General features: G+C 51.0%; 53 protein-coding genes (1 of these 53 running past the window's edge). 50 read left to right on the top strand and 3 right to left on the bottom strand.

The window, feature by feature from the left end; genetic code table 11:
• The 26 genes from FMS18_RS00265 to gltX form a co-directional block, all read left to right on the top strand.
• A protein-coding gene (locus FMS18_RS00265) for a UDP-N-acetylmuramoyl-L-alanyl-D-glutamate--2,6-diaminopimelate ligase (protein ID WP_163291744.1) crosses the window boundary here: on the top strand, positions 1–1,171 show its 3' portion. Its footprint begins 290 nt before the window's first position; 1,171 of the gene's 1,461 nt are visible here — the last part of the coding sequence; its start codon lies beyond the left edge, outside the window; its stop codon occupies positions 1,169–1,171.
• The gene (gene murF, locus FMS18_RS00260) at positions 1,168–2,571 is read left to right on the top strand and encodes a UDP-N-acetylmuramoyl-tripeptide--D-alanyl-D-alanine ligase (protein ID WP_163291743.1); all 1,404 of its coding nucleotides are present in this window, start codon (positions 1,168–1,170) and stop codon (positions 2,569–2,571) included. The genes FMS18_RS00265 and murF overlap by 4 nt, the downstream gene beginning before the upstream one ends.
• Entirely contained in the window at positions 2,568–3,647 is a 1,080-nt protein-coding gene (gene mraY, locus FMS18_RS00255; protein ID WP_163291742.1) for a phospho-N-acetylmuramoyl-pentapeptide-transferase, read from the top strand. The genes murF and mraY overlap by 4 nt, the downstream gene beginning before the upstream one ends.
• A gap of 8 nt (positions 3,648–3,655) precedes the next feature.
• Positions 3,656–4,960 (top strand): UDP-N-acetylmuramoyl-L-alanine--D-glutamate ligase, encoded by a 1,305-nt coding sequence (murD, locus tag FMS18_RS00250; protein ID WP_163291741.1) that lies wholly within the window; start codon positions 3,656–3,658, stop codon positions 4,958–4,960.
• Positions 4,957–6,072 carry a putative lipid II flippase FtsW gene (gene ftsW / locus FMS18_RS00245; RefSeq protein WP_163291740.1) on the top strand — a complete coding sequence of 372 codons (1,116 nt, stop codon included), beginning with the start codon at positions 4,957–4,959 and terminating at the stop codon, positions 6,070–6,072. Before murD ends, ftsW begins: the two co-directional genes overlap by 4 nt.
• Positions 6,072–7,154, top strand: coding sequence for an undecaprenyldiphospho-muramoylpentapeptide beta-N-acetylglucosaminyltransferase (gene murG / locus FMS18_RS00240; protein ID WP_163291739.1), 1,083 nt, complete (start codon positions 6,072–6,074; stop codon positions 7,152–7,154). The genes ftsW and murG overlap by 1 nt, the downstream gene beginning before the upstream one ends.
• Before the next feature lie 53 nt (positions 7,155–7,207).
• The gene (murC, locus tag FMS18_RS00235; protein ID WP_163292244.1) at positions 7,208–8,620 is read left to right on the top strand and encodes a UDP-N-acetylmuramate--L-alanine ligase; all 1,413 of its coding nucleotides are present in this window, start codon (positions 7,208–7,210) and stop codon (positions 8,618–8,620) included.
• 13 nt (positions 8,621–8,633) lie between these two features.
• Positions 8,634–9,506 carry a UDP-N-acetylmuramate dehydrogenase gene (gene murB, locus FMS18_RS00230; RefSeq protein ID WP_163291738.1) on the top strand — a complete coding sequence of 291 codons (873 nt, stop codon included), beginning with the start codon at positions 8,634–8,636 and terminating at the stop codon, positions 9,504–9,506.
• Complete coding sequence (locus tag FMS18_RS00225) at positions 9,503–10,357, top strand: FtsQ-type POTRA domain-containing protein (RefSeq protein ID WP_163291737.1); 855 nt, start codon at positions 9,503–9,505, stop codon at positions 10,355–10,357. Before murB ends, FMS18_RS00225 begins: the two co-directional genes overlap by 4 nt.
• 54 nt (positions 10,358–10,411) lie before the next feature.
• A complete protein-coding gene (gene ftsA, locus FMS18_RS00220) occupies positions 10,412–11,641 on the top strand; it encodes a cell division protein FtsA (RefSeq protein WP_163291736.1) in 1,230 nt (409 codons plus the stop codon).
• A 123-nt stretch (positions 11,642–11,764) separates the two neighbouring features.
• Complete coding sequence (gene ftsZ, locus FMS18_RS00215) at positions 11,765–13,042, top strand: cell division protein FtsZ (protein WP_163292243.1); 1,278 nt, start codon at positions 11,765–11,767, stop codon at positions 13,040–13,042.
• 66 nt (positions 13,043–13,108) lie between these two features.
• Positions 13,109–14,797 (top strand): radical SAM protein, encoded by a 1,689-nt coding sequence (locus tag FMS18_RS00210; RefSeq protein WP_163291735.1) that lies wholly within the window; start codon positions 13,109–13,111, stop codon positions 14,795–14,797.
• Between the two features lie 149 nt (positions 14,798–14,946).
• Positions 14,947–15,360, top strand: coding sequence for a DUF2318 domain-containing protein (locus tag FMS18_RS00205; protein WP_163291734.1), 414 nt, complete (start codon positions 14,947–14,949; stop codon positions 15,358–15,360).
• A 12-nt stretch (positions 15,361–15,372) separates the two neighbouring features.
• A complete protein-coding gene (locus tag FMS18_RS00200; protein ID WP_163291733.1) occupies positions 15,373–16,533 on the top strand; it encodes an ABC transporter permease in 1,161 nt (386 codons plus the stop codon).
• A gap of 8 nt (positions 16,534–16,541) precedes the next feature.
• Positions 16,542–17,204 carry an ABC transporter ATP-binding protein gene (locus FMS18_RS00195; RefSeq protein ID WP_163291732.1) on the top strand — a complete coding sequence of 221 codons (663 nt, stop codon included), beginning with the start codon at positions 16,542–16,544 and terminating at the stop codon, positions 17,202–17,204.
• Between the two features lie 209 nt (positions 17,205–17,413).
• Entirely contained in the window at positions 17,414–17,890 is a 477-nt protein-coding gene (locus tag FMS18_RS00190; protein WP_163291731.1) for a Spy/CpxP family protein refolding chaperone, read from the top strand.
• Between the two features lie 341 nt (positions 17,891–18,231).
• Positions 18,232–18,699: a Spy/CpxP family protein refolding chaperone gene (locus FMS18_RS00185; protein WP_163291730.1), complete on the top strand. Its 468-nt coding sequence runs from the start codon at positions 18,232–18,234 to the stop codon at positions 18,697–18,699.
• 147 nt (positions 18,700–18,846) lie between these two features.
• Complete coding sequence (locus FMS18_RS00180; RefSeq protein ID WP_163291729.1) at positions 18,847–19,704, top strand: DUF4405 domain-containing protein; 858 nt, start codon at positions 18,847–18,849, stop codon at positions 19,702–19,704.
• A gap of 15 nt (positions 19,705–19,719) precedes the next feature.
• Positions 19,720–21,453, top strand: coding sequence for a nitrogen regulation protein NR(II) (locus FMS18_RS00175; protein WP_163291728.1), 1,734 nt, complete (start codon positions 19,720–19,722; stop codon positions 21,451–21,453).
• Positions 21,453–22,850: a sigma-54 dependent transcriptional regulator gene (locus tag FMS18_RS00170; RefSeq protein WP_163291727.1), complete on the top strand. Its 1,398-nt coding sequence runs from the start codon at positions 21,453–21,455 to the stop codon at positions 22,848–22,850. Before FMS18_RS00175 ends, FMS18_RS00170 begins: the two co-directional genes overlap by 1 nt.
• Positions 22,851–23,460: 610 nt before the next feature.
• On the top strand, positions 23,461–24,651 hold the full coding sequence (locus FMS18_RS00165) for a glycine betaine/L-proline ABC transporter ATP-binding protein (protein ID WP_163291726.1): 1,191 nt from the start codon (positions 23,461–23,463) through the stop codon (positions 24,649–24,651).
• A 1-nt stretch (position 24,652) separates the two neighbouring features.
• Complete coding sequence (locus FMS18_RS00160) at positions 24,653–25,486, top strand: proline/glycine betaine ABC transporter permease (protein ID WP_163291725.1); 834 nt, start codon at positions 24,653–24,655, stop codon at positions 25,484–25,486.
• Between the two features lie 31 nt (positions 25,487–25,517).
• Positions 25,518–26,372: a glycine betaine ABC transporter substrate-binding protein gene (locus FMS18_RS00155; RefSeq protein WP_163291724.1), complete on the top strand. Its 855-nt coding sequence runs from the start codon at positions 25,518–25,520 to the stop codon at positions 26,370–26,372.
• A 144-nt stretch (positions 26,373–26,516) separates the two neighbouring features.
• A complete protein-coding gene (locus FMS18_RS00150) occupies positions 26,517–27,572 on the top strand; it encodes an HDOD domain-containing protein (RefSeq protein ID WP_163291723.1) in 1,056 nt (351 codons plus the stop codon).
• A gap of 144 nt (positions 27,573–27,716) precedes the next feature.
• Positions 27,717–27,941, top strand: a complete 225-nt coding sequence (locus tag FMS18_RS00145) for a NifU family protein (RefSeq protein ID WP_136673590.1) — start codon at positions 27,717–27,719, stop codon at positions 27,939–27,941.
• Positions 27,942–28,203: 262 nt separating this feature from the next.
• The gene (gene gltX / locus FMS18_RS00140; RefSeq protein ID WP_163291722.1) at positions 28,204–29,598 is read left to right on the top strand and encodes a glutamate--tRNA ligase; all 1,395 of its coding nucleotides are present in this window, start codon (positions 28,204–28,206) and stop codon (positions 29,596–29,598) included.
• 82 nt (positions 29,599–29,680) lie between these two features.
• On the opposite strand, the gene FMS18_RS00135 is transcribed toward gltX, so the two are convergent.
• On the bottom strand, positions 29,681–30,439 hold the full coding sequence (locus FMS18_RS00135; RefSeq protein WP_163291721.1) for an ABC transporter substrate-binding protein: 759 nt from the start codon (positions 30,437–30,439) through the stop codon (positions 29,681–29,683).
• A 187-nt stretch (positions 30,440–30,626) separates the two neighbouring features.
• Between FMS18_RS00135 and FMS18_RS00130 the strand changes: the two genes are divergently transcribed.
• The 3 genes from FMS18_RS00130 to FMS18_RS00120 all read left to right on the top strand — a co-directional run bounded on the left by FMS18_RS00130 (position 30,627) and on the right by FMS18_RS00120 (position 35,689).
• Positions 30,627–32,294 (top strand): gamma-glutamyltransferase family protein, encoded by a 1,668-nt coding sequence (locus FMS18_RS00130; protein ID WP_163291720.1) that lies wholly within the window; start codon positions 30,627–30,629, stop codon positions 32,292–32,294.
• A gap of 246 nt (positions 32,295–32,540) precedes the next feature.
• Positions 32,541–33,530, top strand: a complete 990-nt coding sequence (locus FMS18_RS00125; RefSeq protein ID WP_163291719.1) for a TAXI family TRAP transporter solute-binding subunit — start codon at positions 32,541–32,543, stop codon at positions 33,528–33,530.
• A gap of 230 nt (positions 33,531–33,760) precedes the next feature.
• Complete coding sequence (locus FMS18_RS00120) at positions 33,761–35,689, top strand: TRAP transporter permease (RefSeq protein ID WP_163291718.1); 1,929 nt, start codon at positions 33,761–33,763, stop codon at positions 35,687–35,689.
• Between the two features lie 125 nt (positions 35,690–35,814).
• Here FMS18_RS00120 and FMS18_RS00115 read toward each other — a convergent pair whose 3' ends face one another.
• Positions 35,815–36,351 carry an HPP family protein gene (locus tag FMS18_RS00115; RefSeq protein ID WP_163291717.1) on the bottom strand — a complete coding sequence of 179 codons (537 nt, stop codon included), beginning with the start codon at positions 36,349–36,351 and terminating at the stop codon, positions 35,815–35,817.
• A 224-nt stretch (positions 36,352–36,575) separates the two neighbouring features.
• Between FMS18_RS00115 and FMS18_RS00110 the strand changes: the two genes are divergently transcribed.
• On the top strand, positions 36,576–36,938 hold the full coding sequence (locus FMS18_RS00110) for an STAS/SEC14 domain-containing protein (RefSeq protein WP_163291716.1): 363 nt from the start codon (positions 36,576–36,578) through the stop codon (positions 36,936–36,938).
• An 84-nt stretch (positions 36,939–37,022) separates the two neighbouring features.
• On the opposite strand, the gene rpmB is transcribed toward FMS18_RS00110, so the two are convergent.
• Positions 37,023–37,235 carry a 50S ribosomal protein L28 gene (rpmB, locus tag FMS18_RS00105; protein ID WP_136673582.1) on the bottom strand — a complete coding sequence of 71 codons (213 nt, stop codon included), beginning with the start codon at positions 37,233–37,235 and terminating at the stop codon, positions 37,023–37,025.
• Between the two features lie 183 nt (positions 37,236–37,418).
• On the opposite strand from rpmB, the gene FMS18_RS00100 reads away from it, so the two are divergent.
• The 20 genes from FMS18_RS00100 (at position 37,419) to lon (ending at position 57,376) form a co-directional block, all read left to right on the top strand.
• Entirely contained in the window at positions 37,419–37,937 is a 519-nt protein-coding gene (locus FMS18_RS00100) for a DUF177 domain-containing protein (protein ID WP_163291715.1), read from the top strand.
• A 51-nt stretch (positions 37,938–37,988) separates the two neighbouring features.
• Positions 37,989–38,168, top strand: coding sequence for a 50S ribosomal protein L32 (rpmF, locus tag FMS18_RS00095; protein WP_163291714.1), 180 nt, complete (start codon positions 37,989–37,991; stop codon positions 38,166–38,168).
• Entirely contained in the window at positions 38,161–39,186 is a 1,026-nt protein-coding gene (plsX, locus tag FMS18_RS00090; RefSeq protein ID WP_163291713.1) for a phosphate acyltransferase PlsX, read from the top strand. The genes rpmF and plsX overlap by 8 nt, the downstream gene beginning before the upstream one ends.
• Positions 39,187–39,347: 161 nt before the next feature.
• A complete protein-coding gene (locus tag FMS18_RS00085) occupies positions 39,348–40,334 on the top strand; it encodes a beta-ketoacyl-ACP synthase III (protein ID WP_163291712.1) in 987 nt (328 codons plus the stop codon).
• A gap of 187 nt (positions 40,335–40,521) precedes the next feature.
• Positions 40,522–41,265 carry a 3-oxoacyl-[acyl-carrier-protein] reductase gene (gene fabG / locus FMS18_RS00080; RefSeq protein ID WP_163291711.1) on the top strand — a complete coding sequence of 248 codons (744 nt, stop codon included), beginning with the start codon at positions 40,522–40,524 and terminating at the stop codon, positions 41,263–41,265.
• 34 nt (positions 41,266–41,299) lie between these two features.
• A complete protein-coding gene (locus FMS18_RS00075) occupies positions 41,300–41,530 on the top strand; it encodes an acyl carrier protein (protein WP_163291710.1) in 231 nt (76 codons plus the stop codon).
• A gap of 120 nt (positions 41,531–41,650) precedes the next feature.
• Positions 41,651–42,889, top strand: a complete 1,239-nt coding sequence (fabF, locus tag FMS18_RS00070; protein WP_163291709.1) for a beta-ketoacyl-ACP synthase II — start codon at positions 41,651–41,653, stop codon at positions 42,887–42,889.
• Positions 42,890–42,959: 70 nt separating this feature from the next.
• Entirely contained in the window at positions 42,960–44,198 is a 1,239-nt protein-coding gene (gene glyA, locus FMS18_RS00065; RefSeq protein WP_163291708.1) for a serine hydroxymethyltransferase, read from the top strand.
• Positions 44,199–44,388: 190 nt separating this feature from the next.
• Positions 44,389–44,844, top strand: a complete 456-nt coding sequence (locus tag FMS18_RS00060; protein WP_163291707.1) for a cytidine/deoxycytidylate deaminase family protein — start codon at positions 44,389–44,391, stop codon at positions 44,842–44,844.
• A complete protein-coding gene (ribD, locus tag FMS18_RS00055; RefSeq protein WP_163291706.1) occupies positions 44,828–45,961 on the top strand; it encodes a bifunctional diaminohydroxyphosphoribosylaminopyrimidine deaminase/5-amino-6-(5-phosphoribosylamino)uracil reductase RibD in 1,134 nt (377 codons plus the stop codon). The genes FMS18_RS00060 and ribD overlap by 17 nt, the downstream gene beginning before the upstream one ends.
• Positions 45,962–45,964: 3 nt before the next feature.
• Positions 45,965–46,621 (top strand): riboflavin synthase, encoded by a 657-nt coding sequence (locus tag FMS18_RS00050; protein ID WP_163291705.1) that lies wholly within the window; start codon positions 45,965–45,967, stop codon positions 46,619–46,621.
• 136 nt (positions 46,622–46,757) lie between these two features.
• Positions 46,758–47,975 (top strand): bifunctional 3,4-dihydroxy-2-butanone-4-phosphate synthase/GTP cyclohydrolase II, encoded by a 1,218-nt coding sequence (locus FMS18_RS00045; RefSeq protein WP_163291704.1) that lies wholly within the window; start codon positions 46,758–46,760, stop codon positions 47,973–47,975.
• Positions 47,976–47,989: 14 nt separating this feature from the next.
• Positions 47,990–48,460: a 6,7-dimethyl-8-ribityllumazine synthase gene (ribE, locus tag FMS18_RS00040; protein WP_163291703.1), complete on the top strand. Its 471-nt coding sequence runs from the start codon at positions 47,990–47,992 to the stop codon at positions 48,458–48,460.
• 190 nt (positions 48,461–48,650) lie between these two features.
• On the top strand, positions 48,651–49,118 hold the full coding sequence (nusB, locus tag FMS18_RS00035) for a transcription antitermination factor NusB (RefSeq protein WP_163291702.1): 468 nt from the start codon (positions 48,651–48,653) through the stop codon (positions 49,116–49,118).
• 253 nt (positions 49,119–49,371) lie between these two features.
• Positions 49,372–51,867, top strand: a complete 2,496-nt coding sequence (gene leuS, locus FMS18_RS00030; RefSeq protein ID WP_163291701.1) for a leucine--tRNA ligase — start codon at positions 49,372–49,374, stop codon at positions 51,865–51,867.
• 164 nt (positions 51,868–52,031) lie between these two features.
• Positions 52,032–52,529, top strand: coding sequence for an LPS assembly lipoprotein LptE (lptE, locus tag FMS18_RS00025; RefSeq protein WP_203544487.1), 498 nt, complete (start codon positions 52,032–52,034; stop codon positions 52,527–52,529).
• Positions 52,529–53,509, top strand: a complete 981-nt coding sequence (gene holA / locus FMS18_RS00020) for a DNA polymerase III subunit delta (RefSeq protein WP_163291699.1) — start codon at positions 52,529–52,531, stop codon at positions 53,507–53,509. Before lptE ends, holA begins: the two co-directional genes overlap by 1 nt.
• Before the next feature lie 224 nt (positions 53,510–53,733).
• Positions 53,734–54,411 carry a DNA repair protein RadC gene (radC, locus tag FMS18_RS00015; protein WP_163291698.1) on the top strand — a complete coding sequence of 226 codons (678 nt, stop codon included), beginning with the start codon at positions 53,734–53,736 and terminating at the stop codon, positions 54,409–54,411.
• Between the two features lie 27 nt (positions 54,412–54,438).
• A complete protein-coding gene (locus tag FMS18_RS00010; RefSeq protein WP_163291697.1) occupies positions 54,439–54,711 on the top strand; it encodes an acylphosphatase in 273 nt (90 codons plus the stop codon).
• 145 nt (positions 54,712–54,856) lie between these two features.
• Entirely contained in the window at positions 54,857–57,376 is a 2,520-nt protein-coding gene (gene lon, locus FMS18_RS00005) for an endopeptidase La (protein ID WP_163291696.1), read from the top strand.
• The last annotated feature ends 295 nt before the right edge of the window (positions 57,377–57,671 follow it).

Genomic DNA, 57,671 nt, shown 5'->3' with positions numbered 1-57,671 from the left:
CAGTAAAATCAAGCTGGTGGGCATAACCGGAACCAACGGCAAGACCACCACAACTTACCTGATCGAACAGCTGCTTTCTTCCTCCGGAATGAAAGTGGGCGTAATCGGCACAGTAAGCTACCGCTGGCCCGGATATGAACAGGAAGCACCGCTGACAACACCCGGCTGCTGGCAACTGCATGAAATGCTCGCCAAAATGGCTGAAGCAGGCGTTGAAGTGGCTGTGATGGAAGTATCTTCGCATGCATTGCACCAGAACAGGGTCTGCGGACTCAGCTTTGACGCCGCGGTAATCACCAACGTCACACAGGACCATCTCGATTACCACGGAGACATGGAAGAATATTTCAAAGCCAAATGTCTGCTCTTCCAGCATTATCCCAGCGCACTCAAACGGGGCATCATCAACTTTGATGACCCTTTCGGCAGACGGCTGCTGGAATGCTATTCCCCGGCAATCGGTTACGGCATGGATCAAAGCTGCGCCACCGGCTGCAAATCCCTGTGCGGGGAAATGGTCTCCTGCTCCGGAGAAGGCATGCGTCTCAAAATGACCTGTGACGGTGAGCAGTGGGAAATCGAAACCGACCTTATCGGTAAGTTCAACGGTTCCAACCTGCTGGCAGCACAGGCCATCGGTCTGCATATGGGGCTCAGCCCGGAACAGATGGACGTGTTTAAAGAGTTTGACGGTGTTCCCGGCAGGCTTGAGCGGGTCCGTAACGATCAGGGACTCAATATTTTCGTGGATTACGCCCACACCCCGGATGCACTGGACAACGTTCTGCGTACCCTCAAGGATCTTGATTTCAGCAGGGTCATCAGTGTGTTCGGCTGCGGTGGAGACCGCGATCGGGCCAAACGTCCGCTCATGGCTGAAGCAGCCTGCCGTTATTCCGATGTGGCAGTGCTGACCTCGGACAACCCGCGCACCGAAGATCCCATGCAGATTATTGAAGATGTACGCCCCGGCCTCAAAGGGTGCGATCACATCATTGAAGAAGTTGACCGCGCCGAGGCCATCAGAAAAGCGGTTGTGGAAATGACCAAGGACGACGTGCTGCTCATCGCTGGCAAGGGCCATGAAACATATCAGATTATCGGAACGGAAAAACGGAACTTCAGCGACAGCGAAGAAGTTTCAAAGGCGATCAAGGAGATTTACGGGTGAAGCTGACTTTGTCTGAACTCGAAGAACAGCTCATGGGGAGCAGTGATCTACCCTCTGCGGCAGACATCGATATAGCAGCCGTGCGCATTGACAGCAGGCTGGTAGGTAAAGGCGATGTCTTCTTCTGCATTGAAGGGGAAAATTTCGACGGCCACAACTTTGCCGAAGCGGCTCTTGAAGCCGGGGCGGTTGCGGTTGTTGTTTCCCAATTCATGCCCGAACTCGCAGAGAAGCCGATCATCATGGTTCGCGATACTGTTCAGGCCCTCGGACGGGTTGCCACATACTGGCGTATGAAATCAAAGGCCCGCATGATCGCCGTTACTGGTTCGGCAGGCAAAACAACCGTAAAAGAAATGCTGGCCCACGTACTTTCCGGCGATGGATCTGGAACTGGGTCCGTACATAAAAATTTCATGAACCTGAACAACCAGCTAGGCCTGCCCCTTTCCATGCTTGAAGCAACCGGAGAGGAGACTTACTGGGTTATGGAGCTTGGCATCAGCCTGCCTCACGATATGGGTGAACTTGGCCCTATTGCCCAGCCGGACATGGCAATTGTCCACAACATCGGTCCCGCACATCTTGAAGGACTGGGTTCACTGGAAAATGTGGCTGTTCAGAAATCATCACTTTTCAAATACATCCGTCCCGAAGGCAAAGCCCTGTGCTGCAAGGATCATGAGCTGCTCTGGAAGGCAGCAAATGAAATCACCACGCCCGTTGCTTTTTCCTCTCAGGATGAAAATGCAGAATATTACAGCACCCTGCTACACACCCTGCCTGACGGTTCCGGAAGATTTCTAATCAAGGCCGGGGAAGAAACAGCTGAAGTTGTCCTGCCCACCTGCGGTTCCCACTTTGCGGAAAACGCAGCCGCCGTAACCTGCGCCGCTCACCAGCTTGGCATGGAACTGACTGAAATTGCCGAAAGACTGGCAACAGTAGAACTGCCCAAACAAAGATTCCACTGCCACACCCACGGCAAATGGACACTTATCGACGACTCCTACAACGCCAATCCATTATCCATGAACCGGGCCATCGACACTGCCAAACGCATTGCCGGAGAAAGGCCGCTGGTATTGGTACTGGGCGATATGCTGGAACTGGGCGAAGAAGCCGGATGCGCACATTGCGACCTTGGCACCAAGATCGCCGCAACAAAGCCGGACGCAACTTTTTACCATGGCATACACTACGCCGAAGTAGCCTCCAATACCAACGGATCTACCTTGGTTCCGGTGAACAAACCTGCTGAATTTTTGAATGGAATTAATGAACTGGGTCTCAGCGATGCGGTAGTCCTCTTTAAAGGGTCGAGGTCCTGCCGCATGGAAGATTACTTCCACGCACTTAACAATGACATCAATGGGGAGACCGGAGGAAACAAAGTATGATCTATCATTTTCTAGTCCCCCTGAGTGCTCAACTCGGTATCCTGAATGTGTTCCGCTACATTACTTTCAGGTCCATCTACGCCCTGCTCACTGCACTGGTTATTACCATTGTACTCGGCCCCATTATGATGCGCTGGTTGCAGAAAATAAAATGCGGTCAGTACATTCAGGACGAAGTAGGCGAAATGCACAAATGCAAGGCCGGAACTCCGACCATGGGCGGGTTGCTGCTGGGATTCGGTGTACTGGTTTCCACCCTGCTCTGGGCTGACCTGACCAACATTTACGTCTGGCTGACCATGCTGGTCTTTGCCGGATTCGGGCTGGTTGGTTTTGTGGACGACTACACCAAGATCAAGGGTAAGCAAAACAAGGGCATTTCCGCTAAAGCAAAACTTTTCGGCCAGTTGCTGGTAGCCGGGACAGCAGTAGGGTTGCTGATCATGCAACCCGCTTATTCTACTGAACTGGCGGTACCATTTTTTAAGAATTTTACCCCGAACCTCGGCTGGATGTATCTGCCTTTCGCCCTGCTGGTCATGATCGGAGCTTCCAACGGAGTCAACTTAACGGATGGACTGGACGGGCTGGCTATCGGGCCTTCCATCACCAGTGCCACCTGTTATGCATTTTTCATTTACATTGCCGGACACGTGGGCATGGCCAGTTATCTAAATGTGCCTCATGTTCCCGGCGTGGGTGAGGTCACCGTCTTCTGCGGCGCACTTGTGGGCGCAGGACTTGGTTTCCTCTGGTACAACGCCTATCCGGCGCAGCTTTTTATGGGTGATGTGGGATCACTCAGCATCGGCGGCGTGCTCGGTTTTGTCGCCGTACTCTGCAAACAGGAATTACTGCTGATCATTGTCGGCGGGGTTTTCGTCTTCGAGACCATCTCAGTAATCATGCAGGTTAGTTATTTCAAGGTCAGCGGCGGCAAGCGAATTTTCCGCATGGCACCGCTGCACCACCACTTTGAACACAAGGGAATTCCGGAATCTAAAATTGTAATCAGGTTCTGGGTCATCTCTATATTAATGGCCCTTATGGCCCTGAGTACCCTGAAGATCAGGTAAAGGATGTTATGGACAGCACATTTGTAGAACAGGTCACCTCGACCCGCATGTTCACCGGAAGGTTGGCAATTGTCGCCGGAGCCGGAAGATCAGGCCTTGCCGCAGCAAAACTGCTGCACAAGCTCAAGGCTACCGTGCGCATTATGGACAGCAATGAAGACCTGAGCAAAGACATCCTTGAAGGTCTCGGACCTGACGCCCAGCTGATGACCGGACCGTTCTGCGAAGAGCAATTCGCCGGGGCCGATGTGATTGTTGCCAGCCCCGGTATTCCGGCCCGCAAAATTGCACCGTTTATCGGTAACCTACCGGAACGGGCCATCATTTCCGAGCTTGAACTGGCTTCATGGTTCGCCAATGAACCCAAGATTGCCATCACCGGAACCAACGGCAAAACAACCACCACCGCGCTGATCAAGCACATTCTGGAACAGGCCGGACGTAAAGCATTCGCCGGGGCCAATTACGGCACGCCCCTTTCCGAGTTCATCGCCAATGATGAAAAGGCCGACGTGCTGGTCCTTGAAGTTTCCAGCTTTCAGCTCCAGAACTGCCGCTTGTTCAGACCGCAGGCCGCTATCCTGCTCAATATCGCGCCCAACCACCTCAACTACCATGAGGACATGGACGAGTACCTTGCAGCTAAGCTCAAAATTTTTGAACGCCAGAGCGAAGATGAACTGGCTATCCTGCCCGCGCACATGAGAGACGAACTTGATCCGTCCAGTTTCACCAAGGCTGAGGTCAAATGGTTTGACGGCTCCAGCTTTGACGAACAGCCCAATCTTCCCGGCAAACACAACTGCCTCAACATGGAAGCGGCATGGCTGGCACTGGAGAAAATAGGGCTGGACCGTGAAGAGTTTGAAGCCGGACTTAAAACTTTCGTCGGCAAACCGCACCGCATTCAGGATCTCGGTTCTGTGGACGGCGTCCGCTTTATAAACGACTCCAAAGGCACCAACCTTGATGCAGTCCGCGCAGCCCTGAACAGTTTTGAGGGTCCGGTCCGTTTGCTGCTTGGCGGCGTATTCAAGGGCGGTGATGTGCGCGAAATAATCCCGGCAATGCGCGGCAAAGTAGCCGAAGTGGGATTATTCGGAGCAGGACGTGAACATTTCGAACCTGCTCTCAAAGATGAATTTATAATTTCATGGCACGAAAACCTTGAAAAGGCCGTGCGCGAACTTTTTGCAAACTCCAAAGCAGGCGATACCATCCTGCTTTCCCCGGCAACAGCAAGCTTTGACGCTTATACCGGGTACCCTGCCAGAGGCGATGATTTTAAGCGAATCATGGAGGAACTGTCTTGAATAAGAAAAAGAACCTCTCCGGCAAACCTGAACGGTTAGATTACTGGCTGCTGGCTGCGGCACTGCTGCTGGCCTGCTTCGGACTGATGATGGTCCTTTCCGCCAGTGGAATCATGGCCGAGCGTTTCTTTGACGACAAATACCTCTTCTTCAAGAAGCAGGCGGTATTTCTCGTGGCCGGAACCTGCATGATGTACATCTGCTCCCGTCTGCCCAAGGCCTTTTTCTACAACATGGTCTACGTCTGGCTCATGGCTGCTTTCGTGCTTTTGCTTCTTTGCGATTTTTCACCACTCTCAGTGGCAGCTGGCGGAGCTAAACGCTGGATCGCATTAGGCCCGTTGCGTATTCAGCCGCTTGAGTTTTGCAAACCCGCACTGGTTCTTTATCTGGCTTATTTCTTCTCCCGCAAGCAGGAGCTTATTAAGACCTTCAGTGTAGGCTTTTTGCCTCCGTACGCCATTACCGGAGCACTCTGTCTTTTGCTGATGATGCAGCCGGACTTTGGAGGCTCAGTCTTCTTGTGCATGATCCTTTTCTTCATGAGTCTTGTGGGCGGAACACGGGTCAGCTATCTGCTGACTTCACTGGTTTTCGCTGGTGGTGCCGGATACATGCTCATCACCAGTTCTCCGTACAGGCTCAAACGCATGACCGCATTCATTGATCCTTTCAAGTCCGCACATGAAGAAGGGTACCAGTTAGTACAATCTCTTTACGCTTTCGGATCAGGTAATGTTTTCGGACAAGGACTGGGCGCAGGTAAACAGAAACTTTTCTTCCTCCCCGAAGCACACAACGACTTCATCATGGCTGTTGTGGGTGAGGAACTGGGCTTTATCGGCGTATTGGCCGTATTTGCGGTCATCGGTTTTCTTGTCTGGCGCGGATTTAAAATCGCGCTGTCACAGGATGATTTGCAGGACCGCTTTACTGCCTACGGACTGACCATCATGCTGGCTCTGGGCTTCAGCCTGAACCTTGCTGTGGTCATGGGAACCGTACCGCCCAAGGGCGTGCCCATGCCTTTCGTCAGCTACGGCGGATCAAGCTTGATGGTTTCCTGCATCTGCACCGGCATCCTCCTTAATTTATCCAGGGGGAAAGTCTGATGAAACGCATCATCCTGACCACCGGCGGCACCGGTGGACACGTTTTCCCTGCACTGGCCGTTGCTGATGAGATCAAAACCCGCTTTCCCGACTGCGAGATTCTCTTTCTCGGCGGCAAGGGACCGGAACGGAAAATGGTTGAGCGGGCGAGAATCCCCTTTAAGGAACTTCCTGCAAAAGGCGTTCTGGGCGGTGGCATCAAAAAAGTTTTCAGTTCGCTCTGGATCGTATCCGCGCTGGTTAAATCCTTGAAGGAAATTACATCCTTCAAGCCTGACGCAGTAATCGGCTTCGGCGGATACGCAGGATTCTGCCCGGTACTGGCAGCATGGATGCTCGGCGTCCCCACAGCAATCCACGAGCAGAACAGTATTCCCGGAGTAACCAACCGTATTCTGGGCAAGATTGTAAAAAAAGTTTTCGCCTCCTTTGAGGATAGAAACGGATCATTCCCCGCAGCTAAAACTATTGTGGTGGGCAATCCGGTCCGTAAAGAGATAATTGGTTCCGGCCAATGTGCAGACAAAAAAGCGGTTCTGGTCTTCGGCGGAAGTCAGGGCGCGGCAGCCATTAACGATGCTGTCATCTCCGGACTTGCCAAGCTGAAAGAAACAGGCATCAGTCTGCGCCACCAGACCGGAGAAGCCGACTTTGAAAAAGTCCGCAAGGCATACGAGGAGAACGGCATGAATATCGATGCAGTCTCCCCGTTCATTCACAACATGGGCGAAGCATATGCCAAAGCTTCCCTTGTTGTGTGCAGAGCCGGAGCATCCACTGTTTTTGAAGTAGCGGCAGCGGGTAAGCCAGCCATATTTATCCCCTTTCCGCATGCCACTCACGACCACCAAACCGGGAACGCCCGTGCTTTGGCTGATCTGGGCGCGGCTGAACTTATTCCGCAGAACAAATTGAACGGACAAAGGCTGGCAGACGAAATTATTAAACTGATTGCGGATCAGGACAGGCTCATAGAAATGGGAAGCAAGGCCCTTTCCTTTGCCCGGACTGATGCGGCCTCCGTTATCGCGGATGGCGCCCAAGATATTATTAGAATGAAAACAGTGAGAGGTGCAGCATGATCGCAGCAGAAGGACCTAGTGTACCCTTAGTAACGGATGCCGAATGTCCCATCATGCGCAGCAGGGTCGGCAACATCCACATGATCGGTATCGGCGGCTCAGGCATGAGCGGCATTGCCGAAGTATTGATCAACATGGGCTTCACCGTGACAGGTTCCGATCTGGCAGCTGGTGCGCCTGTGAAACGTCTGCTCAAGATGGGAGCACAGGTCTTCATCGGGCACGGTGCGGATAACGTTACCGATGCCGATGTAGTGGTAAAATCCACCGCAATTTCCGATGAAAATCCGGAACTGGTCAAAGCCCACGAACTGGGTATTCCTGTAATTCCCAGAGCGGAGATGCTGGCCGAACTTATGCGGTTGCGCACCGGAATCGCGGTAGCTGGAACCCACGGAAAGACTACAACCACCTCGTTGCTGGCAACAATTTTCACTGAAGCAGAACTGGACCCCACAGTCATCATCGGCGGCAGGCTGAATACCTTCGGCAGTAATGCCCGCCTTGGTGACGGACAGTTTCTCATTGCTGAAGCAGATGAATCCGACGGTTCATTCCTCTGCCTCTCGCCCATCATCACTGTGGTTACCAATGTGGACAAAGACCACCTTGATTTCTACGGCGGGCAGGAAGCAATTGATGAAGCATTCCGCAAATTCATGAACTCAATTCCCTTCTACGGAATGAATGTGGTCTGCGGCGATGATCCGGGTGTGCAGAGGTTGCTGCCCTCCATCAAGCGTCCTTGTTTGACTTACGGCCTTGGCAAGGAAAACAGACTGCGCGCGGAAATCCTGTCCTGCGAAGTACGTTCCCTGTTCAAGGTCTACCTTGATGATGAACCTCTGGGCGAAGTTTCCCTTGCCCAGCCGGGCAAGCACAATGTGCTCAATGCCCTCGGTGCCATCGGTGTGGCTATTGAATCTGGACTGTCAAAAGAGCCCATTATGCAGGGCCTCTCCAACTTTATGGGCGTAGGTCGCAGGTTTGAGAAAAAGGGTGAGAGCAAAGGAATCCTCGTGGTGGATGATTACGGTCACCATCCCGCAGAAATTCAGGCCACCATTGAGACCGCCAAGTCCTGTTTTCCGCAGCGCAGACTGGTTGTGGCTTTCCAGCCGCATAGATTCACCCGCACACAGGCCCTGTTCGGCGAATTCTGTAAGACCTTTGAAAAGGCCGATGAACTGCTGCTCACTGAAATCTACCCTGCATCCGAAGACCCCATTCCCGGCGTAAACGGAATGTCACTGGCGCAGGGTATCAGGCAGGTCAGCGATACCAAGGTCCGCTTTTACCCGGACTTTGAAATGATGCAGAACGAATTGCCCAATATCCTTAAGCCCGGTGACCTTTTCATCACTCAAGGCGCGGGATCTATTTATACTGTCGGCGAAAAGTTTTTAAAATATCTGGAAGAGGACGGCGAAAAAGTTCTCAAACCGGAAGAAATAACAGCTTTGTAGCGGAAAGATTTATATGACACTGGAACTGCTTCATAAACCGGGCATGGCTCAGCTCACCTCACTAGGCATTGGCGGAAACGCCCGTGTTCTGGCTAAGGTGCGTGACGAAGCCGGGCTGGACGAACTTTCCCGCTTTGTAGAGCGCGAAGGTTCTGATCTGCTTGCCATCGGTGAAGGAAGCAACATTCTTGCCGGGGACGGGGAACTTAACCTCGCCCTTGTACAAATGGCCTGTGAACGCAAAGCAGAAGCGGAAATATCAGGCACAAGCGTGCGTGTTCCCGCTGACATGCGTTTGCCGGGACTGCTTTCAGTACTCATTAAAAACGGTCTTTCCGGCATGGAAGGACTGGCCGGTATTCCCGGCTCCGTGGGCGGTTCTGTCGCCATGAATGCCGGATCATACGGAACCGACATGCAGTCTTCCGTAAAACGTGTCCGGCTCTGGACCCCGGAAAAAGGACTTTTCTGGAAAGATGCTGCTAATTTGAAATGGGGCTACCGTCACTTCTCTACTGGAACAGACGAATTCTTTCTGGTCTGGGAAGTGGAATTTGAGCTGGCTCCATCAACTGAAGCAGAAGTCCGCAGCAGGATCAAAGATACTTTTGATAAAAAGAAAGCCACCCAGCCGGTCACAGCAAAAACCGCCGGGTGTGTTTTCAAGAATCCGGAAGGTTACAGCGCGGGCAAGCTGCTGGACGATGCCGGATTCAGAGGCAGAAACCTCGGCGGCATGGGCTTTTCCGAAATGCATGCCAACTTCCTTGAAAACAAAGGGAATGGCACCGCAGCGCAAGCATTGGAACTCATGTCTCAGGCAACCGAAGCCGTGTCTGATAAGTTCGGCGTCACTTTAAAGCCGGAGGTCATAATACTGTCATGAGCGTAGCAGGACTGAACAAAAGCAGGCTGAACCTTGCCAAATCAGGCAAGAAACGCACAGGCCGCAACAAAGCCAAGAAGCGCAAGGATTCTTCGCAGTCGTTCTCCCAGACACTGGGGATGCTGCTGCGCAAGCTCTGCATTTCCGGGGCCTGCCTGCTTGTACTGGCTATTGTGGGTATCGGTTGTCTTGCCGGGTATCGCTGGGCTACAGCCCTGCCCTACTTTGCATTGCAGGATATCAAGGTCAGCGGAAACCACCGTTTGAGCTACGGGGAAATTCTTTCCATCGCCGAGGTGAGTCTGAACAAAAACAGCCTTGCGGTGAACATCAGCGAAGTGGAAAACAAACTCAGCGACAACCAGTGGGTCAAATCAGCCGCAGTAAGAAGGCAACTTCCTGGCAAGATGCAGATTCAAGTGCGCGAGAAAAAGCCCCGCTTCATGGTCCGCCACAACGACGCTCTTTATTATTGCGACAGCAACGGCGAGCTTATCGCTCCGGTAGCACCGGGCAAATTCAGCTCTCTGCCGTTTCTTAATATCGAATCTGAAGCCATGGACAAGGCAGCCATACTGCCGGAATTCATGAACATGCTCAGCAAACGGGAACTGCCCTTTGATCCGGGACAAATTGCTTGGATCGACATCAAAGGCGGCAACCGCATGGAAATTTTTATGGACAGGCTCGGCCTTACGGTGCTGCTGGGTCTGGACAACTGGCAAGAACAGCTTTCACACCTGAACACAGTATGGAACGACCTCAAGAACAGGGGAGAGTTCAGGAACGTGGCAGTCATTTCAACCGGGAAAAACAGGGTCTGGGTTGAAAAACGCAGTTCCGGGAAATGATTGCCGCAATTGGCAATACCCCCGAATTTACAAGGATGATGAGGAGAAAAAATTATGTCCAAGTCTGATCTGATCGTCGGCCTCGATGTCGGCACCACTAAGATCTGCGCGGTTGTGGGAGAACCCACCGCGGACGGAGTCGACATTGTCGGCATCGGCACAGCCCCGTCCACCGGACTACGCAAAGGCGTGGTGGTCAACATTGAGCAGACAGTACAGTCCATCAAGAAGGCTCTTGAAGAGGCTGAACTCATGGCCGGCTGCGAAATCCGCTCCGTATACGCAGGTATCGCAGGCAGCCACATCAAAGGTTTCAACAGCCACGGCGTAATCGCTGTTAAAGGCGGCGAGGTAACCCAGAAGGATGTGGACCGGGTTATCGATGCAGCCAAAGCTGTAGCCATTCCGCTGGACAGGGAAGTGATCCACACCCTGCCGCAGGAATACATTGTTGACGATCAGCGCGGCATTGCCGATCCGCTGGGCATGGCCGGTGTGCGCCTTGAAGTTAAGGTCCACATCGTCACCGGCGCGGTAACTTCGGCGCAGAATATTATCCGCTCCTGCCACCGTTCAGGACTGGACGTTTCCGACATTGTTCTTGAATCACTGGCTTCCAGCAAGGCCGTACTTTCAGAAGAAGAAAGGGAAATCGGCGTTGCCATCGTGGATATCGGAGGTGGTACCACTGATCTGGCAATCTTCGCCAATGATTCAATCAAACATACTTCTGTTATCGCCCTCGGCGGTAACAACCTGACTAACGACATAGCATTCGGGCTGAGAACGCCCATGGGGTCTGCGGAACAGATCAAAGTCAAATACGGAACCGCGCTAACCGATATGGTCACCACTGACGAGACCATTGACGTGCCTTCCGTAGGTGGACGAGATCACCGCAAAATGTCCAAGAGGGTGCTGGCTGAAATCTGCGAACCGCGCTGTGAAGAAATCATGGCCCTTGTGGACCAGGAACTGGTCCGCAGCGGCTACAAAAACATGATCGCAGCCGGAGTGGTTCTCACCGGTGGAACATCCCTTGTGGACGGAATGCAGGAACTGGCGGAACAGATTTTTGATCTGCCGGTCCGCATCGGCTATCCCGCAGGCATTGGTGGCCTGAAGGATGTTGTCAACAGTCCCAAATTCGCCACAGCAGTGGGACTGCTCATGTACGGCGCGGAAAAAGAAGGCAGCTCCGAGCAGGTCTTCAGAATCCGTGACGAAAATGTTTTCAACCGCATTCTGGGCAGGATGCGAAAATGGTTCACTGACATCGCGTAGCAATACGTATCGCCGTTGAAGGTCGGCGATTAGTCCAGGTGAACACAGGCATGAAGTTCTTTTCCGACCCCGATCACGGAAAAGTTATCAGCAAAAAGTTAAACAGGGGAAATCAAAATGATGATGGATTACATGGAAATTGAAAACGACGGTCAGGCAAAGATCAAGGTTATCGGTTGTGGTGGTGGTGGCGGTAACGCTATCAACAACATGATTCAGTCCGCACTCTCCGGCGTACGCTTTATCGTAGCCAACACAGATGCGCAGGACATCAACAAATCACTTGCTGAATACAAAATCCAGCTCGGTGATAAACTGACCAAAGGCCTCGGCGCAGGTGCCAACCCGGATGTAGGTAAAAACGCCGCCCTTGAATCCGTTGACCAGATCCGCGAACTGGTAAGCGATTGCGACATGGTCTTTGTTACCGCCGGTATGGGCGGCGGAACCGGTACCGGTGCTGCACCCGTTATCGCTGAAGTAGCAAAAGAAGCCGGTGCGCTGACTGTTGCCGTTGTAACCAAACCATTCTATTTCGAAGGCAAACGCAGATTGTTGCAGGCAGAAAAAGGAATTGAGGAACTCAAGAAGGTGGTTGACTCCATCATCACCATTCCCAACGACCGCCTGCTCCAGCTTGCCGCCAAAAAAGCAGCTTTCTCCGAAATGCTGAAAAAAGCTGACGAAGTCCTCTACTACGGCGTCAAAGGTATCGCCGACCTGATCACCGTTCACGGTCTGATCAACCTTGACTTCGCAGACGTACAGGCTGTTATGTCCAGCTCCGGTCTGGCCCTTATGGGAACCGGTATCGCACGGGGTGAAAACAGAGCCCGTGAAGCAGCCATGAAGGCCATTACCAGCCCGCTGCTCGAAGATGTATCCATTGAAGGCGCAAAAGGCGTACTCATCAACATCACCTGCTCCCCTGACATGACCATTGATGAAGTCAGCGAAGCAGCCAATATTATCTACGAAGAAGCACACGAGGAAGCACAGATTTTCTTCGGTACTGTTTTCGACGCTGAAGTTGGCGATGAAATGCGCATCACAGTTATTGCCACCGGCATTGACACCGCAGGCGAACAGCCTGTTGCACCGCCCGTAGAGCAGCAGTCTTTCGGTCAGCCCCAGCGTCCGAACCTGACTCCAAGAGGCATGGCTCCAAAAAATCAGGAAGCTACCAATGTACGCCAGATGGGCAGTGCCCACGCGGAAGAAGACCGCTCCATTCCCGCTTACCTGCGCCACACCGCAAGCAAGCCCACTGAAGCGGCTGGAAATCCCGAGCCTGTTCAGCTCAAGCCCAAACAGGCTGCAAACTCCGGCGGAGAAGAGTTCATCTTCCACGATGACGATGACTTTGAAGTTCCGACCTTCATCCGCAAACAGGCAGATTAATTCCTGTTTGCGATGAATATATACCGGAAACAGTACGGACCCAACGGTCCGCACCGGGAATAACCCGTGTCCGTAACTGATGAATTCTTCTATTACGGAAAGGAAGAACCCTCGCCTGAAGAAACAGGAGGCCGTCTGCCCACGGCTCTTGTTTTCGCCGGACGGAAGGGGTCTGCACTCTCAACCTTAGGTTGGCAGGCTGTCTACCGTCTACTTGCTCCGGACGCGGAACTTGCGGTGGAAAGATTCTTTCTTGGTGAACCGGGTCAACCGTCTGTTTCCATGGACAGTGACAAAGAACTGTCCGAGTTTCCCCTGATCGGTTTCAGTGTCAACTTTGAGGAGGAATACCTCCACTTGGTCAGGATGCTGAAAGATTCGGGCGTTCCGCCACTTGCTGCGGAACGCCCGGACTTCCCGCTGGTCATGGGCGGAGGTCCGGTGGCCTTTCTCAATCCCGCACCAATTGCCCCCTTCTTTGATTTCTTCTGGGTGGGCGAAGCTGAAGCGGGATTGAAGGAATTGTGCCTCGAACTGAAGCAGCATATCTTTAGCGGGGGAAGTAAAAAAGAATTTCTGGACCTGATCAAAGATCGGGACGGCGTCTACGTTCCCGGTATGACCAAAGGTCAGGTCCGCAGAGCGGTGCTGCCCCCCGGACCGGTTTCCGAAGGTCACGGGGTTCCCCTTTTAAGCGAACCGGCATATTCCTGCTTCATCAGCCCGGAGGCTGTTTTCAAGGACATGTTCCTTGTGGAAGTAAACCGGGGCTGCCCTTACGGATGCCGATTCTGCGCTGCCGGATACATCTACCGTCCACCGCGCCACGCATCCATCGACCAGCTCAAAAAGATAGTGGAGCTTGCCGACCCGCCCAAAGTGGGATTGGTAGGAACTGCCCTCACCGACTGGCCGGATCTGATCCCCTACATTGAATGGCTTAAAAAACGTAAGACAAAATTTTCCCTTTCATCTGTACGCGCTGACGGACTGACCGAGGAACTTCTCGACATCCTGCGCGCTGCGGGTGTGCGCACTGTGACCCTTGCCCTTGAAGGTGCCAGCAGAAAACTGCGTGACGCTGCCAGTAAAAACCTTGAAGAAGAAGATTTCCTGCGAGCCGTGGAACTCTGTGCAGCCAAAGGGGTCAATCATTTGCGGGTCTACGTCATTGTAGGCTGGCCCGGCGAGACAGACGAGGACTACGACGAGCTGGCTCTCATGCTTGAAAAAATGGATGAGGCCCGCAAGCGTGGTCAGGGCAAAAAGAAAAAGCAATTTATGCGCATTACTTTCGGAGCAAGCTGCCTTGTGCCCAAGCCGTGGACTCCCCTGCAATGGGCACCCATGCCTTCAGAGAAAGAACTCAAGGCAGTGCTTTCCAAGGTCAAAGGACTGACCAAGAAATACAAAGGCATAGCATTTTCCGGAGACTCCCCCTTTCAGGCCCGTTTACAGGGCATCCTTTCCCGTGGCGATGAATCTCTTGCCGATTTTATCAGTTATGCAGCAGAGCACGGCGGCTGGAAAAAAGCATCTAAATTCTACGAAGGCAATCCTGAACGTTTTGTTGACCAAGTACTTGATAAAGATTCACCACTGCCGTGGGATTTTATCGATACCGGAGTAAAAAAATCTTACCTCTGGCGAGAATGGCAACGATTCCAGAAAGCCGAAAAGACCCCGGTCTGCCCGCCTGATGGTTGCGCTGAGTGTAAAAGCTGCGGCATGCACCAGTGGCTTAACGAAAAATAGCCCGCTCTCCAAGACTTGTGCAAATCAATTGCACAAAACCTTGCACATTCAATTTAAATTCCCTGATCAAAATCATTATTTATTGAAATAACTACTTTTGTACACTAATTGCATACTATTGCGGTATAGAATTTAAAGGAGAGTTTTTCATGAAAAAAATGATTTTGATTTTGGCCTTTCTGCTGCTGCCCACAAATGGATTTGCCGGAATGGAAATAGGGCCGCAGAAACTTACTATCCCTATAAATGAAGTAAATGACGGCGAGGCCCATTACTATTCAATAAATATGGACGGAAAAGAAATTCGTTTCTTTGTGGTCCGCAGCAAGGACGGAACCATCAGGGCGGCCTTTGATGCCTGCGACGTCTGCTACCGTTCCAAAAAGGGATATTCCCAGCAGGGGGACTTTATGGTCTGCAACAACTGCGGCATGCGCTTCCATTCCACACGCATAAATGTGGTCAAAGGCGGCTGCAATCCTTCACCGCTGGAAAGACGGACTGAAGGTGATAAGCTTGTAATCTCACTGGATGCTGTCAGATCCGGGGCCATATATTTCTAAGGAGCGCAACACATGAACCTTTTCACTATCCCCCTGCGTAACCTTGGACGAAGACCCTTGCGCACAATACTGCTCTGCGCGGTATTCACCGTGGGAGTAATGTCCGTGGTTTCCATCCAGCTTCTTTCCACCGTAGTGGGCAACAGCCTTGAAGAAAAAATGAGTAAATTCGGGGCCAACATACTGATCACCCCGAAGACCGAATCCCTCTCGGTCAGCTACGGCGGTCTGGACCTCGGCAACGTGGCCTACGGATCACATGAGCTTGACGGGACTCCGGTACTGAAATCGATCCGGTCCATTGAATTGAAAGAACGGCTCAGTGCTGTTGCGCCCAAATTCGCTGCTATTTCGAAGATTAAAGGTCAACAGGTGGCAGTGGTCGGGGTCAGCATGGCTGATGAATTAAGTATCAAAACACACTGGTATCCGCTGGGCCGCTTCCCGGAAAATCAAAATGAAATCCTGCTCGGTTTCAATGCCGCCCGCAAATTAGGAATAAAACCTGAAGAAACACTTGAGATAGAAGGAAACAAACTCCTGACAGCCGGAATCCTCGACCCCACCGGAACCGAGGATGATAACGTGATCTTTATGGATATCGACCTGCTGCGTAACAGCGTAGGACGGCCCGGAGCCGTTCATTTCATTGAAGTAGCCGCACTATGTGCCGGATGCCCCATTGATGAAATAGTACAGCAGATCGTCAAAGTAGTCCCCGGTGCGGAAGTGAAAGCCCTGCAACATGTGGTTAAGCAACGCATGTCCGCCATCAGCTTTGTAAATCAAATGGCTTGGACTGTTAGCGGAGTGATCCTGCTCACCGCCTGCTTCATGATCGGACTTTCCATTTTCTCGGCAGTAAATGAACGCAAAACCGAAATCGGTCTCATGCGCTCGCTGGGATTTTCCACAGGATCGGTCTTTTCCATCTTCTGCCTTGAGGCACTGCTCATGGGTTGTATCTCAGGAATTCTAGGTTATCTGGGTGGTTTCTTTGCCAGCGGAGAAATCCTCAAGAACCTGAATATGGGGGAAGCAGAAATAGTTTTTGACCCACTTGCCTTCGGAATCACTTTTCTGGCTGTTTCAGGACTGGCTGTTCTCTCAGCCACTATCCCGTCACTTCGCGCTACCCGCGTTGATCCATCAAGAACCCTTGTTTCACTGTAAGGACAACTATGCTTAAAACAGAATCAATTACCCATAGTTATGGTGAAGGTCCCACAGCTGTAACTGTACTGGACGATGTTTCAATCACTATCCCTGAAAATGGATTCACCTCCATTGTCGGCCGCTCCGGCTCCGGTAAATCAACCCTGCTAAGCGTTATCTCCAGCCTGCTCCGCCCTGAACAGGGAACAGTTTACTTCAAAGACCGTGAAATAACTTCTCTGTCCGGCTCTGAAATCGACAGGCTCAGGAAAGATGAATTCTCCATTATCTTTCAGTCGCACCACCTGCTCCCTTACCTGACCGCCCACGAAAATGTACTCCTGCCCTTTCTGGACAGTCTGCGACCAGCAAACGAACAACTGCTGGAGCACGGACGGACCTGCCTTGAGCGGGTCGGCTTAAAGGGTAAAGAGAACCGCCTTCCGGGACAGCTTTCCGGGGGCGAGCAGCAGCGGGTAGCCATTGCAAGAGCTCTCGTAAAGTCACCCTCAATCCTCTTTGCCGACGAACCGTGCGGCAGTCTGGACAAAGCTACAGGCAATGAAATCATGGGAATCCTTCAGGATCTCAATGATGAGGGATTGACCATTGCCATGGTCACCCACGAGCGGGTCCATGCCAGCATGGCTAAGGATACTATTTTACTGGAAGACGGCAGAACTCTTTAGAAACATTAAGTTTTATAAGTGCATTTTTACATTTATAATGCACAAGATGTGCAGGCTTGCGCAGATCTTTGCATATTCATTTTCAGACTAAAAAAGTATACATTTAACCATAAATTCAAAAGGTTTAACATCTTACGTAAAATGGCACGGCCTGTGCTTTAGGAGAATTACGAGACAACAAGAACTCATACAACTCCAAGGAGAGAACCATGAAAAAGAAAATCGTGATTCCCGTAGTAGCAATTATGGTAATGGCCATGGCCGGAACAGCAATGGCCCGCGGGGGCAACCACAGAAACGACCACAATGGATACCATAACGGTCCCCGCCAGATCTTCGAACAGCTTACCCCTGAAAAACAGCTGGAAGTAAAAGCCATCTTCCAGAAGCATCAAGACGAATTCCAGACCATCAAAACCCAGATGTGGGCTAAGCGCACCGAATTGAACGCACTGGTCGATTCCGGCAAGGCCGACCAGAAAACTATCAGCAAGCTGGTCAAAGAAATGGTAGAACTCAGGACCAAGGGCTATGACCTCCGCAAACAGGTCAATGAAGAACTCGAAGCAGCCACCGGCATTGATATGCCCATGCGCGGTTTCGGAGGCGGTCGCGGCTTTGATGACGACGGTACCCGCAAAGGACGCAGACATAACAATGACAATAGAGGGCACTGGAACTCTTAAGCTAGATAAATAATTTCATCATCCCCTGCATAGAAATAGAACACTCCTTCCCCCTGTTATAAGGAGGCCCCTCCCCGGGCCTCCTTTTTTAATTTTAATAAAGTACTACCAATCTCTTTCCACGCTTTAAATCTGTCATCTTCTAGAAGATTTAAGCTTAATGCAGGTGAGCGTGCACTTCTTGTGCAATCACCTGCACATACACTTTGCACTTACACCTATCCCAACTCTTGCACAAAACAGCATAACACACTGATTATACTAACCTTCCAGTTTTGGCACGCCACATGCTTTATGACAGACTGAGAGGGCAACAACTTTTAACCGCATCAGGAGATCATATGAAGAGAAAAACTCTGATTCCGCTGATCGTCGTGCTGGTTCTGGCAGTAGCTTCTGTCGCCATGGCACGCAACGGTTACCGGAATACCGGCTACCACAATGGTAACTGGGCTGCATATGAGCAACTGACACCTGAAAAACAACAGCAGGTGCAGGACATCATCAAAAAATATGAATCCACATTCCAGACCCTGAAAAGCGATCAGTGGGCAAAACACACTGAACTCAACGCTCTGGTAGAGTCCGGCAAAGCAGACAAGGATACCATCCATGCTCTGGTAAAGGAACTCACCGAAGTACGGAATAAGCTTTACGCAGAACACAACAAAATGGCTGAAGAAATAGAAAAAGAAACCGGCCTGACCTTCCCGCCCATGGGGCAGGGATTCGGTAAGGGCGGCAGAGGCTGCGGTAACTCTCGGCAGGGCAACTGCCCCGCCGGCGGATGTCCGGGCCAAGGTTCCTAAAACCCTTTAAATAACGTTCATCTACACTTAATTACAGGAAAACGGGTAAAAAGGAGGACTGCTTGGTCCTCCTTTTTTTATTAAATAATCTTCCACATTCAGGACTATTTAAGCTACTAATATCAGAGCAAATCAAAGGAGAATTGTATGTTTAGAAAAATCACATCCCTGACCAGCTTCTTTTCGTTCATAGTCCTGATTATTACCAGCGTAGTCCTATATATTGTACCACAGGGCCGCGTAGCCTATTGGGCGGACTGGACCCTTTTCGGCCTGAGCAAGGAACAATGGGGCGACATCCATATCTGCACCGGAGTTCTTTTCCTTGTTATCTCCATCCTGCACATCTGGCTGAACTGGAAGCCCATCCTCGCCTACCTCAAGAAAAAGGCCGGGGATGCAAATTTCACCTCACCCGCATTTTACATAAGCCTTGCCATCACACTTTTCGTGACCTTCGGTACTTTGGCCGAATTGCCGCCTATGAAGCAGGTATTGGAATTCAGCAAATACTTTCAGGCCAGAGGCGAAACAAAGTACGGCATCCCTCCATACGGGCACGCCGAACTCAGCCCGCTGCAAATTTTCTGCAAACGCATGGGACTTGATGTGGACAAAGCTGCGGCCTCCATCAGAAATGCCGGAATCGAACTTGAATCCACCAAAGAACCCATCAAATCCATTGCCAACAAGGCTGGTCTGACCCCCAAGGAAGTTCATGAAATCATCCTTAAAGATCAGCCCGGCAAAAAAAGTTCCGTAAAAAAAGATACCGACAGTGCTCCACAAGGACAGGAACAGTCCCACTCTGCGGGAACCGGAACCGGAATCGGGCGCATGAGCCTTGAACAATATTGTGCGAAATTTAATCTGGACCTGAACACTTCTTTGGGGATTCTGCGCGAAAAGGGTGTAGTTATTGACAAAGACACCCCCATCAAGGAAATTGCGGGGGCACTTGGCCTTGACTCTCCGCGTGCCATAAGCACCCTGCTCAATCCGTAAACAGAACCGGACGAAATGGAATTAAGCTCACAAAAATCGCATAAGCTGCCTCTAGCTCTGGCACTTCTGGCCCTGATACTCCTCGGGGCCGGAAGTTTATACCTTACATGGCACAACCTGCGCCAGATGCACCAGACGGTATTCGAGCACATGCTGCTCTCCGCACGCTCCATTGCACGCGGACTGGATATTCAACTGGTGGAAGGAGCCAGGCGTATGAGACAGCCGGGAATGCACAACAGACGCATGCCTGATGAGCTGTTGCCTGATGCACGTGAATTATTCAGGGAAATGGTCGCACAGGGAGACCTGCTTTATATCGCGCTCTACGGGCCGGACCACAAACCCATGCTGGTGGTAGAACAGGACGGAGACAACAACCCTGCCTACGTACCGCCCTCCGGTCTATTCAACATGATCACCAAAATGCGTGAATCCAGCACTCCGGTCATGATCAAGGGCAAAGCAGCCCTGCTTTACGGCACTGTGGGCCAGCCCATTCTGCAACGGCTGTACGGTCACAAGAGACGCGGATTCATGCCCCCGCAGGAGCGGGAGACTTATCTGCTGCTGGGACTGAGCGCGGAAAAACATTTGCGCCAATTCAATCAATACCGCCGGGCCGCACTGCTTCAGACCGGATATATTTTTCTGGCCGGACTGGTCCTCTGGCTGCTGGCTGTGGCCTATTTTCAACGACGAGAAGAAGGAAAAAAACTGACCCGGCTGGAACGATTTCAAGCCAACCTGCTCGACAACATGCCCGATGGACTGCTGACAATCTCCACGCAGGGAGCCATCCTTTCGGCTAACGGTTCCGCGCATAAACTTCTGCAAAGTCCGGCAGATGAAGTTCTAGTAGGCAAAAACTGGAACGATTTTTCCTACGAATCTTTGCAGAATTTCAAACGGGGTAACGTTGTCTGGGAACATGTCCTGCTTGGCGGCAAGAACCTTGAGCTGATTTTCTTACCATACTTTGAAAGCAGAAAAGAACAGCGGAACATGATCATTATCCGCGACCGCACCGATATCGCCGGACTGGAAGAAGACCTTTACGAAGCCCGCAGACTGGCCTCCATCGGTTCACTGGCAGCCGGAGTGGCCCATGAAATCCGCAATCCTTTAAGTTCCCTGCGCGGATTCGCCCAGCTCTTTGCGGATAAATTTCAGGATGAACAACCTTACGGTACTTACGCAACCACCATGCTCACCGAAGCGGATCGTTTAAACAGAGTAGTCACCGACCTGCTTTACCTTTCCAAACCCCATGAGCTGAACCCCGAATCCCTTGACCTGTATAAACTCTGCGAATCCATGCAGACCCTCATGGGCTTTGATCTTGAACACAAGGGAACTGAGTTGCAGAACGAACTTAATGCCGAGCGCGTATATGCCGACCCGGACGGAATCCGGCAGGTGTTGCTCAACCTGCTGGTCAACAGCCTTGACGCGGTTCCCTCTGAAAACGGCAAAATATCGATCATTGCCGAAGAAACCGAACACGGGGTCTGGATCAGCGTCTGTGACAATGGTCCGGGCATGCCCGAAGATATACGCAAACACGCCCTTGAACCATTTTTCACCGACAAGCCCAAAGGAACAGGTTTAGGGCTTGCTATTGTCAATACAATCATGCGCGGCCATAATGGACGGGTTACTATTTCCGAACCGGACACCTCCGGACCGCTGGACGGTACCTGCGTAAAGCTATTCTTCCCAAAGCCGCGTAATGAAGGATCTGAATAATGAATGCCATAGGAAAAAACGTACTCATAGTTGATGATGAACCGTCACTGCGCATGCTCATCCGGGCTGTGCTGGAAAGTGACGGCTGGAATGTGCATGAAGCCCAGTCCGGTGAGCAGGCCCTTGAAATGCTGCCCGGACTGACCTTGAACGCGGCCCTGATCGACATGCGCATGGAAGGCATGGACGGTATGGCCCTGCTGGGAGAATTAAACAGCGTCATGCCCGGACTTCCGGTGATCATGCTTACCGCATACGGCAATGTGAACTCCGCAGTGGTGGCCATGAAACACGGTGCCTTCGACTACCTGACCAAACCCGCAGATAATGAAGAACTGAAGGCGGTCATGACCAAGGCCCTTGATTACTCAAGGCTGGTGGATGAAAATGAGAAGCTCAAATCCGCTGCCGGAGCCACTGAAGAAATGATCGGCAACTCACAGGGCATGCTCCATGTAAAGGACCTCATTGAACAGGCCGGACCTTCTGAAGCGACCATCCTTGTGCTTGGTGAATCCGGCACAGGTAAAGAACTTGTAGCCGAAGGTCTGCACCGGGCCAGTCTGCGGGCGGACAAACCGCTGATCAAAGTAAACTGTGCGGCCCTTCCGGGAGATCTGCTTGAAAGTGAACTTTTCGGTTACATGAAAGGGGCTTTTACCGGAGCCAACACCAACAAGCCCGGACGGTTCCAGCTCGCTTCAGGTGGCACCCTTTTTCTTGATGAGATCGGAGAAATGGACCCGGTTCTGCAAGCAAAGATTCTGCGAGCCTTACAGGAGAAAGTAGTAGAGCCTCTGGGCAGTGTATCCCCGGTGGAAACAGACGTGCGCATCATCGCTGCCACCAACCGGGACCTGAAAGAAGAAGTGGCAAAAGGAAATTTCCGCGAAGACCTCTATTACCGACTCAGCGTCCTTGAAATTCGCATACCGCCCCTGCGGGACCGTGTAGGCGATCTACCATCACTGGTGGCCTACCTGCTGGAAAAACTGGGCCGCAAGAACAACAAGAAAGTGCGCTCGGTCAGTCCGTCTTTTCTGGATGTGCTGGACCGTTACGATTGGCCCGGCAACGTCCGCGAGCTGGAAAACGTGCTGGAGAGGGCCATTATCCTCAGCCGCAGTGAAGTGCTCGGCCCGGAACTGCTGCCTCCACAGGTACAGAACCCCGTACCCCGGCAAGCAGATCCCCCTGCCCAGCCGCAACAACAGGCCCCGCAAACTGCTCCCGCCACACCTCCGGGTGCCACCACCCTTGATGATGCAGAGCGTCAGGCCCTGATAACCGCCCTTGAAGCCAACCAGCATCACCGGGAACGGACTGCGGACGCCCTTGGCATCAGCCGCAGAACCTTGCAATACAAATTGAAAAAATACGGGCTTACCCGTCGATAACCAATCCCTAAAGCCAAGCACCCAAGCCCGGAAACGTTTTGTTTCCGGGCTTTTTTATGAACTGGAGCAATTATTCCCGATTATCTCCATTCTCATCCCATCACCCCCTGCAATCTATTCTGAGCTTTGCTCAGCTCTCATTCATTGCTGAAAGGGCGTAATACCCAAGCTATCCGAACAAAAATCAATCTTATTTGACACAAGCGTATATTTTATCTACCCTTAAAACTCGAGCTTAATAATTTTTAAACTCGACACGGAGGCGATTTAATCCTTTTTATCGCAACCGTAACATTCGGCAGAAATGAGTTTTTACTTCACCCAAAAGCAGCTTATACAAACTGCACTTTACTAATGTAAAAACCATACTTTCCAAAAACAACATCAAACACAACTGCAACAAAACAACACTGCATAGAATAATGCGTTCTAAACAAAGATACTACATAAAACCGACCGGCACGCCCGTTCAGGAAATCAACCCTAATTCCGCCCCGGAAAAAATTCCCCTCCTCTTCTCTCTTTCTCTCATCAACACACCTTCCAATTAGTTTTTACTGCCCTCCTTGAAACGGGAGGACAGTGTTTAGTTTTATTTAACGGAGAAGTCATGGAAAAAATCAGAGTCGAAAACCTCTATAAAATCTTCGGTAACAACCCTAAGAAAATCATTCCGATGCTTGAAAAGGGATCTACCAAAGATGAAATCATGGAAAAAACCAAACACGGTGTAGGCGTTAACAACGCTTCATTCGGTGTTGAAGAAGGTGAAATAGTTGTGGTCATGGGTCTTTCCGGCAGCGGAAAATCCACCCTTGTCCGCTGCATCAACAGGCTAATTGATCCCACCGGCGGAAAAATATTTATTGACGGGGAGGACATCACCACCCTGAGCAAAAATAAACTGCGCAAAATCCGGCTTGAAAAGCTGGGGATGGTTTTCCAGAACTTCGCACTTTTCCCGCACCGCACTGTTCTGAAAAACACCGAATACGGACTGGAAATAGCAGACACGGATGCTGAAACACGCAAACAAAAGGCCATGGACGCCTTGGAGCTGGTGGGCCTCAGCGGATGGGAAGATTCATACCCGGACCAACTTTCCGGCGGTATGCGCCAAAGGGTAGGACTGGCCCGCGCACTTGCCCTCGACCCGGACATCCTGCTCATGGACGAAGCCTTCAGTGCACTGGACCCGCTTATCCGCCGCGACATGCAGGATGAACTCATCAACCTGCAAGAACGCATGCACAAAACCATTGTCTTCATCAGCCATGACCTTGACGAAGCCCTCAAGCTCGGTGACCGCATTGTGCTCATGAAAGACGGTGAAATTGTTCAGGTAGGCACACCCGAGGAAATCCTCACCGAACCTGCCACTGAATACGTTCGCCGCTTTGTGGAAGACGTTGATATCACCAAGGTCCTCACTGCTGAATCGGTTATGAAAAAGATCGATGCTGTGGCCTACATAAAAACCGACGGCCCCAGAGCCTCCCTGCGCAAAATGCGTAAAAACAACATCTCCAACCTCTTTGTCCTCGACGAAAAGCACAAGCTCATCGGCATGCTCAATGCCGGGGACTGCGCCAAACTCGTGGAAGCCGGAGGTAAGGACATCAAGACCATAATGCATACCGACCTGCAGGCGGTTGATCTGGATTGCCCGGCACAGGAACTGTTCAACATCATGCAGGACCGGACACTCCCCCTGCCGGTCATCAGTTCAGAGAATAAACTTAAAGGGGTCATTGTCCGTGGTACCCTTATCGGTGCCCTTGCAGAAAGAGGAGGCAACTAGAATGAATGTCCCACGCATTCCCGTCGGGGAAGTTATTGAATCGTCGATTGATTTTCTGGTGGAACATTTTTCATTCGCCACCAAAGCCTTTTCCGCAGTGCTTGAAGCCGGTCTGGATGTAGTTGAAGGTGCCATGAGAGCCTGCCCTCCGTGGATGTTCATCATCATTGTCACAGCCATCACCCTGCGACTGACCAAAAGTAAAAGGACCACTATTTTTGCTGCCGCCGGTTTGCTGTTGATCTGGAACATGGGACTCTGGAAAGCTACAGTCAGTACCATTGCGCTGGTTATTGTTTCCACCCTGCTGGCACTTATGATCGGAATTCCCATCGGCATTCTGGCAGCCATGAACAAACATGTTGACCGGGTAGTGATGCCTGTACTTGACGTGATGCAGACCATGCCGGCTTTTGTATACCTGATCCCGGCCATCCCGTTTTTCGGGCTGGGCAAGGTTGCCGCGATTTTCTCAACAATCATCTTTGCCATGCCCCCATCCATCAGGCTGACCTGCCTTGGAATCAAGCAGGTGCCTGAAGAATTGGTGGAATGCGCCGAGGCATTCGGCTCCAACCGCTGGCAGAGACTTTTTAAACTCGAACTTCCCATTGCAACTCCGACCATTATGGCCGGGGTCAACCAGACGGTCATGTTGGCCCTCTCCATGGTGGTCATCGCCGCCATGATCGGGGCTAAGGGGCTTGGCGGAGAAGTCTGGAAAGCAATCCAGAGATTGCAGATGGGCAAAGGATTCGAGGCAGGAATCGGAATCGTCATCGTGGCCATGATCATGGACCGCGTACTTCAGAACATTGGATCCGGCAAAAAATAGCCGGGGCCGAAACTTTTATCGGGAGACTACAATGAAAAAGGTGCTTACTTTAATTCTTGCGGCCCTGCTTGTTGCGGCTTTTGCCGTACCCTCTTTTGCAGGTGACAAAAAGAAAGTAAAACTGGCTTACGTAGAATGGGATTGCGCTACAGCAACCACCAACGTGCTTAAAGCTGTTATTGAAGAACGGTTGGGCTACGAATGCGAAATCATCCCCGTTGCCGCAGCAGCTATGTGGCAGGCAGTCGGAACCGGAGATGTGGACGGACTGGCTACAGCATGGCTGCCCGTTACCCACGCAGATTACCTGAAACGTGTTCAGAACAAAGTCGTGGACCTCGGCCCGGTTGTTTCCGGTGCTAAAATCGGCTGGGCTGTTCCTTCTTACGTAACAGTGGACTCCATTGCCGACCTCAACAAATACGCTGACAAATTTAACGACAGAATCATCGGCATCGACCCCGGTGCAGGCCTGATGCGTCTTTCCGAAGATGCTATTGAAAAATACGGTCTCGACAAATTCGAACTCATGGAAGGCTCCGGCGCAACCATGACTGCCGCCCTTGCCGACGCTGTTAAGAACAACGAATGGATTGTGGTTACCGCATGGTCCCCTCATTGGATGTTCGGCCGCTGGGACCTCAAATACCTCAAAGATCCCAAGAAAGTGCTCGGTGAATCCGAAACCATTAACACCATCGTCCGCAAAGGCCTCGATAAAGACATGCCTGAAGTATACTCTTTCCTCGACAAGTTCGAATGGAAAGACGCAAACCAGCTTCAGATGGTAATGGCTTGGAATCAGGAAAAGGGCACTGATCCTTATGACAACGCCAAGCGTTTCATTAAGGAAAACAAAGCGCAGGTTGATTCCTGGCTGAAATAAGAAATATCCTTATAGCCAAACGACAAGGCCTTCCGGAAAATTTTCCGGGAGGCCTTATTATTTTCTACGCAGATAGCTTCCCCTCAAACCTCTTTTAATATATTATAAAATTCAGAAATTCAGACAAATCCAAGGCGGTTGACCATGACTGAACACATCCCCGTCCCTGAAGAAATCATGCAGAAGGCCAGTGCATTGATGGAGGACCGTTTTACCCGTACTGACCGGGAGCAACCAGTCATGGCTACGCTTTTCGAACTGGGTCTGACCCATGTTGCCCGTGACCTCATGGAAAACCCGGAACTATACAAACCGCAGCCGGTATTACCAATGCCCAAAGAAAAGTTCGCAGAGGTGGACCCGATCTCGCTCATGCGCACCGAAATCAAGCTGCCCTCCCTGCCTCAGGTTTTCATTGAAATGCGTCAGACCATCAATGATCCGGCAAGCTCTGCTTCCGATCTGGCAAAAGTCATTTCAAGAGACACTGCCCTATCGGCCTTCCTGCTGCGCATGGTCAACAGCGCGTTTTACAATTTCCCAGCACAAATCGATACCATTTCAAGGGCTGTGGCTGTGGTCGGTACCAACCAGCTCTCCACCCTTGCCATGGGGACATCGGTGATGGATATGTTCAAAGGTTTACCGGCTGACATCATCGATCTGGAACTTTTCTGGCGACACAGTTTCGCCTGCGGGATTATAGCCAGCCAACTCTCCAAGACTTTCAAACAGGGCATCCCGGAAAAATGTTTTGTTGCCGGACTGCTGCACGATATCGGACGCCCTGTACTTATGATGGCCCTGCCTGAGCGGGCAATTGCAGCCACTGCCATTTCACGTAACAAAAAAGCCCTCATGTTCAAGGCCGAGCGGGTTGTTACCGGATTTGACCACGCCGAACTGGGCAGCATGCTGCTGCGCAAGTGGAACCTGCCCTTTTCACTGGTCAACGCAGTACTCAACCATCACAATCCCACCAAAGCAGCCAAATCGCCGGAAGCCCTTTACGTTTACTTCGCAAACATCATTGCCAAGACCATGGGAATCGGGGGAAGCGGTGATTTTTTTATCCGCAATGTGAACAATGAAAGATGGGAAAAACACGGCCTGACTCCTGAAAAATTACGTAAACTTGACGCTGAACTGGGTCCTGTTCTGGATGATGCCTTTGCCATTCTGAAAAATATGGCCGCATAAATTTTTCCACTCAAAATTAAAACTCAACATCTTACATACATCTATAAATCTATCACTTCGACACAGTGTAAACGGGCACTCACGGGTTTGACAAGGCTCTTTAAAGAAAGTACTTGAGCGGGCATACCAAACGGAGGATTTACCATGCACGATAAAGTCGAAGCCGCTCTTGATAAGGTCAGACCTTTTCTTCAGGCTGACGGCGGTAACGTAGAACTCGTAGAGGTAACTGACAAAGGCATTGCCAAAGTACGTTTGCAGGGAGCCTGCAAGGGTTGCCCCATGTCCCAGATCACCTTGAGGAACGCCATTGAGCGTACTCTGCTCAAGGAACTTCCAGAACTCAAAGGCGTAGAGCCTGCTGAATAAAATCTTTCCGGTCGGAGCATGCTCCGGCCGGTTGGCAAATAAAAAGACACGCAGGGCACACAAACTCAGCTGAAAATACCGCCGTTTACGGCGGATTTTTTACGTTTATATCCCGCAAAATTTTAGAGCCACAGCGGCGAAACCCTAATAAAAAAGTTTGGGATTCTTAAACCCTTTTCAAAGGGGTTAAGCCGCCGGAGGCGAAATTTTTAAATAAAAAGCGCGTTAGCGCATCATAATAAAATTTCAGGAGACAACCAACATGGCTAAAACCGTAACAAGATTCGCACCCAGCCCCACTGGGCACCTGCATATCGGCGGAGCACGCACCGCACTTTTCGCATGGCTTCTTGCCAAGCACGACGGCGGAGAGTTTGTGCTGCGCATCGAAGACACCGACCGTGAACGTTCCAAGCAGGAATACACTGACGCCATTCTAGATTCTATGAAATGGCTGGGCATGGACTGGAACGAAGATCCAGTCTACCAGAGCGACCGCTTCGACCTTTACAACGGCTACATCGACCAACTGCTGGATGAAGGCAAAGCTTACTGGTGCGACTGTACCTCCGAACAAGTTAATGCCATGCGCGAAAAGGCCATGAAGGAAAAACGCAAGCCAAAATATGACGGTTCCTGCCGCGAGAAAAATCTCGGCCCCGGCGAAAACAGGGTTGTACGTTTCAAAGCTCCCCTCGAAGGCCGCACCAATTTCACTGACATGATCAAAGGCCCCATCAGCGTTGAGAATGCTGAAATGGACGACATGATCCTGCGCCGCAGTGACGGCTCCCCCACCTACAACCTCGCAGTTGTAGTGGATGACCATACCATGGGCGTTACCAGCGTTCTGCGCGGTGATGACCACGTTAACAACACCCCGCGCCAGATCCAGCTCTATCAAGCTCTCGGCTGGGATGTACCCAAGTTCGGTCACGTGCCCATGATCCTCGGCCCGGACAAGAAAAAGCTTTCCAAGCGTCACGGTGCGCTTTCCGTTATGGAATACGAAAAAATGGGTTACCTGCCCGAAGCAGTGGTCAACTACCTCGTGCGCCTCGGCTGGTCCCACGGCGATCAGGAAATCTTCTCCCGTGAAGAATTGATCGAACTTTTCAATACCGACCATCTCGGCAATTCCCCGTCAGTATTCGATACCAAGAAACTGGATTGGGTAAACAGCGAGTACATCAAAGCCAAGGCTCCTGCGGACCTGATCCCCGGCATGCGTTCCTTCCTGCCCGAAGGTGTGGAAGCTGAAGATGCATACCTTGAAAAGATCATCCCCCTGCTTCAGCCCCGCTCCACCAATTACAAAGAAATGGCCGATATGTGCGATTTCTTCCTCGTGGACAGCGCGGCACTGGAATACGATGAAAAAGCTGTTGCCAAAGTATTCAAGCCCGAAGCAGTGGAAATCCTCAAGGAACTGACCGCGCGTATTGAAGCTGACCAAGAATACAGCCACGATTCCCTTGAAGCGGTCTGCAAAGGCTTTCTTGAAGAGAAAGAGTTTAAATTCAAGGCTATCGGCCAGCCCGTGCGTCTCGCGCTCTGCGGTCGTACTCAGTCTCCCGGCGGCCTTTACGACCTTATGCTCGTACTCGGCAAGGACGAGACCGTAGCCCGCATGAACCGCGCTGTAAGTCTGGTATAATTGCGCTTCGCGCGTTATTAAAATTACAAAAAAAGCTCCGTACATCGTTATGATGTGCGGAGCTTTTTTCATGTCTAAACAACTAATTTATCTGATCAGGCGGAAAATATTTATCCACTATTTTCTGCCACTCGCCGTTTCTCTTCAGTTCATCTAAGGCTTCCTGCCATTTTTGGACAACCTCGTCCGGTGTGTCCAATGCAAAGGCTATATAATTTGTAGTAAAAAAAACCGATGAACCGACCCGTTCAATTAGGTTGAAATCAAGTTCGGGGTTGCGCTTAAAAAAATGGGAAATGACTTTACGGCCCATGGGCACAAGATCCACCCGACCGTTAAGCAGTTTCATAAAATCACATGTAGGTGATGTGCTCAAATCAAGATTGGTATATCCCAGACTGGCCAGATTCAAATGAAAAATATCATATCTGGTAACCGAAATTTTATCGACGCTCTTAGCATCATCAATTCCTTTTAAATCGATACGGCTTCCTTTTTTCTTATAAAAATAAATATCATCCCAAAAAACAGGCCCTACAAACTTAAACATAACTGAACGTTCTGAGGTCATGCACATAGGAAAGAGAACATCGCCATCCCCGGACTGCAATTTCTTATATCCACGCGCCCATGGATAAAATTTAATTTTAGAAGATTCTTCGTCCAGCTTCTTTTGAATCTGCTGCACCAGTTCAACATAAACCCCCTTATCCTCACCATCCACCTGATAGCTGTATGGAGGGTACTCTTCCGCCATCAATCTTAGCCCGGAAGCATGAGCACAAACAGAGCTGAACAGCAGACATACCACCAACCCCAAAATACGATTAATTGTAACCATAATGTAACATTAGCCATAAACAATAAATAAATGCAATCAAGCCCCTTGAGGAGCTAAGCAGGCACAATTATTCCCCCTCAAACACTGCAACTAGAAACTTACAGCCCAACACAACACTGTTGCCTTTTACCTGCGATTGCTTCTACCATTGCGCAAAAAGTTCAACAATACAACCGGAGCAGCTTCAATGTCCCCTTATGAAATTTCCAGCCACAAGCAGCCTGAATTCATATTTAATTCACGCCGTTCCCCGGTCTACGCCACTAAAGGTATGGTTGCTTCAAGCCAGCCGCTGGCAACTGAAGCCGGACTGGAAATTTTGCGGGCCGGGGGCAATGCAGCAGACGCAGCCATCGCTGTTGCCGCGGCACTTGCCGTGATCGAACCATGCAGCACAGGGTTGGGTGGAGATGCATTCGCACTCTTTTACAATGCAGCTCATAAAAAAGTTTCCGCCCTGAACGGATCAGGTAAATCTGCGCAGGATATTTCCCTTGAAAAAATAACCGCTATGGGCATATCCGGCGAACTTCCCCTGCGCCATGCCATGATTGTAAACACCCCCGGTGCCCTCGCGCTCTGGGCGGATCTGGTAGAACAGCACGGAAGCCTTGAGCTTTCTGCGATTCTCAGTCCGGCAATCCGCTACGCCATGCAGGGGTTCCCGGTCAGTCCGGTAACAGCTCAACTATGGTCCGAAGGAACCGATATCTTAAAAAAAAGTCCCGGCGGGGAACAGCTGCTTCTAAACGGAAAAGCACCACGCTGCGGCGAAATCATGCTTAACCGCAATCTGGGTCTGCTCCTTGCCCGGCTGGCCGATTGTTCGCCCATGCAAGCTAAAAAGCTATTTTACCAAGGTGACATTGCAGAAAGAATCGTTAAAATTATCCGGAATAACGGCGGATTTCTGTCTAAAAGAGACATGTCTGAACATACCAGCCTGTTTCAGGACTCCATCAGTATTGATTACCATGGCTACGAAATTCACCAATGCCCGCCCAACGGACAAGGCTTAGCGGCCCTGCTGGCCCTGAACACACTTGCGGGCATTGATGTAGCTGGACTCGGCACGCCGGACTCCCCGGAACGCATACATCATATGATTGAAGCCATGCGGCTGGGATTTGCGGATGCAAGGCAACATGTGGCTGATCCGCAATATTACTTGTCCCCGCTAAATGAACTTCTTTCCCCTGCTTATGGAACCAAAAGAGCTGGTTTAATTATCCCGGACCGTGCCAACCCGAAAGCTAAATCAGGCGTTCCGGTTAACTCTTCGGACACAGTATATTTCTGCGTTGTAGACAAGGACGGCAACGGCTGCTCCATGGTCAATTCCGTTTACATGGGCTTCGGCACCGGAATCGTACCCGAAGGGCTTGGTTTTTCCCTGCAAAACCGGGGACACAACTTTTCCCTCGACCCGGCCCATCCTAACGCGCTTGCAGGGGGCAAACGTAGCTACCACACCATTATTCCCGGCATCTGCCTGCGCAAAGACAAATCACTGCACTCAACTTTCGGGGTCATGGGCGGATTCATGCAGCCACAAGGCCACATGCAGGTAATTTCAGCCATGCTGGATGACGGGGCCGATCCGCAGGAAGCCTTGAACAGGCTACGTTTCTGCATCGAACCGGGGGAAGCTGGAGGCAAGGTATGCCTTGAAGAAGGACTGCTCGACGAAACCGCAAAAAAACTGTCTTCCATGGGGCACGACATTGAAATGCGCAACGGGTATGAACGCACACTTTTCGGGCGGGGACAAATAATAGTCCGTGACCAAAACAAAGGAACTCTATGCTCCGGATGTGATCCACGCTCTGATGGATATGCTGCCGGACTGTGTTAAGAGAGGCGAAGAACGACTAACAAACAGTAACAACCAAAAAATCCAACATTTAAACACATTACAAATCATCACCGACACAACACACAATAATATTTATTACTTAAAATAAACCCCGCGCATTGATGTAAAACGCAAAAAATTATCTAATCTGGATTTTTTGTTCATTCTATACTATACCCCTTCCATAATCCATTGCTCTACATACTGCACACCAGCCAGATTAACATCAAAAAAACCGGAGGAAGAATGTTCAAGAAATTCTCGTGCCTCGTCTTGACCTGCATGCTCTGTCTTACCTTTACAGCCGCACCTTCACAGGCAAGTGACAAAAACCTGATCATTGCCACCGCCACCACAGGCGGAACCTACTACCCCGTTGGCGTTGCCATCGGCACACTGGTCAGCATCAAGCTTGCCAAGGCCGATAAAATCACCGCCACTGCCATCAACTCCGCAGGGTCCGGCGAAAACGTGCAGATGCTCAAGAATAAAGAAGCTGACCTCGCAATTCTTCAAGCTCTCTTCGGCCTCAACGCATACAAAGGCGAAGGGCCTTACAAGGGCAAAGCATTTAAGGATTTCCGTTCAATCACCATGCTCTGGGAAAATGTTGAACATTTCCCCCTGCTCAACAAATACGTAAAAAATGGTGACATCTCCGACCTCAAGGGACTGGACAAAAAATTTTCCATCGGCAAACGAGGCAGCGGCACCGAAGGTTCCGGACGCACTCTTCTCAAACTCATGGGTGTGGATGTCAAAAAGGATCTCGTACTTGAATTCCTCGGCTACACCCCTTCCGCACAGGCGATGATGGACGGACGTATTTCCGGGGCAAACATCCCCGCAGGACCTCCCGCAGCAGCCATCACCCAGCTTTACGCTCAACTCGGAGCGGATGATGTAACCGTGCTTGAATTCACCGATGCCCAGCTTGCAAAAATCCAGAAGGAATACCCCATCTGGAGCCGTTATGTGATCCCTGCAAAGACCTATCCTTCTCAGGACAAGGAAATCAGAACAATCGCCCAGCCCAACTTTCTGGCCTGCCGCGCTGACCTGCCCGACGAAGTGGTCTACAAGATCACCAAAACAATTTTCGAAAACCTGCCCTTCCTGAACAACATCCACAAGGCCACCAAGGCCATGTCGCTGGAGCGTGCAACCGCAGGACTGCCCGCGCCCCTGCATCCCGGTGCTGAAAAATTCTACCGTGAAGTCGGTGTTATAAAATAGAGTTTTATAGCCTCCGGCGGCCCTTTCGGGGAACCCTGCCGGGGGCTTTAAACCCTTTTGCAAAAGGGTTTAAAAATCCCAAAACCTTTTAATAGTTTTTAATCAATTCTTATAACGCAATTTTTCATAATCCACAGCGGCGAAGCCTTAACAAAAGTTTTAGGAGAGTCCAGAGAACCCTTTTCCAAAAGGGTTCTTTGGCCCTCGGAGAGCCGCCGGAGGCATCATATATGGCTGACACTACTTCCACTAAAGCGGCAGTCAAGAAAGACTCAGGCGGGGAAACCCTTGCGATCAAACGCGTGATCGAGGGGCGCACCGCACAGCTTTTATATGCCACGGGCATCATCTGTTCCCTGTTTCATCTCTGGGTAAACACCATCGGCATCATGCCGGAAATTCAGCGCAATGCTGTACACTACTCATTCATGCTCTTTATCGGATTCCTGCAATATCCGATGCTCAAACGACATGCCCGCGAGACTCTGCCTATTGACTATTTTCTGGCAATTTTATCGTTCGCCACCGGACTTTATCTCGTATTTTTCGAAGATGCTCTGCACATGCGCAATGAAGTACCGATTATGGCAGATCTCATTGCAGCAGGGTTAGCGATTGTTCTTTTAATGGAAATAACCCGGCGAACCACCGGGCTGCTCATCCCCTGTCTGGCTGCGATTTTTCTGTTCTACGGACTGGGCGGCGGGCAGTATCTGGACGGGCTCTGGCATTTTCCGGGCGTGACCGTACAGCGCATGCTTTACCGCATGTACTTTGCCCCGGACGGAATATTCGGAACCATTGCGACGATCTCAAGTACTTTTGTATTTTTATTCGTACTCTTTGCCTCGTTCCTGATCAAATCAGGAGCCGGGGAATTCATCATCAAGCTAGCTATGGCTAGTATGGGCCGCACCATCGGCGGGCCTGCCAAAATGGCGGTTTTTGCCTCCGGCTTTATGGGGTCGGTATCCGGCAGCGCGGTTGCAAACACAGTGGGCACCGGGTCCATCACAATTCCTATGATGAAAAAAACCGGATTCCCCAGCAAATTTGCCGGGGGAGTTGAAGCGGCAGCATCCACAGGCGGTCAGCTTATGCCGCCCATTATGGGAGCTGGTGCATTCATCATGAGCCAGTGGACCCAGATTCCCTACCTGACAATTGTAGGCGTGGCCTTCATTCCGGCGATCATGTATTTTGTCAGCGTAGCTTTCTTTGTCCATTTGCGGGCCAAAAAACTGGGTATCAAACCCATTCCCGAAAAAGACATTCCACGCATCGGTCAGGTTATGAAAGAGGGCTGGAACTTCTTCATACCCATCGGCGCGCTCATGGGGCTGCTCATGTACGGATTCACCCCGACCTTTGCGGCCTGCGGCGGAATAGCGGCTATCGTCGTTTCCAGCTGGCTCAACCCCAAAACCCGCATGTCCGGGCGAGACATCATGGACGCCCTTGCTTCCGGCGGTCAGAACATGGTCACCACCGGGGTCATCCTGCTCTGTTCCGGCATTGTGGTCGGCGTAGTACTCATGGTCGGCATGGGAATTAAATTTTCCATGCTCATTACCATGATTGCGGGCAACAGCTTGATGCTGACCATCGTCATGGTCGCCATAGCATCCCTCGTATTGGGCATGGGACTGCCTGTAACCGCCTCCTACATCGTTCTGGCGGTTCTGGCTGCCCCGGCCATGCAAATGCTCGGCACAAGCCTTATCGCGGCCCATATGCTGATTTTCTGGTACTCTCAGGATGCCAATGTGACCCCGCCGGTCTGCCTCGCGGCTTACAGTGCTTCGGGCATATCGGGATCAAAACCGCTGGAAACGGGCTTTGAGTCATGGAAAATAGCCAAGGGACTCTACATAATCCCCCTGCTTTTCTGCTACACCCCGATCCTTTTCGAAGGCCCGCTCTGGCAGGTTGCCGAAACAGTGATCACCGCCACAGCAGGTCTTTTCTGCTTCGCGGTATTCTTTGAAGGGTTCAACACCTACGCTTTGAACATAGGTCAACGGTTGCTCTACGCAGGCACAGCAACACTGCTGCTCTGGCCCGACATGCGGCTGCATGCTGCGGGTGCGGCTTTATTGATTGTAATGATGCTGCGTGAGAGGTCGGTGTTCAGGAAACAGGCCTTTGAAGCTGTATAGCCTTCGGCGACCCTGCCGGGATTCTTAAACCCTTTTGCAAAAGGGTTTAAGAATCCCAAAACCTTTTAATAAGCTTCGCAAATGTAAAGCCCACAATATAATAATGATGTTGTGGGCTTTTTAATTTAATACCAAAAAACAGGATACCGCCGATTCTTTGCCATATTATTCACCAGCACAGCAACAATCAACATAATAAACGCGCTAACTCCGACCGGGACCACGGCATACCAATAACCCAGCGCGTGCAGCTTGGGAGATCCGATCACCGCGATCAAGGCGGAAGCCCCTCCCGGAGGATGCAGGGTTTTGGTTATATGCATGACCGCGATTGCGGTTGCCACGGCCAGCGGGGCCGCCAACCAGAGCTGATCCGGAAACATTTTGTAGCAGGCCACCCCGATCAGGGCGGAAATGATATGACCTCCCATAAGGTTGCGGGGCTGAGCCAAAGGACTGGTCACCGCTCCATAAATTAACACTGCGGAAGCACCGAATGAGCCGATGATAAAAACCAGATCAGTCCCGGCAAAAATATTATAGTTCAATAATGCCACGGGCAGAATCCCGCAGAACGCCCCCAGCCATGACCAGAGAATTTCACTCAAACTGGTTCGCGGCGGACACTGGCCCCCGCCTTTCATTTTATCAAGATAATTCATTTTCCAATTCCGGTTCATGTTCAATTTTAATGACATAAAACAACTGTCTCTCTCGAATGAATTATCAATACTCCTGCTCAAAAAGCTTTCCTTGACCTGAGTCAGTTTTTGCTCACTCAGATGCAAATCAAAATTTTTGTCTTAAGAATTGCTTCTTCAATTTCTGCCCGAATGTGTTAGATTGGATGCAGGTTCTTTTGACAAAAAACCACAGGAGCTAAGCGATGATCACAATCATGAAAGAAAGCAGCGGCCCAATGCTGGCCGTAACTGCAACAGGCACGGTTTCAGGCGAAGATTATACTGAGATATGGATTCCGGCCCTGAAGAAGGCGATTGATGAATATGGCAAATGCAGATGTCTGCTCTACATGGATGAAAATTTCAAAGGCTGGGACTTAAAAGCCATGTGGGAAGATACTAAATTCGGATTCGCCCACCGTAACGATTTTGAAAAACTTGCTGTTGTCGGCGGCCCGTCATGGGTGGAATGGGGAACCAAAGTGGCCGGGATATTGGTCAGCGGCGAAGTGAAAACCTATTCTGCTGAAGAGCTTGATGCGGCCTTAAAATGGGTAGCTGAATAAAATTGCGCAAAAAAAGCCCCAGCCATAAACAAATATGACCGGGGCTTTTTACACGACGAGTCGTGCGAAAAATAAAAATAAGAACTAGCTTACTTTTTTGTTTGCTACGGGCTTGATAACAGCACCGGAGCGGATGCAGCGAGTACAAGCTTTAATGCTTTTTACTTCACCGCTGGGAAGCTGAGTGCGGACTTTCTGCAGGTTAGGCATGAAACGTCTCTTGGACTTGTTGTGAGCATGGGAAACGTTGTTGCCAGTCTGAGGACCTTTACCGCATATATCGCATACCTGGGACATGTTGTACCTCCTTAATGGTAATCACTTTTTTTAGATTGCCGGAAAGCGCGAATATCCGCAAGGGAAATTGCTCTGCCCGAACAAAAGAGGTATCATTTAAACGCTCGCTCTGGAAAATGCAAGCTCTTTTTCCTTGACATAAGAAAAAAAACTCATATAGGAAACCCTTCCGCGAGGAAAAATATGTCTGAACTATGGATTACATTAAATGACCTCCCTGAAGAGGGAGAAAATTTCGTTTTTGAGGACCAGAACTTCTGGTCTGACAAATGGAAACAGTATAAGGTGGCCGTCACCGCAGGCGCACCTCTGATCTCTAATGTCTATATCCTTCCGCAGGACAAAGGCTGTTTGATCAGGGGAGGAACCTCCGGGTCCGTAACATTTGCATGTGATAGATGTACGGCAGACTTCAAGCACCAAATTTCTACCGAGTTTGAGGAATATGAGCAGGTCGCAGAAAACGGGGATGACGAATTATCTCCTGTTGTAAAGACCAAAGAAGGCTTAAAACTCGATCTCGGTGCCCTCCTCTGGGAACATTTCGCAATGGCACTGCCCATCAAGCCACTTTGCAATGAAAATTGTAAAGGCTTGTGCGCCAAGTGTGGAGCCGACCTTAATAAAGGCGACTGCGAATGTGAGAAGGAAGAGGGAGACCCAAGGCTTGCGGTTTTCCGCAATCTTAAGATAAAGAACTAAATTCCAGTCTGTATGGACCGGTTTTAAAAAATAACTCTCAGGAGAATAGTCATGGCACAGCCGAAAAAGAAAACATCCAAATCCCGCAGAAACATGCGTCGTTCACACGACCACGTAGCAACCCCCAACGTAGTATACTGCGAGTGTGGTGAACCCATCATCCCTCACAGAGCTTGCTCTTCTTGCGGTACCTATAAAGGTCGTCAGGTAATCAATTCCGAAGATGCCTAACATAATACCCCGCATTGCCGTAGACGCCATGGGTGGCGATTACGGCCTTTCGGTTATTGTCCCGGCAGCGGTAAGTGCCGCTAAAACGGGACTCCCGATTACGCTGGTAGGTGATGAGCACATGATCCGGTCCGAGCTTGAAAAGCTTGATACCGGATCATGTGTTATTGATATTGTCCATGCTTCTCAGGTTGTCACAATGGAAGACAAGCCTGCCGACGCAATGCGTAAGAAGAAGGACTCATCAATTCAAGTCGCATGCAGACTGGTTAAGGAAGGCAAGGCCGACGGAGTCGTCAGTGCCGGTAATTCCGGCGCCACTGTTGCCTGCGGCATGTTCACCATCGGCCGGATCAAGGGCGTCCTGCGTCCGGGTATGGCCGGAATTCTGCCCACGGAAAAGAAACCCATGGTCCTGCTTGATGTAGGAGCCAATGTGGATTCCAAGCCAGAACACCTTTTCCAGTTCGGTCTCATGGCCGATGTACTGGCCCGTGACGTGCTGGGTTACGAAAAACCCCGCATAGGTCTTCTGACCATCGGTGAAGAGGAAGGCAAAGGCAACTCACTGGTAAAGACCACCTACGATATGCTCAAAAATTCTTCCCTGAATTTTGTCGGCAATATCGAAGGTCGCGATATTTTTACCGGGGATGTTGATATTGCCGTTTGTGACGGTTTTGTGGGCAACGTGGCACTCAAATTGGCCGAAGGACTGGCACACAGTTTCGGAAGCCTGCTGAAGGGCGAACTCAAACGAGATATTGTTTCCAAACTGGGAGCAATGCTCGCAATGAAAGCTTTCAAAAGATTCAGCAGACTGTTAGATAAATCCGAGTACGGCGGAGCTCCGGTTCTCGGATTGAAAGGAATTGTCCTTGTCTGCCACGGTAAAGCCGATTCCCGCGCAATGGAAAAAGCCATCGAAATGGCTGCCACCTTTGTCAAGAATGATGCTGTAGCCCATTTGAAAGAAGGGCTCGCCGCCCATAAGGAAATCACCGCACCTAAATTGTAGCGCATCCTCCTTAAAATAAATTAATTTTATTTTGAGAAAAAACTCAAATGCAAATTTGACGGACGCAACAAAAAAGTGCGGATCCCGGCACTACGGCCCGGGCAACTGAGGCATCATCCGGAATATCTGCTCCCTTTCCATCCTAAAACAGGAATGGCGTAATGAGTACTTTCTCGCACATCAGGGGCCTTGGTTTCCATGTCCCTGAGCGACTATACACCAATAGTGACCTTGAGAAATTCGTTGATACCAACGATGAATGGATAACCACCCGCACCGGAATCAAACAACGCCATGTTGTTGAAGACGAAACATGCCTGGACCTTGCTTATGAGGCTTCTCTGAAAGCACTCAAAGCCGCAGACATGAAAGCGGAAGAACTCACCCACGTAATCATCGCCACCTTCACCGGCGATATGCCTGTTCCCACCACATCCTGCCTGCTCATGGAGCGGCTGGGGATCAAAAACATAGCAGCCATGGACCTTTCCGCGGCCTGCTCTGGTTTTGTCTATGCTATAGAGGTGGCCCGGGCACTTATCAATCTCGATCCCACTGCGAAAATTCTGGTCTGCGGAGCTGAAGTTGTCACCAGCCGTGTAAACTGGGAAGACCGTTCCACCTGCGTGCTCTTCGGAGACGGTGCAGGCGCGGCAGTCATGACTGCCGGAACAGACGGTGAACCCGGAAAAGTACTCGATACCCTCGTACGCGCTAACGGCGGCCCCGGCATGAACCTGACCATCAAGGGCGCAGGTTCCGCCTATCCGTACAAAATGGGCGATACCGTAGGTGCCGAGAACTTCGTAGAAATGCAGGGACGCGAAATTTACAAGCACGCAGTCCGCTCCATGACCTCCATCTCCAATGAGATTCTTGAAAAACAGGGACTCACTACTGAAGATGTGGACGTGCTGCTGCCTCATCAGGCCAATATGCGCATCATTGAGGCCGTGGGTAAGAAGTTGAAAATCCCCCGCGAAAAAGTTTTTGCGAACGTGGACAAATACGGCAACACTTCCGCCGCATCCATTCCCATCGCACTTGCCGACGCAAAGGAATCCGGCTTTATCAAGGACGGTGATCTGGTCCTGCTGGCAACCTTCGGTGGCGGCCTGACCTGGGGATCTTCACTGATCCAGTTTTAATGTGGTGTTTTGCAAAATCCTGCTGTTTTTCACAGAATTTTACCAATACCGCTGTATAAAAGGGAAAAACAACATTGTGCAAACGCACATGTATGTTTAAACAAATTAATTTAGATTAAATTTGCAGTCAAAGCCGCTTTAGGCTATGAGACGCAGGACTAGATTAATTTAACATAGAGGGAAGTAAATGAGTGAACTGCCAAGCACCGCCCTTGTAACGGGCGGTTCCAGAGGAATCGGAGAAGCCTGCGCCAAAAGGCTCGCCAATGACGGCTTTGAAGTAATCATTACTTACGTAAGCCGCCCCGACGGAGCTGATAAAGTCTGCGCTGAAATTGAAGCAGCAGGCGGCAAGGCCCGCTCATTCAAACTTGATTCTTCTGACCGTGAGGCTGTGACCTCTTTCTTCAAGGAAGAGATCAAAGGTAAAGTGAAGCTGGACGTTCTGGTAAACAACGCCGGAATTACCCGCGACGGACTTCTGGTCCGCTTGAAGGATGAAGACTGGGACAAAGTTCTGGACATCAACCTTACCGGGGCTTTCACCTGCCTGCGTGAATCTGCAAAGATCATGATGAAGCAGCGTTACGGCAGAATCATCAACATTTCCTCTGTAGTTGGACAGGCCGGTAATGCCGGACAGGCCAACTACGCATCGGCCAAGGCCGGCCTTCTCGGGCTGACCAAGGCCAGCGCCATTGAGCTTGCTCCGCGCGGTGTCACAGTGAATGCCATTACACCGGGATTCATCCAGACTGACATGACCGCAGAACTGCCTGAAAAAGTCATGGCGCAGATGACGGATAGCATACCGCTGAAAAAACTCGGCACATCCGATGATATAGCGAACGCGGTTTCTTTCCTTGCCAAGGACGAATCCGGTTATATCACAGGCCAGACTCTCGCCGTTAACGGCGGGATGTACATGTAATCAAGAAACACTAAATAATGATTTGGAGGGGACTATGTCCGCAGCTGAAAAAGTAAAAGCAATTATCGTAGACCAGCTTGGCGTATCCGAAGACGAAATTAAAGACGAAGCATCTTTTGTTGAAGATCTCGGCGCTGACTCTCTCGACCTTACCGAACTCATCATGGCTATGGAAGAAGAGTTCGACGTTGAAATCGAAGACGAAGAAGCTCAGAAGATCCTCAAAGTCAAGGATGCAGTAGCATTCGTTGAAAGCAAGCAGTAGAACTGATTGCTTTACAGGGTTTTTAAAAGAGCGCCTTATTGCTCCTCACGGGCGTAAGGCGCTCCTTTTGTATGGCCCTCCAAAAAAATTAACCCCAACATATTTTACAGGTTTAAATATATGAACAGGGTAGTAGTAACAGGCGTTTCCGCCATCACCCCCCTTGGTAACGATGTGGATACCAGCTGGGACAACCTGCTTGCAGGCAAGTCCGGTATTGCTGAAGTTACCGCCTTTGATGCCAGCGAATACACCGCTCGCATCGCAGGTGAAGTCAAAGACTTTGACCCCAAAGAATTCATCCCCCACAAACAGGCCAAACGCATGGAAAGGTTCACACAGTTCGCTGTGGCAGCCAACCAGATGCTCATGGAGTCCACCGGACTCAAGCTTGAAGGGGATGACCGTGAACGTGCCGGAGTTGTTATCGGTGTAGGCCTCGGTGGTCTTGAGACCATTGAAAAGCAGCACGCCAAACTGGAAAAATCCGGTCCAAAAAAAATCACACCTTTTTTCATCCCGATCATCATCGGTAATATGGCAGCCGGACAGGTTTCCATCTTTGCCGAAGCGCAGGGCCCGAACCTGTGTATGTGTACAGCATGCGCATCCGGAACCCACGCCATCGGCGCAGCATACACCGACATCATGCTCGGCCGTGCCGATGTAATGATCTGCGGTGGTGCCGAATCCACCATCACTCCGCTGGGTTTTGCCGGATTCACCGCCATGAAAGCCCTCTCCACCCGCAATGACGATCCTGCTACCGCATCCCGTCCTTTCGACGCCGGACGCGACGGCTTTGTCATGGGTGAAGGCGCAGGTCTGCTGCTGCTGGAATCTCTTGAGCACGCCCAGAAACGCGGTGCTGAAATTCTGGCTGAAGTCGTTGGTTTCGGCGCATCTTCCGATGCCTACCACATGACCGCACCGCCGGAAGACGGCGCAGGCATGGCCCGAGCCATGAACGCAGCCATCCGTGAAGCAAAGATTGATCCTTCTGAAGTTGATCACATCAATGCACACGGTACCTCCACCAAGCTTAATGACTTCTGTGAAACCAAGGCTATTCATAAAGTCTTCGGTGACCATGCGAAGAACATTGCTATCAGTGCCAGCAAATCCCAGATCGGCCACCTCCTCGGTGGTGCGGGCGGTGTTGAAGCAGCTTTTGCTGTTAAAACACTTGCAACCGGAATCATCCCCGGAACCGCAAACCAGTTTGAAGCTGACCCCGACTGTGATCTCGATTACTGCAAAGACGGTAAACGTGAACAGCAGGTCAAATACGCACTCAGCAACTCGTTCGGCTTCGGCGGAACCAACGGCTGCATGCTGTTTAAAAAATTCGAAGAATAAGAATTAATATATTTGTTGCGGGGTAGCATGCTACCCCGCAACAAATAATAAATTTTAACAGGAGCTTGTCATGGAAGAACTGATGATGAAAGACCCGGCAGTAGCGGCTGCGATTGGACAGGAAGTAACCCGCCAGATGACCAAGCTGGAACTCATTGCTTCGGAGAACTTTACCTCCACAGCGGTCCGTCAGGCCATGGGCAGTGTAATGACCCACAAGTACGCAGAAGGTTACCCCGGCAAGCGTTACTACGGCGGTTGCGAATTCGTTGACCTTGCAGAAGACCTCGCCCGTGACCGTGCAAAAGAAATTTTCGGCTGCGAATACGTAAACGTACAGCCCCATTCCGGTTCTCAGGCCAACATGGCTGTCTACTTCGCGGCACTCCAGCCCGGCGACACCGTACTCGGCATGGACCTTTCCCACGGCGGTCACCTGACCCACGGTTCCCCGGTCAACTTTTCCGGCAAGCTCTTCGACATCAAATTCTACGGTGTTGATCCTGAGACCAAGACCATCAACTACGACAATGTTCTTGAGATTGCCAAAGAGTGCAAACCCAAGATGATCATTGCCGGTGCTTCCGCTTACCCCCGTGTAATCGACTTCGCACGCTTCCGCCAGATCGCTGATGAAGTTGGCGCAGTACTCATGGTGGACATGGCCCACATTGCAGGTCTCATCGCAGCAGGCGTACACCCCTCCTGCATTGAACACGCCCATTACACCACTACCACCACCCACAAGACCCTGCGCGGTCCCCGCGGCGGTATGATTCTTTCCACCGAAGAAAACAGCAAAAAACTGAATTCCAACATTTTCCCCGGTATTCAGGGCGGCCCGCTCATGCACGTTATCGCTGCTAAAGCTGTTGCTTTCGGTGAAGCACTCAGCCCTTCTTATGTTGAATACCAGAAGCAGGTTGTTGCCAACGCACAGGCTCTGGCTAAAAACCTCATGGACGCGGGTTTCGACCTCGTATCCGGCGGTACTGACAACCACCTGATGATGCTGGACCTGACCAACAAGGACATCACCGGTAAAGACGCTGAATTTGCTCTTGATGAAGCAGGTATCACCGTCAACAAAAACACCATTCCTTTTGAAACCCGTTCCCCGTTCGTGACTTCCGGCGTACGTATCGGTACCCCGGCCCTGACCACTCGCGGAATGAAAGAAGAAGAAATGGTAAAAGTCGCAGGCTGGATCACCGCCGCCCTCGATTCCGTTGGCAACGACACCAAACTGAACCAGATCAGCAAAGAAGTAGCTGAATTCGCAAAAGACTACCCGCTCTTCGCATACTAGGATCGCAATATTTGCCAAGTAAAGCGGCGAAGCCCTACTAAAAAAGTTTGGGATTCTTAAACCCTTTTTAAAGGGTTTAAGCCGCCGGAGGCAAAATGCTTTCATCATAGCGCGAAGCGCATCAAATCAATAAAAAACGGGCCCGAATATTCGGGTCCGTTTTCTCAGCTTCAAAGAAGGGAACAAATCCATGGATAACAGAATGCCTTGGCCGGACTACTTCATGCGCATCGCACACCTTGTTGCAGAGCGCGCCACCTGCACCCGCCGTAAAGTCGGTGCTGTTGCAGTGCTTGATAAACGCATCCTTGCCAGCGGTTACAACGGACCGCCCTCCGGCACCGCCCATTGCGCTGATGTCGGCTGCATCCGCGAAAAAATGGGTGTCCCTTCCGGTGAACGTCACGAACTCTGCCGCGGCCTGCATGCCGAGCAGAATGTCATCATTCAGTGCGCAACACACGGCGTATCCATGAAAGGTGCGGAAATCTACTGCACCACCCAGCCCTGTTTGATCTGCACAAAAATGCTGATCAATGCGGGAGTAAGCGCCATCTACTATTCCGAAAGCTACCCGGACGAACTTTCCGAACAGATGCTCAAAGAAGCCGGAGTGAAATTTGCTCTTCTTGAACTCGACATCTAACCCCGCAGAAGAGTTTATGGCCCGTGCAGTGGAACTTGCCATGCGCGGACGAAGCCGCACCGCCCCCAACCCTACAGTTGGCGCGGTAATGGTTTGTGACGGGCAAATCGTAGCTGAAGGCTATCATCAGTTCTGCGGCGGACTGCACGCCGAAAGGGAATGCATTGCCGATGCAAAGGCTAAAGGCGTGGACATGAGTAAATGCACCATGTTCGTGACTCTTGAACCATGCAACCATCACGGCAAGACTCCGCCCTGCACCGAGGGCATCCTTGAGGCGGGAATCCCGCATATTGTAGTCGGCACCCGCGACCCCAACCCCAAAGCTGCCGGGGGCATCGAATACCTTGAATCCAAGGGCGTAAAGGTTGATCAGGGTGTGTTGGAAGAGCAATGCAAAGACCTGATTTCCGATTTCCTGTGTTGGCAGTTCAAGGACCGGGCTTACTCCATCCTGAAGCTGGCCAGCACAATCGATGGGAAAATTGCCGGGGCTACCGGGGCGCAGGAAGCTGTTTCCTGCCCTGAATCTTTTCAGGATGTGCAGAAACTACGCTCCATGGTCGGGGCGGTGATTGTTGGCGGCAACACCCTGCGTGAAGATAACCCCAGCCTCAATTGCAGACTTAAGCCTCTGCCTGAGGGATTCAAACAGCCCAAGGCTGTGGTGGTTACCAATAATCTGCCGCAAAATCATGAAAATTACACACTGACTACAGTCAGGGCCGCTGAAACAATTTTCTGGACCAGCGAAGAACAGGCCGCTACAAAGACCGCCACGGAACTGAAAAGTAAAGGAATTGAGGTTCTACCTCTTCCCAGCAGCGAAAAAGGTCTTATACTTGAGAAAGGTTTCACAAGACTGCGCGAAAAACATGGTGTTTTGCGCACTCTCTGCGAAGGCGGAGGCAAGCTGGCCTGCTCACTGGCTGAACAGGGACTGGTGGATGAATTCGTCATGTATCAAGCACCCCGCATTCTGGGTAATGTGCAAGGCAGGCCGAATTTCGCAGGCTCTGAAAAGGTGCTTATCAGTGAAGCCACGGACCTGCGCATCAGCCGCGTGGAACAAAGCGGTCGTGATTTAAAAATAGTTTTCAAACCCGAAGGACAATAGCCGATGTTCACCGGACTGATTCAGGGAAAAGGACGTATTGAAAATGCTGAGAACCGGGGCAATGAAACCCGCTTCAAGGTAAGTGCGTCCAAGATCAAGGATTACGAAAAAGGCGAATCCATCGCTATAAACGGGGTTTGTCTCACTGTGGAAACCTACAGCGACAGCTGGTTTACCTGCTACGCCAGTAAAGAATCCATGTCAGTGACCAACCTCGGCAACCTTAAGCGCGGTTCCATGGTCAACTATGAACGCGCGCTGGCTATGGGTGACCGTCTGGGCGGGCATATTGTTTCCGGGCATGTAGACTGTCTGGGCGCAGTAGAATCTGTACGCCCTGCCGGTGAATCAAAAATTTACCGCATTAAATTTCCCATTGAGCACGGTAAATATGTGGTGCCCAAAGGCTCTGTAGCACTTGATGGTATCAGTCTAACTGTAAATGATTGCGGTGCTGATTATCTTGAAGTGAACATCATTCCCGAGACTCAGGAAGAGACCACCATCTCGCAGTGGACCCCGGGTTATGCGGTAAACATCGAGACTGACGTAATCGGAAAGTATGTTGAGCGCATGGTCGCACCATGGACCGGACAAAAAGCGACAGAAAAGCCCGAAAGCAAGCTCACAATGGATTTCCTGCGTGAAAACGGATTTTAAACACCTGAAATAAAACAACAAAAAAACATATTTCACCCTTTGTGCTTTTTGATGTATGAAGACAGACCTGTTTGTCAAAACAGACAGCGCTTTTTTTAAATAACTCTCCGCCCGGCGGAGCATGAGGATAACGAATATGCCTTTCTGCACTATCGAAGAAGCAATTGAGGACCTCCGCGAAGGTAAAATGGTCATCATGGTCGACGATGAAGACCGTGAAAATGAAGGTGATCTTGTCTGCGCCGCAGAAAAAGTGACCCCTGAAATCATTAACTTCATGGCTACTCACGGCAGAGGGCTTATCTGCCTCGCCATGTCCGGTGAAATGGTTGACCACCTTAAGCTCCCGCTTATGGCCCAGTCCAACGACTCCCAGTTCGGTACCAACTTCACAGTTTCCATTGAAGCACGTGAAGGCGTAACCACCGGTATCTCAGCAGCTGACCGCGCAACAACAATTCTTGCCGCTGTAGCTGATGAGTCCAAAGCCGAGGACATTGTCTCTCCCGGTCATATTTTTCCGCTCCGCGCCAAAGACGGCGGTGTTCTGGTCCGCGCCGGACAGACTGAAGGCAGCGTAGATCTTTCCCGTCTTGCCGGTCTCAAGCCCGCTGGCGTAATCTGCGAAATCATGAAGGACGACGGCACCATGGCCCGCCTTCCCGATCTCAAAGAATACGCAAAGCAGCATGACCTCAAGATCTGCTCCACCGAAGACCTGATCAAATATCGCATGAAATTCGGCAGCCACACCGTAACCCGCGAAGCTGACGCTGAACTGCCCACCCGCTGGGGCGATTTCAAGGCTTCCGCTTTCCATTCCAGCGAAGATGACCGCACTCATATTGCCCTGATCATGGGCGACATTGAACCGGGTGAGCCTGTGCTGGTCCGCGTTCATTCCGAATGTTTGACCGGCGACGTTTTCGGCTCCCAGCGTTGCGACTGCGGCGACCAGCTTGCTTCCGCAATGTGCATGATCCGCAATGAAGGTAAGGGTGTACTGCTTTACATGCGCCAGGAAGGACGCGGTATCGGCCTCGGCAACAAGATCAAGGCCTACCACTTGCAGGATCTCGGCTGCGACACTGTTGAAGCCAACGAAAGACTCGGTTTCAAAGCCGACCTTCGTGAATACGGCACCGGCGCACAGATTCTGGTCCAGCTCGGAATTTCCAAAATGAAACTCATGACCAACAACCCCAAAAAGATTGTCGGTCTTGAAGGTTACGGTCTTGAAGTTACTGAGCGTGTAGCCATTGAAATGGATGCCTGCGCAGCCAACCTCGATTACCTGAAAACCAAAAAAGATAAGATGGGCCACATGCTGGATCATCTTGAAGATAAAAAATAAAAGGGAGAAGCACCATGCCTCATATCAAAACCATTGAAGGTCAGCTCGATTCCAAGGGTCTGAAAATCGCATTCGTAGCCGGACGTTTCAACGATATCATCGTTGACAGACTGGTCGGCGGCGCGGTTGATTACCTCGCACGCCACGGCTGCGATAAGGAAAACATGACCCTGATCAAAGTACCCGGTGCTTTTGAAATTCCCGTGGTAACCAAGAAGCTCGCTGAATCCGGAAAATATGACGGCATCGTGGTTCTCGGTGCTGTTATCCGCGGCGCGACTCCCCACTTTGACTATGTCTGCAACGAGTGCGCAAAAGGCGTGGCCCAGGTAAGCATGGACAACGACCTGCCCATCGGTTTCGGTCTGCTGACCTGCGACACCATTGATCAGGCAGTTGAACGTGCCGGCTCCAAAGCAGGCAACAAGGGCGTTGAAGCAGCTTCCGCAATGCTGGAAACTGTACGCGTTCTGGAACAGATTTAACTAGAGTTTACAAATTCCGGCTTGTTTCACTGGAAACAACCAGAATTATTGAACATAATTTGAAGGCATATGGTCTCCGTCCCGCTGTTCGGAGACCATATGCCTGTTGTGTTGTTTAAATAACAATTTAGATGTATCTTGCGTTGCACGATAACTATAGCCAGCTATGGCCCGCAACCGCAGGATAGTGATGCAGATGTCCCAGACAAAAGGTTTACGCAGAAAAGGCCGCATACTAGCTTTTCAGGTACTTTACGGCCTGAGTTTTGTCCCTCCCCACGGCGGATGGACTTGTGAACGTATTTACAACCAGAGCCCAGCTGTTCTCAGGGAAACCGAAGAGGATCTGATCCTTTACGCCCGCGAACTGCTGCTCGGAATCTGGAGTTCACAGGAAGAACTAGACGAAGTTATCGGGAAATACTCCAAGCACTGGAAGATTGAAAGAATTGCAAAAGTAGAACTGGCGATCCTCAGACTCGCGGTATACGAACTGATGCACAAGCCCGATATCCCGCTCAAGGTGGGCATTAACGAAGGTATTGAACTGGCCAAGAAATTCGGCGACGGCAATTCCCGTAACTTCATCAACGGAATTCTAGACGCAGTTGCCCGTGACATCGACACCGGCAAATTCCAAGTGAAAAAGAATTTCTAATTGCCTCCGGCGGCCCTACCGGGAGTCCCTCCGGGGGCCAAAGACCCCTTTGAAAAGGGGTCTCTGGACTCTACCAAACTTTTTTAATAGGGCTTCGCCGTTTTGTATATCCAAACGGACTGTTAGCAAAAACGATGCGAAGCATAACTAAAACGTTTTGGGATTCTTAAACCCTTTTGAAAAAGGGTTTAAGGCCCCCGGCAGGACGCCCTGCGAGGCCGCCGGAGGCAATCCCTAATATAAGGATTTTCAAATGGGTTTTGGGAAATACGAACCGGAATTGATTGAAAACAAGTGGCAGAAGGAATGGACCGAGAAGGGTGCTTTCGATGTGGAAGCCGACGAGTCCCGCCCTAAGTACTATGTACTGGAAATGTTTCCCTACCCTTCCGGGAAAATCCACATGGGCCATGTGCGCAACTACTCCATCGGTGATGTTGTCGCCCGTTACAAACGCATGAAGGGTTTCAACGTGCTCCATCCCATGGGTTGGGACGCATTCGGCCTTCCTGCTGAAAACGCGGCCATCAAACACAACACCCACCCCGCTGAGTGGACCTACGCAAACATAGATGACATGCGTACCCAGCTCAAGCGCCTGGGTTACTCCTACGACTGGCGTCGTGAACTGGCGACCTGCCATCCCGGCTACTACAAGTGGGAACAGCAGTTTTTCCTTAAATTCCTTGAAAAGGGTCTGGTTTACCGTAAGAAATCCCCGGTTAACTGGTGTGAAACCTGCCATACCGTGCTGGCTAACGAACAGGTTGAAGACGGCCTGTGCTGGCGTTGTGACACTCAGGTGGAACAGAAAGAACTTTCCCAGTGGTTCCTGCGCATCACCGATTACGCCGAAGAACTGCTTGAAAGCTTAAGCGGGCTTGAAGGCGGCTGGCCTGAGCGCGTTATCACCATGCAGCGCAACTGGATCGGTAAATCAATCGGTGCGGAACTTGATTTCGAAGTTGAGAATTCCGATGAATCCATCAGTGTTTTTACCACCCGCCCGGACACCCTTTTCGGTGCAACTTTCATGTCTCTTGCTGCCGAGCATCCCATGGTGGAAAAGCTCATCGAAGGCAAGCCTGAAGCTGACAAGGTTCGCGAATTCGTGACCAAAGTTTCCAACATGGACCGCATTGTGCGCGGAGCGGATGACCTTGAGAAAGAAGGTGTTTTCACCGGTGCCTACTGCATCAACCCGCTTAACGGTCAGAAGATGCCCATTTACGTGGCAAACTTCGTACTCATGGGCTACGGTACCGGCGCAGTAATGGCTGTTCCCGCACATGACCAACGCGACTTTGAATTCGCCAAGAAATACGACCTGCCCATGCAGGTGGTTATCCAGCCTGAAGGTGAAACCCTCAAACTGGAAGAAATGGAAGAAGCGTACTCCGCTCCCGGCGTACTGACCAATTCCGGCGATTTTGATAACATGCCCAACGAAGATGCCAAAGGCGCAATCGTTGATTTCTTAGGCGAATCCGGCAAGGGCAAAAAGTCCATCAACTATCGTCTGCGTGACTGGAACATTTCCCGTCAGCGTTTCTGGGGTTCCCCCATTCCGGTAATCTACTGCGACGATTGCGGAATCGTGCCTGTTCCCGAACAGGACTTGCCCGTTGTACTGCCCGAAGATGCAGTCATGAACGAGGACGGACGCTCTCCGCTTCCGGATATGGAAAGTTTCCACAAAGTCACCTGCCCCAAGTGCGGCAAGATGGCCACCCGCGAAACCGATACCATGGATACCTTTGTGGAATCCTCATGGTACTTCATGCGCTATACCGATTCCCGCAAGGCTGATGCTCCTTTTGACAGCAACTCCCTTGAATACTGGTCCCCGGTTGACCAGTACATCGGCGGAATCGAACACGCCATTCTGCACCTGCTCTACGCAAGATTCTTCACCAAGATGTTGCGCGACGAGGGTTACACCAAGCTCAGCGAACCGTTCAAGAATCTGCTCACTCAGGGCATGGTCCTCAAAGACGGTGCCAAGATGTCCAAATCCAAGGGCAATGTGGTCGACCCCAATGCAATGATCAATAAGTATGGTGCGGACGCCACCAGACTGTTCATCCTCTTTGCCTCCCCGCCTGAAAAAGACCTCGAATGGTCTGATCAGGGTCTGGAAGGAGCGCATCGCTTCCTGAACAGGATCTGGAGACTGGCGGAAGAATTTGAAGGTAAGCTCAGTGCAACAGGCGCATGTGCCAAGCCTTGCATGGATCTCTCTTCTGATGCAAAGAAGCTGCGTCTCAAAGAACACGAGACCGTCAAGCGCGCCAGCCGTGACATGGAAAATAAATTCCAGTTCAACACTGTCATTGCTGCCTCCATGGAACTGGTCAACGAGATTTACTCTCTCAAAGACAAGCTCATGGAAAGCGAAGATGGACGTTTCGCGCTCTCTTCCGCATACAGCACCGTGCTGACCGTACTTGCTCCCATTGCCCCGCACCTCTGTGAGGAACTCTGGGCAACCATGGGTTACGAAGGCTACATTGCCGAAGTAGCATGGCCCGAGCATGACGAAGATGCACTGGTAACTGATGAAATCCTGATCATCATTCAGGTGAACGGCAAAATGCGCGGTAAACTTTCCGTGCCCGCTGCCGCTTCCAAGGAAGAAATTGAAAAAACAGCACTTGCCCACGAAAACGTGACCAAGCACACCGATGGCAAGACCATCCGCAAGGTTATCGTTGTTCCCGGCAAGTTGATTAATATTGTGGCGAACTAGGTTCGCTTGCCTCCGGCGGCTGGGGAAGGAAAAACTTTTGCAAAAGTTTTTCCTTCCCCAGACCCCATCCTTTTCAAAACCTTTTATTATGGCTTCGCCGCTTCGTATGTGCAGGCGTGCTACTCACCTTCAGGCAAAAACAAGGAGTTAGAGCTGTGGTTGTTATGAATTATGTTAAAAAGCTGATCCTGCTGCTGTGTATTGTTTTTGCTGTCTCTGCCTGCGGCTACCATAACTCTGAAACCGAACCTAACCGGGTCGGTAAACAATTCCGCGAAGTAGCCATTGCCAAGGTGGAAAACCCCACTCTTGAACGCTGGCTTGAGCCTAAGATTCGTTCCATGATGCGTGATGAAATTACCCGTCGCGGCCAATTGGTCTGGACTGACAAATCCAAAGCAGAAGCACTTTTCAATATCAGAATTCTGGAACTTTCTGACGGCAGCCGCATCCTCGGTGATCAGGATGTTACCCTGAAATACGACATGACCCTCAAGCTTCAGATGAAAGTCACCAGCGCAGCTGACGGTTCCCTGATCTGGAATTCCGGCCCCCTTGAAGTGACTGAATCCTACTATGTAGGTCAGGAAGATGCCACCCAACAGCTGATCACCAAGCTCATGGTCCGCCGTCTCGTAGACCGCATGAATCAGGCATACTAATGTCCAGACCCGGATACATGTTTCTCATCTGCCCCGATGCAGAACTGCTGCACGCCAGCATTAACGAGCTTCAGGAAAAGCACGGGGCTACAGATTACGAGAAAAAAGTATACTGGGCGGACGAAGACCTGCCCCAGCAATTCTGGGACGACCTGACTTTGCAAACTCTTTTCGGATCCAGCAAAGTTGTCATCCTGCGCCGCGCCCACAAGCTCAAAGTTGCGGTCTGGAAGAATATCGACAAGACAGTAGCTTCTCTTTCAGATTCGTCATTTCTTTTTATCTGCCTTGAAGGGCAATGGAAAAGCAAAACCCCGCCTGTTCCGGCAGTACTCAAAAAACGCCAATGCTGGAAATTCGCTGACAAGCAAAAATGGTTCTGGAAATCCGCCGGTCTTGACCAAAAATCAATTTCCGGATTTGTGGGTAAATGGGCCAGAAGCAATGATCTGCACATTGACAGCCCGGTTTTGAACGCCCTTTCGCAGGCCCTGCCCAAAGATGCCCGCGCCGCAAGACTGGAACTGGATAAGCTGGATCTCGCAGCCGGGCCGGATCGAAAGATTCTCATGGAGCACATCGCACTCATCGCCCATTCTGAAGAGATGGATTTCTTTGCCTTCATGCGCTCCATGTCTGAAGGCGGCGATCCAGTTGAGATATGGCGTAGAGTATTAACTAACCATAGCGAAAAAGACTCCATGATCTTCATGCTCACCGCATCCCTGACCCGTGAGGCCAGAGCCTTGTGGATGATGGTCCATGGTGAAGATTCAGAAGTCCGCTTGCCGCCTTTCGTCAAGAAACAGAAGCAGGGCCTTGCCCAACGCTTAGGTCCGGCCCGTATTGCCAGACTTTTTGACATTGTCATGGAAGCTGAAATCGGCATCAAAACCGGACAGCGCAAACCCGAACAGGCTCTTGAACTGCTGGTGGCCTCACTCACTTCCCTTTTTGCTCCCCCGCAACGCAGACGCTGATTCAAATTTAAACGTCACTCAAATCAAGTGTAAAAACCATCTTTTTACATTCTTTTTGTGTTTTTTTGCCTGTTTTACACCATTTCACATGTTAAACAGGTTGCTTTGCACATACATCCGGTTTATTCATCATAAAAATCATCCCGCTAAAGATCTCAGCTTTTTATCTGAATCAGGACCGGGTTTTAACTGTACTACTTGCCAAAGCATACTTACTATTTATTATGAAGGATAAACCTCATTACCACGGTCACCGCCAGCGGCTTAAAGAAAGGCTTGGAAAAAATCCGGCCGGACTTGCCGACTATGAAATACTGGAGCTGCTCCTCGGGCAGGTGCTGCCAAGGCGTGATACCAAACCCATTGCCAAGGAACTCCTGACTGAGTTCGGTTCTCTTGGCGGGGTTTTCAGGGCCCCCGAAGAACAACTCAAAAAGTTTAAAGGGATCGGGCCGGGGGTTTTGATATTTTTTACGCTTATGCGTGAATTTTGGACCAGAATTGCCGAAGAACCCATGAAGAATACGGAAACACTTTCTTCGGCTGAGGCTGTCCGCAAAGCGGCTATGGCCCGGATCGGCAATTTGTCCAAGGAAGAATTTTGGATTGCACTGGTCAATAACCGGAACAAAGTGATATGCTGGGAGAGGCTGTCAGAAGGCACTGTGGATAAGACCGCAGTATATCCGCGCGAGGTTGTGGCACTGGCCCTGCGCCACAATGCCAGCGGAGTGATTCTGACTCACAACCATCCCGGCGGGGACCCGTCTCCATCTCCTGAAGACACGGAGAGAACTATGGAAATAGCCGCTCTATGTCAGGACATGGAAATACGTCTGCTGGATCACGTTATCGTGACCGCGGACAGGTTCCACAGCTTCAAGGAAGCAGGATATTTGTAGTTCACCTCAACTTGAAAGGAGGGTCCTATGATCAGAAGCTATCATTGTGTTGTTACCGGTAAGGTGCAGGGAGTATTCTTCCGGGCCTGGGTTAATGATCAGGCTGTCGCGCTGAACCTGAGCGGTTGGGTGCGCAACCTTGATGAAGGCAAGATTGAAGTGCTGCTGCAAGGCGATGAAGCAAAAGTCGCTGAAATGAGAACCCGGCTGCTGGTCGGTCCTCCGCTTTCGCAGGTTTCCGATGTGAAATGCGAATGGATGGATTACGATACCGAGCATAAGGGATTTGAAATCCGCTAGTGTAAGCTACCCAAAATAAATTCTTATTTATTTTGGTAAAACTGACTGACAAGCTATCCGGCTCCGGCCTGAGCGGTATGGAGCCGGATATTTAATGCTTTTTTAATAGATAAAGACAACCACTTCTGAACTAAAGGATTTTGCGTTGAAGAAAAAAAAATCACCTATCAAACCGCTTAAGCTGAACAAAAAAGATAAAGCGGAAGTTCAAAAAAAAGCGCACCTGGAGCCTGAGTCCGATGCAGGCAATGATCAGGGACTTAACAAACCCCCGGTTTCTCCGCTGAACGTGCTCCACGATGCAGCTGACCTGCTGGATGACGCGGGCAGCATTCCCGATGATGCCCATATCGACATTCCCACCACCCTTCCGGTGCTGGCAGTGCGGGACATTGTTGTCTTCAATTATATGATTCTTCCGCTTTTTGTGGGCCGCGAAAAATCCGTCAATGCAGTGGAAGCAGCCATGACCAGCAACCGCTACGTCATGGTCGTGACCCAAAAAGATGAAAGCGTCGAAAATCCGGAACACGAAGACCTCTATCTGACCGGGACAGTGTGCATGATCATGCGCATGCTCAAAATGCCTGATGGTCGTTTAAAAGTATTGGTGCAGGGTGTCTCCCGCGCCAGAATCAAAAGATTCATCGGCTCCGAGCCTTTCCATATCGCTGAAATCGAAGCCATCCCCGAAGCTGAATCCGGGGATCTGGATGCCACTCAGGAAGCACTGGTCCGCTCCTCCCGTGAGCAGAGCGAAAAGATTCTCACCCTGCGCGGAATCTCCTCTGCTGATATCATGAGCGTGCTCAACAGTGTTGATGAACCGGGCCGACTTGCCGACCTCATCGCCTCAAACCTGCGCATGAAAGTTGATGTTGCCCAGTCCATCCTTGAATGCGGGGAACCTGTTGAACGGTTGACTCTGGTCAACACCCAGCTCACGCAGGAAGTGGAAGTTGCTTCCATGCAGAACAAGATCCAGTCCATGGCCAAAGAAGGAATGGACAAGGCCCAGAAAGATTTCTATCTGCGCGAGCAGCTTAAGGCCATCAAGAAAGAACTTGGTGAATCCACGGATGAAGCAGAAGAAGCAGAAGAAATCCGCACAGCCATCGCTAAAGCCAAGATGCCCAAGGACGTGCGCAAGGAAGCGGAGAAACAGCTCCGCCGCCTTGAAGCCATGCACCCCGAAGCATCCGAAGCAACCGTCATCCGCACCTATCTTGACTGGATGATCGAGATTCCGTGGTCCAAACAATCTCGCGACCGTCTCGATATCATTGATGCCAAGAAAATCCTTGATGAAGACCATTACGATCTTGAAAAGGTCAAGGAACGCATCCTTGAATATTTAAGTGTACGCAAACTGAACCCGTCCATGAAAGGCCCTATTCTCTGCTTTGTGGGCCCTCCGGGCGTCGGTAAAACTTCGCTGGGCCGCTCCATCGCGCGCAGTCTTAAACGCAAATTCCACCGCATGTCCCTTGGCGGAATGCGTGATGAAGCTGAGATTCGCGGTCACCGCCGCACCTACATCGGCTCCATGCCCGGACGTATCATTCAGGGCCTCAAGCAGTGCGGAACCCGCAACCCGGTAATCATGCTTGATGAAATCGACAAGCTAGGTTCTGATTTCCGCGGCGACCCATCTTCAGCACTGCTGGAAGTACTGGACCCGGAACAGAACAACTCTTTCACCGACCATTACCTGAACGTGCCTTACGATCTTTCCAAGGTCATGTTCATCTGCACCGCCAACGTGCTGGATTCCATCCCCCGTCCCCTGCTGGACCGCATGGAAGTAATCCGCATTCCCGGCTACACTGAATACGACAAAATCAATATTGCCAAGCGTTACATCCTCGGACGCCAGTGCACGGAAAACGGTCTCAAGGAAGACGAAATGATCATGGCTGATGATATCATCGGCAAAATCATCAAGGAATACACCCGCGAAGCCGGCCTGCGTAACCTTGAACGCGAAGTAGGTTCCGTATGCCGCAAACTGGCCCGTAAAAAGGCAGAAGGCGAGAAAGCCCCCTTTGAAGTGACCGCTGACAACCTGCATAAATATCTCGGTATTCCCAAGCATCTTGAAGATGAAAAGGAAAATGAACTCCCCGCAGGTGTAGCGCTGGGCCTTGCCTGGACTCCTGTCGGCGGCACAGTGCTGCACGTCGAAGTCTCAGCCATGCCCGGTAAGGGCAAGCAGCTGCTGACCGGGCAACTCGGCGATGTGATGAAGGAATCCGCACAGGCTGCGGTATCTTTTGCCCGCCGCCATGCGGATGAATACGGCATCAGCTCCAAGTTCCACGAAGAGCAGGATCTGCACATCCACGTTCCCGACGGGGCCACTCCCAAAGACGGTCCGTCTGCCGGCGTAACCTTGGTCACCGCCCTTGTTTCCGCTCTGACCGGAACCCCGGCGGACCCGGAACTGGCCATGACCGGGGAAATCTCCCTGCGCGGCCGTGTCCTTCCGGTTGGCGGCATCAAGGAAAAGATCCTCGCTGCCGTATCTCTGGGAATGAAACGGGTACTTATCCCCTCCCAGAACCAGAAGGATCTCGAAGATATTCCCGATGAACTTCTGGCAAAAATAGAAATTACTCCCATCGAACGTATCGATGAAGTCTGGCCCATTGCCAAGACTAAGTAAGTCGGTCAATAAAAAACTCCAATCCCCGCAAGTGTTATCGCTTGCGGGGATTTTTTTTTCTCAACCCGGACCTGATTTACCTGATTCAGGTCCGCCCAGCTCGATACCTTTAAAGTGAATGGGAAAAGGATTGCTTTGAATAATAGAAGTTCAGGGCATACTTCCGCAACTTTAACACAGGTAGCAAATAATGAACTTTTCTGATTACCGGATGGAACGCAGGTCCCGAAAAGAACTCACAACCGGACTGGTGCTTTACGGAGAAAACGAGCCAGCCGAGATGCAGATCGACAAT

Origin of the sequence: Desulfovibrio sp. JC022 (genome assembly GCF_010470665.1) — a bacterium.
In the GTDB taxonomy this organism is placed as follows: domain Bacteria; phylum Desulfobacterota; class Desulfovibrionia; order Desulfovibrionales; family Desulfovibrionaceae; genus Maridesulfovibrio.
The sequence above is the reverse complement of the archived record's forward strand: the minus strand, read 5'-3'. Positions and strand labels throughout refer to the sequence as shown.

Coding starts and splice junctions, on each gene's coding strand:
- FMS18_RS00050 (WP_163291705.1), top strand. CDS start 45,965: ATGTTCACCGGACTGATTCAGGGAAAAGGACGTATTGAAAATGCTGAG.
- murD (WP_163291741.1), top strand. CDS start 3,656: ATGGACAGCACATTTGTAGAACAGGTCACCTCGACCCGCATGTTCACC.
- leuS (WP_163291701.1), top strand. CDS start 49,372: ATGGGTTTTGGGAAATACGAACCGGAATTGATTGAAAACAAGTGGCAG.
- FMS18_RS00225 (WP_163291737.1), top strand. CDS start 9,503: ATGAGCGTAGCAGGACTGAACAAAAGCAGGCTGAACCTTGCCAAATCA.
- FMS18_RS00110 (WP_163291716.1), top strand. CDS start 36,576: ATGATCACAATCATGAAAGAAAGCAGCGGCCCAATGCTGGCCGTAACT.
- lptE (WP_203544487.1), top strand. CDS start 52,032: ATGAATTATGTTAAAAAGCTGATCCTGCTGCTGTGTATTGTTTTTGCT.
- FMS18_RS00150 (WP_163291723.1), top strand. CDS start 26,517: ATGACTGAACACATCCCCGTCCCTGAAGAAATCATGCAGAAGGCCAGT.
- FMS18_RS00180 (WP_163291729.1), top strand. CDS start 18,847: ATGTTTAGAAAAATCACATCCCTGACCAGCTTCTTTTCGTTCATAGTC.
- ftsA (WP_163291736.1), top strand. CDS start 10,412: ATGTCCAAGTCTGATCTGATCGTCGGCCTCGATGTCGGCACCACTAAG.
- FMS18_RS00125 (WP_163291719.1), top strand. CDS start 32,541: ATGTTCAAGAAATTCTCGTGCCTCGTCTTGACCTGCATGCTCTGTCTT.
- FMS18_RS00200 (WP_163291733.1), top strand. CDS start 15,373: ATGAACCTTTTCACTATCCCCCTGCGTAACCTTGGACGAAGACCCTTG.
- FMS18_RS00145 (WP_136673590.1), top strand. CDS start 27,717: ATGCACGATAAAGTCGAAGCCGCTCTTGATAAGGTCAGACCTTTTCTT.
- FMS18_RS00010 (WP_163291697.1), top strand. CDS start 54,439: ATGATCAGAAGCTATCATTGTGTTGTTACCGGTAAGGTGCAGGGAGTA.
- FMS18_RS00060 (WP_163291707.1), top strand. CDS start 44,389: ATGGATAACAGAATGCCTTGGCCGGACTACTTCATGCGCATCGCACAC.
- fabF (WP_163291709.1), top strand. CDS start 41,651: ATGAACAGGGTAGTAGTAACAGGCGTTTCCGCCATCACCCCCCTTGGT.
- FMS18_RS00155 (WP_163291724.1), top strand. CDS start 25,518: ATGAAAAAGGTGCTTACTTTAATTCTTGCGGCCCTGCTTGTTGCGGCT.
- FMS18_RS00170 (WP_163291727.1), top strand. CDS start 21,453: ATGAATGCCATAGGAAAAAACGTACTCATAGTTGATGATGAACCGTCA.
- rpmB (WP_136673582.1), bottom strand. CDS start 37,235: ATGTCCCAGGTATGCGATATATGCGGTAAAGGTCCTCAGACTGGCAAC.
- FMS18_RS00135 (WP_163291721.1), bottom strand. CDS start 30,439: ATGGTTACAATTAATCGTATTTTGGGGTTGGTGGTATGTCTGCTGTTC.
- FMS18_RS00185 (WP_163291730.1), top strand. CDS start 18,232: ATGAAGAGAAAAACTCTGATTCCGCTGATCGTCGTGCTGGTTCTGGCA.
- FMS18_RS00165 (WP_163291726.1), top strand. CDS start 23,461: ATGGAAAAAATCAGAGTCGAAAACCTCTATAAAATCTTCGGTAACAAC.
- FMS18_RS00205 (WP_163291734.1), top strand. CDS start 14,947: ATGAAAAAAATGATTTTGATTTTGGCCTTTCTGCTGCTGCCCACAAAT.
- FMS18_RS00190 (WP_163291731.1), top strand. CDS start 17,414: ATGAAAAAGAAAATCGTGATTCCCGTAGTAGCAATTATGGTAATGGCC.
- FMS18_RS00085 (WP_163291712.1), top strand. CDS start 39,348: ATGAGTACTTTCTCGCACATCAGGGGCCTTGGTTTCCATGTCCCTGAG.
- radC (WP_163291698.1), top strand. CDS start 53,734: ATGAAGGATAAACCTCATTACCACGGTCACCGCCAGCGGCTTAAAGAA.
- gltX (WP_163291722.1), top strand. CDS start 28,204: ATGGCTAAAACCGTAACAAGATTCGCACCCAGCCCCACTGGGCACCTG.
- FMS18_RS00195 (WP_163291732.1), top strand. CDS start 16,542: ATGCTTAAAACAGAATCAATTACCCATAGTTATGGTGAAGGTCCCACA.
- FMS18_RS00075 (WP_163291710.1), top strand. CDS start 41,300: ATGTCCGCAGCTGAAAAAGTAAAAGCAATTATCGTAGACCAGCTTGGC.
- plsX (WP_163291713.1), top strand. CDS start 38,161: ATGCCTAACATAATACCCCGCATTGCCGTAGACGCCATGGGTGGCGAT.
- murG (WP_163291739.1), top strand. CDS start 6,072: ATGAAACGCATCATCCTGACCACCGGCGGCACCGGTGGACACGTTTTC.
- holA (WP_163291699.1), top strand. CDS start 52,529: ATGTCCAGACCCGGATACATGTTTCTCATCTGCCCCGATGCAGAACTG.
- nusB (WP_163291702.1), top strand. CDS start 48,651: ATGCAGATGTCCCAGACAAAAGGTTTACGCAGAAAAGGCCGCATACTA.
- murC (WP_163292244.1), top strand. CDS start 7,208: ATGCGCAGCAGGGTCGGCAACATCCACATGATCGGTATCGGCGGCTCA.
- glyA (WP_163291708.1), top strand. CDS start 42,960: ATGGAAGAACTGATGATGAAAGACCCGGCAGTAGCGGCTGCGATTGGA.
- FMS18_RS00160 (WP_163291725.1), top strand. CDS start 24,653: ATGAATGTCCCACGCATTCCCGTCGGGGAAGTTATTGAATCGTCGATT.
- rpmF (WP_163291714.1), top strand. CDS start 37,989: ATGGCACAGCCGAAAAAGAAAACATCCAAATCCCGCAGAAACATGCGT.
- ftsZ (WP_163292243.1), top strand. CDS start 11,765: ATGGATTACATGGAAATTGAAAACGACGGTCAGGCAAAGATCAAGGTT.
- FMS18_RS00100 (WP_163291715.1), top strand. CDS start 37,419: ATGTCTGAACTATGGATTACATTAAATGACCTCCCTGAAGAGGGAGAA.
- ribE (WP_163291703.1), top strand. CDS start 47,990: ATGCCTCATATCAAAACCATTGAAGGTCAGCTCGATTCCAAGGGTCTG.
- FMS18_RS00120 (WP_163291718.1), top strand. CDS start 33,761: ATGGCTGACACTACTTCCACTAAAGCGGCAGTCAAGAAAGACTCAGGC.
- fabG (WP_163291711.1), top strand. CDS start 40,522: ATGAGTGAACTGCCAAGCACCGCCCTTGTAACGGGCGGTTCCAGAGGA.
- FMS18_RS00045 (WP_163291704.1), top strand. CDS start 46,758: ATGCCTTTCTGCACTATCGAAGAAGCAATTGAGGACCTCCGCGAAGGT.
- FMS18_RS00130 (WP_163291720.1), top strand. CDS start 30,627: ATGTCCCCTTATGAAATTTCCAGCCACAAGCAGCCTGAATTCATATTT.
- FMS18_RS00115 (WP_163291717.1), bottom strand. CDS start 36,351: ATGAATTATCTTGATAAAATGAAAGGCGGGGGCCAGTGTCCGCCGCGA.
- FMS18_RS00175 (WP_163291728.1), top strand. CDS start 19,720: ATGGAATTAAGCTCACAAAAATCGCATAAGCTGCCTCTAGCTCTGGCA.
- murB (WP_163291738.1), top strand. CDS start 8,634: ATGACACTGGAACTGCTTCATAAACCGGGCATGGCTCAGCTCACCTCA.
- mraY (WP_163291742.1), top strand. CDS start 2,568: ATGATCTATCATTTTCTAGTCCCCCTGAGTGCTCAACTCGGTATCCTG.